General features: G+C 56.9%; 49 protein-coding genes and 1 riboswitch (2 of these 50 running past the window's edge). Of the genes, 44 read left to right on the forward strand and 5 right to left on the reverse strand.

The annotated features are described in order from the left end of the window. From NNL35_RS09215 to fabG, 19 genes are all read left to right on the forward strand, one after another. Nucleotides 1-659, forward strand: partial view of a peptidoglycan D,D-transpeptidase FtsI family protein gene (locus NNL35_RS09215; RefSeq protein ID WP_006675704.1) — the final stretch only. Its footprint begins 1,450 nt before the window's first position; 659 of the gene's 2,109 nt are visible here — the last part of the coding sequence; its start codon lies beyond the left edge, outside the window; its stop codon occupies nucleotides 657-659. 183 nt (nucleotides 660-842) lie between these two features. After that, nucleotides 843-2,942, forward strand: a complete 2,100-nt coding sequence (locus NNL35_RS09220; RefSeq protein WP_006675703.1) for a peptidoglycan D,D-transpeptidase FtsI family protein — start codon at nucleotides 843-845, stop codon at nucleotides 2,940-2,942. A gap of 88 nt (nucleotides 2,943-3,030) precedes the next feature. Continuing rightward, a complete protein-coding gene (locus NNL35_RS09225; RefSeq protein WP_083835504.1) occupies nucleotides 3,031-3,693 on the forward strand; it encodes an SGNH/GDSL hydrolase family protein in 663 nt (220 codons plus the stop codon). Nucleotides 3,694-4,281: 588 nt separating this feature from the next. Beyond that, complete coding sequence (locus NNL35_RS09230; protein WP_006675701.1) at nucleotides 4,282-5,019, forward strand: Cof-type HAD-IIB family hydrolase; 738 nt, start codon at nucleotides 4,282-4,284, stop codon at nucleotides 5,017-5,019. A 24-nt stretch (nucleotides 5,020-5,043) separates the two neighbouring features. Then, nucleotides 5,044-5,529 (forward strand): DUF456 domain-containing protein, encoded by a 486-nt coding sequence (locus tag NNL35_RS09235; RefSeq protein WP_006675700.1) that lies wholly within the window; start codon nucleotides 5,044-5,046, stop codon nucleotides 5,527-5,529. A gap of 58 nt (nucleotides 5,530-5,587) precedes the next feature. Continuing rightward, entirely contained in the window at nucleotides 5,588-7,222 is a 1,635-nt protein-coding gene (locus NNL35_RS09240; protein ID WP_006675699.1) for a putative polysaccharide biosynthesis protein, read from the forward strand. Nucleotides 7,223-8,255: 1,033 nt separating this feature from the next. Then, on the forward strand, nucleotides 8,256-10,232 hold the full coding sequence (locus tag NNL35_RS09245; RefSeq protein ID WP_006675698.1) for a methyl-accepting chemotaxis protein: 1,977 nt from the start codon (nucleotides 8,256-8,258) through the stop codon (nucleotides 10,230-10,232). A 176-nt stretch (nucleotides 10,233-10,408) separates the two neighbouring features. Next, nucleotides 10,409-11,590: an acetyl-CoA C-acetyltransferase gene (locus tag NNL35_RS09250; RefSeq protein ID WP_006675697.1), complete on the forward strand. Its 1,182-nt coding sequence runs from the start codon at nucleotides 10,409-10,411 to the stop codon at nucleotides 11,588-11,590. After that, nucleotides 11,559-13,115 carry a class I adenylate-forming enzyme family protein gene (locus NNL35_RS09255; protein WP_006675696.1) on the forward strand — a complete coding sequence of 519 codons (1,557 nt, stop codon included), beginning with the start codon at nucleotides 11,559-11,561 and terminating at the stop codon, nucleotides 13,113-13,115. The genes NNL35_RS09250 and NNL35_RS09255 overlap by 32 nt, the downstream gene beginning before the upstream one ends. Before the next feature lie 93 nt (nucleotides 13,116-13,208). Continuing rightward, on the forward strand, nucleotides 13,209-16,598 hold the full coding sequence (locus NNL35_RS09260; RefSeq protein ID WP_006675695.1) for an AfsR/SARP family transcriptional regulator: 3,390 nt from the start codon (nucleotides 13,209-13,211) through the stop codon (nucleotides 16,596-16,598). A 79-nt stretch (nucleotides 16,599-16,677) separates the two neighbouring features. Further along, entirely contained in the window at nucleotides 16,678-17,997 is a 1,320-nt protein-coding gene (locus NNL35_RS09265; RefSeq protein WP_006675694.1) for a substrate-binding domain-containing protein, read from the forward strand. Between the two features lie 16 nt (nucleotides 17,998-18,013). After that, nucleotides 18,014-18,820, forward strand: a complete 807-nt coding sequence (locus NNL35_RS09270; RefSeq protein ID WP_006675693.1) for an ABC transporter ATP-binding protein — start codon at nucleotides 18,014-18,016, stop codon at nucleotides 18,818-18,820. Continuing rightward, nucleotides 18,792-19,496 carry an ABC transporter ATP-binding protein gene (locus tag NNL35_RS09275; protein ID WP_006675692.1) on the forward strand — a complete coding sequence of 235 codons (705 nt, stop codon included), beginning with the start codon at nucleotides 18,792-18,794 and terminating at the stop codon, nucleotides 19,494-19,496. The genes NNL35_RS09270 and NNL35_RS09275 overlap by 29 nt, the downstream gene beginning before the upstream one ends. A 29-nt stretch (nucleotides 19,497-19,525) precedes the next feature. Further along, nucleotides 19,526-20,395, forward strand: a complete 870-nt coding sequence (locus NNL35_RS09280) for a branched-chain amino acid ABC transporter permease (RefSeq protein WP_006675691.1) — start codon at nucleotides 19,526-19,528, stop codon at nucleotides 20,393-20,395. Further along, nucleotides 20,392-21,408: a branched-chain amino acid ABC transporter permease gene (locus NNL35_RS09285; RefSeq protein WP_006675690.1), complete on the forward strand. Its 1,017-nt coding sequence runs from the start codon at nucleotides 20,392-20,394 to the stop codon at nucleotides 21,406-21,408. The genes NNL35_RS09280 and NNL35_RS09285 overlap by 4 nt, the downstream gene beginning before the upstream one ends. Then, nucleotides 21,405-21,644, forward strand: coding sequence for a hypothetical protein (locus NNL35_RS09290; RefSeq protein WP_100226274.1), 240 nt, complete (start codon nucleotides 21,405-21,407; stop codon nucleotides 21,642-21,644). The genes NNL35_RS09285 and NNL35_RS09290 overlap by 4 nt, the downstream gene beginning before the upstream one ends. Further along, complete coding sequence (locus NNL35_RS09295) at nucleotides 21,634-22,680, forward strand: 3-oxoacyl-ACP synthase (protein ID WP_006675688.1); 1,047 nt, start codon at nucleotides 21,634-21,636, stop codon at nucleotides 22,678-22,680. The genes NNL35_RS09290 and NNL35_RS09295 overlap by 11 nt, the downstream gene beginning before the upstream one ends. Then, nucleotides 22,677-23,597, forward strand: coding sequence for an intracellular short-chain-length polyhydroxyalkanoate depolymerase (gene phaZ / locus NNL35_RS09300; RefSeq protein ID WP_006675687.1), 921 nt, complete (start codon nucleotides 22,677-22,679; stop codon nucleotides 23,595-23,597). The genes NNL35_RS09295 and phaZ overlap by 4 nt, the downstream gene beginning before the upstream one ends. A gap of 124 nt (nucleotides 23,598-23,721) precedes the next feature. Further along, nucleotides 23,722-24,465, forward strand: coding sequence for a 3-oxoacyl-ACP reductase FabG (gene fabG, locus NNL35_RS09305; RefSeq protein ID WP_006675686.1), 744 nt, complete (start codon nucleotides 23,722-23,724; stop codon nucleotides 24,463-24,465). Nucleotides 24,466-24,578: 113 nt separating this feature from the next. Here fabG and NNL35_RS09310 read toward each other — a convergent pair whose 3' ends face one another. Then, the gene (locus NNL35_RS09310; RefSeq protein WP_006675685.1) at nucleotides 24,579-25,850 is read right to left on the reverse strand and encodes a DUF2515 family protein; all 1,272 of its coding nucleotides are present in this window, start codon (nucleotides 25,848-25,850) and stop codon (nucleotides 24,579-24,581) included. Nucleotides 25,851-26,004: 154 nt separating this feature from the next. Between NNL35_RS09310 and NNL35_RS09315 the strand changes: the two genes are divergently transcribed. After that, the gene (locus NNL35_RS09315) at nucleotides 26,005-26,343 is read left to right on the forward strand and encodes a thioredoxin family protein (RefSeq protein ID WP_006675684.1); all 339 of its coding nucleotides are present in this window, start codon (nucleotides 26,005-26,007) and stop codon (nucleotides 26,341-26,343) included. A 224-nt stretch (nucleotides 26,344-26,567) separates the two neighbouring features. Then, on the forward strand, nucleotides 26,568-27,518 hold the full coding sequence (locus NNL35_RS09320; protein WP_006675683.1) for a COX15/CtaA family protein: 951 nt from the start codon (nucleotides 26,568-26,570) through the stop codon (nucleotides 27,516-27,518). Between the two features lie 111 nt (nucleotides 27,519-27,629). Here the strand turns inward: NNL35_RS09320 and NNL35_RS30345 are convergent, their stop codons facing one another. Then, entirely contained in the window at nucleotides 27,630-27,764 is a 135-nt protein-coding gene (locus NNL35_RS30345; RefSeq protein ID WP_269155981.1) for a hypothetical protein, read from the reverse strand. A gap of 256 nt (nucleotides 27,765-28,020) precedes the next feature. Here NNL35_RS30345 and NNL35_RS09325 point away from each other — a divergent pair, with 256 nt between their 5' ends. The 22 genes from NNL35_RS09325 to NNL35_RS09430 all read left to right on the forward strand — a co-directional run bounded on the left by NNL35_RS09325 (nucleotide 28,021) and on the right by NNL35_RS09430 (nucleotide 55,499). Then, nucleotides 28,021-29,805 (forward strand): UbiD family decarboxylase, encoded by a 1,785-nt coding sequence (locus NNL35_RS09325; protein WP_006675682.1) that lies wholly within the window; start codon nucleotides 28,021-28,023, stop codon nucleotides 29,803-29,805. A 15-nt stretch (nucleotides 29,806-29,820) separates the two neighbouring features. After that, a complete protein-coding gene (locus tag NNL35_RS09330) occupies nucleotides 29,821-30,522 on the forward strand; it encodes a Cthe_2314 family HEPN domain-containing protein (RefSeq protein ID WP_006675681.1) in 702 nt (233 codons plus the stop codon). A 71-nt stretch (nucleotides 30,523-30,593) separates the two neighbouring features. Beyond that, nucleotides 30,594-30,744: riboswitch (SAM riboswitch) on the forward strand. Between the two features lie 127 nt (nucleotides 30,745-30,871). Further along, nucleotides 30,872-31,897, forward strand: a complete 1,026-nt coding sequence (locus tag NNL35_RS09335; RefSeq protein WP_006675680.1) for a methionine ABC transporter ATP-binding protein — start codon at nucleotides 30,872-30,874, stop codon at nucleotides 31,895-31,897. Further along, a complete protein-coding gene (locus NNL35_RS09340; RefSeq protein ID WP_006675679.1) occupies nucleotides 31,897-32,565 on the forward strand; it encodes a methionine ABC transporter permease in 669 nt (222 codons plus the stop codon). Before NNL35_RS09335 ends, NNL35_RS09340 begins: the two co-directional genes overlap by 1 nt. 131 nt (nucleotides 32,566-32,696) lie before the next feature. Continuing rightward, complete coding sequence (locus tag NNL35_RS09345) at nucleotides 32,697-33,536, forward strand: MetQ/NlpA family ABC transporter substrate-binding protein (RefSeq protein ID WP_006675678.1); 840 nt, start codon at nucleotides 32,697-32,699, stop codon at nucleotides 33,534-33,536. 196 nt (nucleotides 33,537-33,732) lie between these two features. Beyond that, a complete protein-coding gene (locus tag NNL35_RS09350) occupies nucleotides 33,733-34,074 on the forward strand; it encodes a VOC family protein (protein WP_040730372.1) in 342 nt (113 codons plus the stop codon). Nucleotides 34,075-34,163: 89 nt separating this feature from the next. Continuing rightward, nucleotides 34,164-34,949, forward strand: coding sequence for an SDR family oxidoreductase (locus NNL35_RS09355; protein WP_006675676.1), 786 nt, complete (start codon nucleotides 34,164-34,166; stop codon nucleotides 34,947-34,949). A 189-nt stretch (nucleotides 34,950-35,138) separates the two neighbouring features. Continuing rightward, the gene (locus NNL35_RS09360; RefSeq protein ID WP_006675675.1) at nucleotides 35,139-36,305 is read left to right on the forward strand and encodes a sugar diacid recognition domain-containing protein; all 1,167 of its coding nucleotides are present in this window, start codon (nucleotides 35,139-35,141) and stop codon (nucleotides 36,303-36,305) included. A gap of 145 nt (nucleotides 36,306-36,450) precedes the next feature. Beyond that, nucleotides 36,451-37,719, forward strand: a complete 1,269-nt coding sequence (locus NNL35_RS09365) for a GntP family permease (RefSeq protein ID WP_006675674.1) — start codon at nucleotides 36,451-36,453, stop codon at nucleotides 37,717-37,719. A 64-nt stretch (nucleotides 37,720-37,783) separates the two neighbouring features. Next, entirely contained in the window at nucleotides 37,784-38,929 is a 1,146-nt protein-coding gene (locus NNL35_RS09370; RefSeq protein WP_006675673.1) for a glycerate kinase, read from the forward strand. Nucleotides 38,930-39,137: 208 nt separating this feature from the next. Further along, nucleotides 39,138-40,829 carry a PucR family transcriptional regulator gene (locus NNL35_RS09375; protein WP_040730369.1) on the forward strand — a complete coding sequence of 564 codons (1,692 nt, stop codon included), beginning with the start codon at nucleotides 39,138-39,140 and terminating at the stop codon, nucleotides 40,827-40,829. A gap of 1,653 nt (nucleotides 40,830-42,482) precedes the next feature. Further along, complete coding sequence (gene allC, locus NNL35_RS09380) at nucleotides 42,483-43,715, forward strand: allantoate deiminase (RefSeq protein WP_040730657.1); 1,233 nt, start codon at nucleotides 42,483-42,485, stop codon at nucleotides 43,713-43,715. 64 nt (nucleotides 43,716-43,779) lie between these two features. Beyond that, nucleotides 43,780-45,018, forward strand: coding sequence for an MFS transporter (locus tag NNL35_RS09385; RefSeq protein ID WP_006676083.1), 1,239 nt, complete (start codon nucleotides 43,780-43,782; stop codon nucleotides 45,016-45,018). 23 nt (nucleotides 45,019-45,041) lie between these two features. Further along, on the forward strand, nucleotides 45,042-45,806 hold the full coding sequence (gene allE / locus NNL35_RS09390; RefSeq protein ID WP_006676082.1) for a (S)-ureidoglycine aminohydrolase: 765 nt from the start codon (nucleotides 45,042-45,044) through the stop codon (nucleotides 45,804-45,806). 131 nt (nucleotides 45,807-45,937) lie between these two features. Continuing rightward, nucleotides 45,938-46,987, forward strand: coding sequence for an ureidoglycolate dehydrogenase (gene allD / locus NNL35_RS09395; protein ID WP_006676081.1), 1,050 nt, complete (start codon nucleotides 45,938-45,940; stop codon nucleotides 46,985-46,987). Between the two features lie 79 nt (nucleotides 46,988-47,066). Then, nucleotides 47,067-48,827, forward strand: coding sequence for an acyl-CoA synthetase FdrA (gene fdrA, locus NNL35_RS09400; protein ID WP_006676080.1), 1,761 nt, complete (start codon nucleotides 47,067-47,069; stop codon nucleotides 48,825-48,827). 102 nt (nucleotides 48,828-48,929) lie between these two features. After that, nucleotides 48,930-50,189, forward strand: a complete 1,260-nt coding sequence (locus NNL35_RS09405; protein ID WP_006676079.1) for a YlbE family protein — start codon at nucleotides 48,930-48,932, stop codon at nucleotides 50,187-50,189. Continuing rightward, nucleotides 50,164-51,111 carry an oxamate carbamoyltransferase subunit AllH family protein gene (locus tag NNL35_RS09410; protein ID WP_006676078.1) on the forward strand — a complete coding sequence of 316 codons (948 nt, stop codon included), beginning with the start codon at nucleotides 50,164-50,166 and terminating at the stop codon, nucleotides 51,109-51,111. Before NNL35_RS09405 ends, NNL35_RS09410 begins: the two co-directional genes overlap by 26 nt. A gap of 8 nt (nucleotides 51,112-51,119) precedes the next feature. Continuing rightward, complete coding sequence (gene arcC, locus NNL35_RS09415) at nucleotides 51,120-52,055, forward strand: carbamate kinase (protein ID WP_006676077.1); 936 nt, start codon at nucleotides 51,120-51,122, stop codon at nucleotides 52,053-52,055. 303 nt (nucleotides 52,056-52,358) lie between these two features. Beyond that, complete coding sequence (locus NNL35_RS09420; RefSeq protein ID WP_040730654.1) at nucleotides 52,359-53,684, forward strand: ABC transporter substrate-binding protein; 1,326 nt, start codon at nucleotides 52,359-52,361, stop codon at nucleotides 53,682-53,684. Then, nucleotides 53,684-54,652 carry a carbohydrate ABC transporter permease gene (locus NNL35_RS09425; RefSeq protein WP_006676075.1) on the forward strand — a complete coding sequence of 323 codons (969 nt, stop codon included), beginning with the start codon at nucleotides 53,684-53,686 and terminating at the stop codon, nucleotides 54,650-54,652. Before NNL35_RS09420 ends, NNL35_RS09425 begins: the two co-directional genes overlap by 1 nt. Next, on the forward strand, nucleotides 54,642-55,499 hold the full coding sequence (locus NNL35_RS09430) for a carbohydrate ABC transporter permease (protein WP_040730622.1): 858 nt from the start codon (nucleotides 54,642-54,644) through the stop codon (nucleotides 55,497-55,499). Before NNL35_RS09425 ends, NNL35_RS09430 begins: the two co-directional genes overlap by 11 nt. Before the next feature lie 87 nt (nucleotides 55,500-55,586). On the opposite strand, the gene NNL35_RS09435 is transcribed toward NNL35_RS09430, so the two are convergent. Further along, on the reverse strand, nucleotides 55,587-55,832 hold the full coding sequence (locus tag NNL35_RS09435; protein WP_006676073.1) for a NifU family protein: 246 nt from the start codon (nucleotides 55,830-55,832) through the stop codon (nucleotides 55,587-55,589). Nucleotides 55,833-55,922: 90 nt separating this feature from the next. Between NNL35_RS09435 and NNL35_RS09440 the strand changes: the two genes are divergently transcribed. Continuing rightward, nucleotides 55,923-56,177 (forward strand): YuzB family protein, encoded by a 255-nt coding sequence (locus NNL35_RS09440; protein ID WP_006676072.1) that lies wholly within the window; start codon nucleotides 55,923-55,925, stop codon nucleotides 56,175-56,177. Between the two features lie 29 nt (nucleotides 56,178-56,206). Here the strand turns inward: NNL35_RS09440 and NNL35_RS09445 are convergent, their stop codons facing one another. After that, a complete protein-coding gene (locus tag NNL35_RS09445) occupies nucleotides 56,207-57,280 on the reverse strand; it encodes an NAD(P)/FAD-dependent oxidoreductase (RefSeq protein WP_040730619.1) in 1,074 nt (357 codons plus the stop codon). A gap of 175 nt (nucleotides 57,281-57,455) precedes the next feature. Beyond that, nucleotides 57,456-57,671, reverse strand: the end of a protein-coding gene (gene mqnE, locus NNL35_RS09450) for an aminofutalosine synthase MqnE (RefSeq protein ID WP_006676070.1). It continues 891 nt past the right edge of the window; 216 of the gene's 1,107 nt are visible here — the last part of the coding sequence; the start codon falls outside the window, past its right edge — the gene reads right to left on this strand; it ends in the stop codon at nucleotides 57,456-57,458.

Here is a 57,671-nt window from a genome sequence, read left to right on the forward strand (position 1 = left end):
AGGTATGGGATGAGTATATGGAAGCCTTCGGGCTTGGCGTGCCAACCGGAAGCGGCCTGCCGCGCGAGCAGGCGGGAGCCAAGGATTATCTGCACGAGGCCGAGCGCAATAACGCACAATCCGCGCTCGTCTATGCCTCCTTCGGCCAGCAGGGGAAATATACGACCTTGCAGCTCGCCCAATTTGCCGCCACGTTAGCGAACCGGGGCACGCGCATCAAGCCGCAGCTGGTAAGCAAGATTACCGACGGCAACGGCCAAGTCGTGAAGACCTTCGGCCGCGAAGAGCTCAACAAGACGGAGATCGACGATGCCTACTGGAATGTCGTCGAGGACGGCATGCTGAAGGTTAATGTTCACGGCTTTGAGGGCTTCCCGTACTCGTTCTACCGCAAGACGGGTACGTCGCAGATGGACGTATCCGGGGGACGGGTGGACAACGCGGTGTTCATCGCTTATGCGCCGGCGGATAAGCCGAAGCTGGCCGTCGCCGTCGTCGTGCCGGAGGGCGGCTTCGGGTCGTACGGTGCCGCGCCGATTGCGCGGGCGATGTTCGACGCGTATGATGAGGTGTACGGCTTGACCGGCACGCCGAAGAAGAAGCCGGATGAGCTGAAGGATGAGCAGGCGGATACGTCTGCCGGGCAAGGTACGGAATAATTGCATAGTCACGATACGAGACGCTGATGCGTTCGCATAAGCGGTTTGCCCGATGGGGGGAACGCTGCGAACGGTCAGCGTCTTTTGATGTTCCTTCAGTTCGGGTCTTTGACATCAAGTAATACATATGTGGTAAAATAATGTATCGAGACAAATTCATGGGCAGAAAGGATGATCGGACCAGTGATTCATCCCCATGATGATCCGGAGAAGCGGGAGCTGGTGAACCGCCGCAAATTTTCATTCCGCTTGAATATTTTCTTTTTTCTGACGTTTGCCATTTTCAGCGTGCTTATTGTCCGGCTGGCGATCCTGCAGTTCGTGGAAGGCCCGAGCCTCAAGAAGCAGGAATACGAGCTCAGCTATAAGGCGGCTCCGATCGCGCCGCTTCGCGGAACGATTTTTGACGCGTCAGGCCAACCGATCGCGTATTCCACATCGACGCAGTCGTTGTACTTCAATATTGAGAAAAATTATGGCGATCCGTCCAGCGGGAAGCTGACGAAGGCGCAGCAGGAGAACCGGGCCGAGGCTTATGGATTGGCGAAGCGCCTGGCCGAGACGTTCCAACGGTATGGCGAACCGGAGGAGAAGACATTGACGGCCAACCGCATCTACCATGTGCTGATGGACTTGTCCTCCCGGGTCAATTATTCGTATACGCCCCGCATTATCAAGACCGGCTTGACCCGGCAGGAGGTGGCTTATTTTCTCGAACATAAGCCGGAGTTCCCGGGCATCGATATTGTGGAGGACAGCGTGCGCAATTACAACCCGATGGCCGTGCAGACGGTCGGTTATCTGAAGAAGTTCAAGGGCGTGCGCGCGGAGCCGGGCTTCTATCAAGACCTGTTCGACAACCGGAACAAGCTGCCGCAGGAGAAGCTGTATCTGGATTATGAGGATGTCGGCTTCGACGGCATCGAACGGATGTATCAGGAAGAGCTTCGGGGGCTGAACGGAGTGAAGAAGTTCCCCGTCAATGTGGCCAACCGGGTCATCGGGCCGATGGAAGTGACGAAGCCGCAGCGCGGCAATGACATTCATCTGACGATCCACCGGGATATTCAAAAAGCGACCGAAGAGGCGATTATGCGGACGTTGGAGAAAATCCGCAATTCGACCAACCGCTCGGAGCGTGCGCCGAACGCCCGCACCGGCTTCGCGGTCGCGATGGAAGTCGAGACGGGCCATGTCGTATCCATCGCCAGCATGCCGGATTATAATCCGGATGTATGGAAGAACGGCTCGATCAGTCCCGAGAACTATAAAAAATATCAATATTATTTGTTGAATGGGGCGATCCGGGACGTGCCGGCTCCCTACGAGGACAATGACGAGCGCATGAAGCATCCTGGCTCGGTCGTCTATCTCGGCTCGACGATGAAGCCGTTGACCGTCTTGATTGGTCTCCAGGAGAAGCTGTTCTCGCCTGGCGAGACCTATCCCGACTACGGGTATGCCGAGATCGGGCGCGCCGGGTCAGTCCGGCGGATCTGGAATTCGGGCAATGCGTCCTTCGGACCCATCAGGGCATCGAGGGCCCTGCAAGTGTCGTCGAACTCCTTCATGATCGACATGATCGGCAAGCGGCTCTACAGCCTGCCGACCGTCAATGGCAGGAACGGCCTCACGATCTGGGATGAGTACATGGAGGCGTTCGGTCTCGGCGTGCTGACGGGCAGCGGCCTGCCGCTTGAGCAGCCGGGGAGGAAGGATTACCTCATTGACGCCGAACAGAACAGCGCCCAATCCGCGCTTGCCGGAGCATCCTTCGGACAGATGGGCAAATATACGACGCTGCAGTTGGCCCAGTACGCCGCGACGCTGGCGAACCGCGGCGAGCGGATTAAGCCCCAGCTCGTCAGCAAGATTACCGATGGGAACGGACAGGTAATCCGGACCTTCGGCCGTGAAGTGCTGAATCAGACGAAGATTGAGGATGAATACTGGCGCATTGTCGAGGATGGCATGTCCAAAGTGACTGCGCATGGTTTTGACGGCTTCCCGTATCCTTATTACCGGAAGACGGGCACCTCGCAGCAGCAAGGGGTGAACGGAGAAATGCTCGACAACGCGGTGTTCATCGCTTATGCGCCGCAGGATAAGCCGAAGCTCGCCGTAGCGGTCGTCGTTCCGGAGGGAGGATTCGGCGCCTACGGAGCCGCTCCGATCGGGCGGGCTATCTTCGATGCCTATGACGAGGTCTATGGCCTGACAGGCAAGCCGAAGAAGAAGGCGAAGGAGCCGGCGGACAGCTCCGGCGGGCAGGACGCGGAATAATGGCAGAGCGGAAGCGAAGACGCGGATCGTTCGCTCAAGGACAAAGCCCGCGAGGGCGAGCCCAAGTCAACGCTCCGCTGGGAAAAGGATGGTCATCATGCGGCTTATCGGATTGGGAGACAGTGTTACGGCAGGTGTTTTTCTGCGGCCGGAGGATACGTTTCTATACTTATTGGGGCAGGGCTATCGAATGGATATCGTGAACGCAGGCGTTCCCGGCAATACGAGCGCGCAAGGGCTGGGGCGCATGAAGGAGGACGTGCTGGCACGGAGTCCTGATGTATGCACCGTATTATTCGGGATGAATGATCATGTCGCGGTTGGGCCGAACCGCCCGACGGTTCCTGTTAACGAATTCCGAAGCAATCTAGAGCGGATCGTGCAAGCGCTGAGCTCGAACCGCTGTGTTCCGATTCTGTGCACGGTTCATTCCATCATCGAGGGAACGGATGCATCCTATTACTACCACAGGCATCCGCAGGCGTGGTACGAATCGCCCTCGGGAGCGCAGGCCTGGATCGACCAATATAATGAGGCGGTGCGGCAGGTAGCGATCAAGACGAATACGCGACTTGCGGATGCAGCCGCACGGTGGGAGTGCGAGCTGCACTCTGGCACGCGGCTGGCTGATCTGTTGCGTACGAAGGAGAATAGCGGGGAAGACGACGGCACCCATCCGACGGCATGGGGACACCGGATCTATGCCGATTGCATCGCGGATCACCTCGCAGAACTATTGAAGCTTAAATGATCCAGTACGGAGACGATAAATTGTGAAACGAGCAAGACCGGGCGTGCGGGATAACCGTCATGTGAGTCACCTGCCAGGGGTGGTCCGCATACGATATCTCAACGCCCTTGCTTTTTTGCAACCTAAAAGTTGCCTCTATCCAATAGAGTTGGCCCCGTTAAAAAATGGGCGAGTCAGGAAGGAACCTCAGCTTGCATATGTGCGAATAAAGGAGTGTTGGCAGCGATGAAGCCAAAGCAGTCGAAATGGAACTCGGCGTTTAAGCGGTTCATTATGACCCTCCTGTTCCTGAGCGCCGTCATCGGATTGTCCGCCTGAAGCGGATTCGAAGCTCACCTATACAGGCCGGATGCAGCCGCGGCAGCGATTATCCCTGTGGCGAAGGCTCATGGCAGCGAAATCGGAGGACGATAGGCGGTTCTTGACCGGGCAGCTTAGGAAGCAGGGCAGGCATATGCGCTGCTTCCGCGATAGCGTTAGACTGATGAGCGCTGAAGATCTAGGCAGTAAGTCTTTGTTGCTGATGCTGTGTTATGGTACAATGGCGTTATGTGTTTTGGCGTGTTTTTTTGAGGAGTGGATACGAACATGACTAAATATCGATTGTTAGCTCTTGATATGGACGGCACGCTGCTGACTGACGATCACCGCATCAGCAAAAAGACCGGAGAGGCGATACGGGACGCGCGCGAAGCGGGCATCACGGTCATCCTGTCTACGGGACGCGCGTTCGAAAATGCGGTGCCCTACGCGGAGGAATTGGGTCTCGATTCCCCAATGGTCACTGTGAACGGCAGCGAAGTATGGAAGAAGCCGCATCAGATTTATATCCGCCATTTGCTGGATCGCGAGGCGGTGAAGCGTCTGGTGGCCTTGTCGGAATCGCATGACACCTGGTTCTGGGCTTATTCCACGAAGCGGCAATATAATCGGGAAAATTGGAATGCCGATATCGACAGCGAGGATTGGCTGAAGTTCGGTTATTTCAATGAGGACAAGGATGTGCTCGGCTCGCTTTGGAAGGAGCTGCGCGTCTTAGGCGGTCTCGAGCTGTCGAATTCCTCGCCTGATAATATCGAAATCAATCCATTCGGAATTCATAAAGCATCCGGTCTGCGGACGGTATGCGATCTGATCGGATGCACGATGTCCCAGACCGTCTCCATCGGCGACAGCCTGAATGATCTGGCCGCCATTCAGGCGTCGGGCCTTGGGATTGCGATGGGGAATGCCCAGGATGATGTGAAGCGGGCGGCGGATGCCGTCGTGCGATCCAATAATGAGGACGGCATTGCCCAAGCCATTTGGGAGTATGTGCTGAAGTAAGTCTGAACGAGGAGGGCCCTATTGATGACCTTCTTAGGCTGGTTATGTGTACTCGTATTATTCGCGGTCGGGATGGCCGGCGCGATTTATCCCATTTTGCCGGGCGCGCTCGCCATTTACGCCGCATTCTTCGTGTACGGGCTGTTTTTTGGATTCGGGTCCTTCGGATTCTGGTTCTGGTCGATACAGACACTGATTGTGGTCATCCTGTTCGTCGCTGATTATGTCGTCAATGCATGGGGCGTCAAGCGCTATGGCGGTTCGAGAGCCTCGGTAGTCGGCAGCACGATCGGCATTATTATCGGCCCTTTTCTCATTCCGGCGTTCGGTCTTGTCCTTGGACCGTTCCTCGGCGCTTTTCTTGGCGAGATTTTTACGGGAGCCGATGTGGAAAAGGCGATGAAATCGTCCTGGGGCGCGGTCGTTGGGCTGTTCTCCAGCATAGCCGTAAAAATTGTTCTTCAGATCGTGATGATCGTCCTGTTCTTCACGTGGGTGTTCATGTTCTAATTGAAAACGGTGCATAGCAGCACCCGGTGAAGACGGCATACAGAAAGAAGGGAAACGTTTGGCAAAGGAATCATTTATAAAAGGAACGATCATCATTGCTGCCGCAACGCTGGTGGCACGCGTCCTCGGCCTGGTTCAGCGCGTGCCGCTCGAGCATATGCTCGGATCGGTGGGCAATGCCTCCTTCGCCGCCTCGCAGACGGTCTATTTGCTGATTCTGGCGGTCGCGACGGCAGGCATCCCCAGCACGTTGAGCAAAATGGTATCGGAGCGCTATGCGCTGAACCGGGTCCGGGAAGCGGAGCGCGTCTATTATGCGGCGCTGCTGTTCGGTCTCGGCTCCGGCCTGATCGTGACGATACTGCTGATACTGTTTGCTCCTGTATATGCCAATATGATTCAACTGCCGGAAGCCGCGCTGGCGATCCGGGCGCTCGCGCCTGCCTTGCTCCTGTTCCCGGTCATCGCCATGATGCGGGGATATACGCAGGGCCGCAATATGATGCAGGCGAGCGGGATGTCCCAGATTGTGGAGCAGATTTTACGGGTCATCACGGCGATTGGATTGGCCTTCATACTCATGCAATCGGGAGCGTCGCAAGAATGGACGGCCGCTGCCGCTTCGTTCGGCGGCGTGCTGGGGAGCATCGGGGCGTTCGCCGTGATGATCCATTATTTGCGCAAGCTGCGGCAGGCGGATCGGGAGGCCGGCGTCCGTGCCCGTAGATCCGGGGCCAAGAAGGTCCCTTTAAGCGATATTTTCAAGTCGATTTTTGCCATGTCGGTGCCGATTGTCCTATCATCACTGGCTGTGCCGGCCGTGAACTTCATTGATACGTCGATTACGATTCCACTCTTGTCCCCGGATGTGGGACAAGCCCAGGCGGCTCATCTGTACGCGATTCTTGGACAGCGGGCACAGTCGATTGCCGGGATTCCTCCGATTTTGGCGATTGCCCTCAGCACCTCGCTTATCCCGGTTATCTCTGCGGCCTATGCGAAGAAGGACATGAAACATCTGAAGCGGCAGACCTCGCTCGCGATGCGGATTTCCGTCCTGAGCGGCATGCCGATTGTGCTTGCCCTCTCCGTCGGCGCATTCTCGGTCAACGGCTTCCTGTTCAGCTCGCTGGACGGCTCGGAAATTATTGCGATGCTGACGATCGGAACGATATTCCAGATAACGATGATGACATCCAGCTCGATTCTTATCGGGTTGGGCAAGCCATACATCGCCATGATTAGCGTAACGCTTGGCATTCTGATCAAGCTGCTGTCGAGCTTCCTGCTCGCAAATTACTTCGGTATCTACGGCATTATCGCAGGTACGATGATCAGCTTCCTCATCATTACATGGCTTAACCTGCGGGTCATGAAGAAGGTCGTTCCGTTCGAGGTGCTCGGCAACCGCTGGACAGGCTTCCTGTTGACGATCGTGCTGGCGGGCGGCATCGGCTTCGGCGTCGAGAAATTGGGCGAGCAGCTGGTCGCTATCATGCCGGCCAAGCTTGTCTATATGCTCACCGCCGGATTCGTGGCGCTGGTCGTTGTAGCGTTGTTCGTCGTGGGTCTCGTCGCGTTCCGCGTCGTGCGCCAGGATGAACTCGGAAGCTACCCGCGGTTAGTACAGAAGGCGCTGCGCCCATTAATGCGCCTGCAGGGCGGAGCGGCACGCGGACGTGCGCGGAGATAACCCCGCATTCGTTCTTGCGAGAGCGTAATCTGCGAAGCCTTGAATGGCCCAGTCCCTTTGGAAAGAGAGGGGCTGGGCCTTTTTTATTTGTAAAAGACGGCCTCACCCCTGCCATCTCCCCTATGGTCAGAAGCGCCGTGAACTAGTGTGTTCGGTCTCTTAGGCGTGTTATCCCCAAGGGTCAGGAACACCGTGAACTAGTGTGTGTGGCCTCTTATGAGTATTATCCCCATCGGTCAGGAATGCGGTGAACTAGTGTGGGTGACCTCTTATGCGTATTATCCCTATGGGTCAGGAACACCGTGAACTAGTGTGTGCGGTCTCTTATGCGTATTATCCCCATTGGTCAGGAATGCGGTGAACTAGTGTGGGTGACCTCTTATGCGTATTATCCCCATGGGTCAGGAACACCGTGAACTAGTGTATGTGGTCTCTTATATGCATTATCCCATTAGTTCAGCTAGGCGAAAATGCTCCTAACCTCTTATGTTCAATCTCCCCGTTAGTCAGGATTAACTTCCTTCACTTTGTTACTCATGATTGTAAGGCTTTTGATAGTCCCCAAGTCGAGCTGGAGTTTTAAGTAATGGTTTGATTTTTCTATGAGGATTGTTATCCGACTCTGGATTGAAATCGAATGAACTGATTGAATGGGATAATGATGACAAGGACTGGTAAAGGGCTGAACCTGAGCGGAGGGGAGAGTGCCTGTAAGGATTCCGGGGCGATAGCCTGAGGAGAGGGGAGAGTGCCTGTAAGGATTCCGAGGCGATAGCCTGAGCAGAGGGGAGAGTGCCTGTAAGGATGCCGGGGCGATGGCCTGAGCAGAGGGGAGAGTGCCTGTAAGGATGCCCGGAGCATGAACCTGACCGAATGGGAGAGTGCCACAAAAGGTGCCAAGGGGAGGATAAATCCGCTTGATTACCTTTAATTACCTTTTGACTTTTTTTCTGAAAAGTATAAAAAATTATAGCGAAAATGTCCGATATACGTACAGAGTTGAATTTAAAACGGACAAAGAGGAGATTTTACAGTGAAATACGGTAAAAACTGGGCGCAGTCGATTCGGCAGTCCATGCAAAGAAAGATGATTCTGCTGCTCACCTGCTTTATCATCGTTCCAACGATTATTCTTATCGTCGTGTTGACGATTACGGCATCGAACAACACGAAGAATATGATGTATGAAGAGGTCAATGAAGCGACGAAATCGATCTCGCGGCTGCTGAATCAATCGTACGAGACGAATGCGCATATGATTGGCAGCTTGGCCAACGGGATTAGTGAGTACCCGCAGGACATCGAGCGAATCAAGCATCGGGTAACGGATCTGGCTGGAGACGTCAACACGATTTTAAATGCCTACGTGGTGCTGGGAGACAAGTATCTCGACAGCAACGGCAGCAAGCTCAGCATTGATGATGCCACCCAACGCGAATGGTATCAGTTGGCCTTGCAGCGCCCGAGCGAGGTCATCGTCTCGAAGCCTTATCAGGATATCATTACAGGAAAACTGATTATGACGTTCTCGCATTCGCTGCCTAACGGAGCCGGTGTCGCCGGAATCGATGTCTCGATCGATAACATCAAGCAATCGGTAAGCCAATTCAAAGTCGGAGACAGCGGATATATCAGTCTCATCGACAAAGACAATCGTATCTTATTCCACCCGGAATATGAGCCAGGGACTCAAGTGGACAAGGAGCAGTATAGTGAGCTGCTGACGGACGAATATGGCGAGTTCCTGTCCAGCGCGGACGGCCGGAACGAGTTCATCAGCTTCGACAAGCGGAACAAGTTCGGCATCAATATCGTCTCGGTACTTAGCGTTGGCGAGATCAATCAGCAAGCGAATCAGATCGTCATTATCGCTTCCGTGTTCCTCGTCGTGCTTATCGTGCTTATCGGATTATTTCTGTGGAGATTTGTCCGCAACATCATCCGCCCTGTCGTTCGGATTCAGCAAGTGACGGAGCGGATCGCCACCGGCGATTTCTCGGTTCGCATTCCAACAAGCGAACGGACAGATGAAATCGGCCGTCTGGAGAAAAACTTCAATGCGATGTCGCAGGCATTATCCGAGATTATGATGCAAATCCGCGAAGTATCCGAATCGGTCGCGGCTTCCGCCGAGGAGCTGTCCGCGAATTCCGAGGAGAATCTCAGCTCCTTGCAGGAAGTATCGGCATCTTACCAGCAAGTGTCGTCGCAGTCGGCCCAGCTGAATGAGCGCTTGAATACCGCAACTTCCCAAGCGCATCAATCTGCGGCGCATCTCAAGCGCGTCGTCGAACTGGTCGGAAATTCTTCCCATGCGGCGCATGAGATGAGCGAGTGGGCCGTGAATGGGGAAAAGGCGCTCGAGAATGTGCGGAAGCAAATGGAGGCCATCACGCGGAACACGGAACAGGCCAAGGCGGAGACCCAACAATTGAATCAGCAGTCGCATGATATTCACCGCATCGTTACCTTTATTCAAGAGGTGGCTGCCCAGACGGAGCTGCTTGCGCTTAATGCGTCGATTGAAGCGGCCCGGGCTGGCGAACACGGGCGCGGCTTCGCCGTCGTCGCGGGCGAGGTCCGCAAGCTGGCGGAGGAGACGAAGGAAGCGGCCGGCAAGATTACGGGCGTCGTGCAGCAAATGAGAGAGCGCTCCGACTCGGTATGGGCCACCATGCAGGACGGAGTCGAGACGGTAGCCGAGGGACAAGCGTTGACGCAGACGGTGACGGACAGATTCTCGGATATGTTCCAAGCGATCGATGAAATGAACATTCAATTGAGCCATGTGGCTGATTTGGGCGCCCAGCTTGCGTCTTCCAATGGCGAGATGATCGAGTCGTTCGATGCCGCAAGCGAAATGACTAATGTGACATTAGTGGAAATGGAGACCGTAGCGGCAGCGAGTGAGCAGCAAAATGCGGCGATGCAGGAGATGGCGTCGTATGCGAATCACTTGGCGAGCATTGCCGATGATTTGCAGCAGCTGTCCGCGCGCTTCAAGTCCTGAATATAGACAGAGCGTTATCACGAGAGCGTTCGAGCCGAAAGCGGCCGGCGCTCTTTTTGTTGCGGTCATAATTGAAGTTCGCCTCGAAAGGAGGCATCTGACGACCGATGCAACCGATTTGCAACCCTGTTCCTGTTAACTGGAGGCGACTCTAGACTGAACAAGAGGTGGACGACTTGAACGAGGTGTTCATTGCGAGTGCTGTGCGTACTCCGATTGGAGCGTTTCAGGGCAGCTTCCAGGATACGGCGGGCACAGAGCTGGGGGCCGCTGTCATGAAGGAAGCTTGCCAACGTGCGGGAATGGCAGGCGAGCAGGTAGACCAGGTGTATATGGGGCAGGTGCTGCAGGGCGGAATAGGAATGAACGGAGCGAGGCAGGCCTCGCTGCAGGCAGGAATTCCGGAGCGGGTTCCGGCGACGAGCGTGAATCTCGTATGCGGATCGGGCCTGCAGGCGGTGATGCTGGGAGCCCAGTGCATCCGTTCGGGGGATGCGGACGTGATTGTGGCGGGCGGCATGGAAAATATGTCACAGTCTCCTTACCTGCTGAAGAACGCCCGCCAGGGCTACCGCTACGGGCATGGAGAGCTTGTTGATTCGGTGCTGCATGACGGGCTGACGTGCGCGATTACGGGTCAGCCGATGGGATGGACCGCGGAGCGTCTTGCCGAGCGCTATGGACTGGCGCGCGAGCAGCAGGATGCCTTCGCGCTGCAGAGCCAGCAGCGGGCGCAAGCGGCGATGCAGGACGGACGGTTCCAAGAGGAGACTGTCGCGGTATCCGTTGCGGATCGCAAGGGCGGTGCCCGCCTGATCGCGGCGGATGAGCACCCTCGTCCGGGGCTGACGATGGAGGCGCTGGCCAGGCTGAGGCCGGCCTTCAGAACGCAAGGCACGGTGACGGCGGGCAATTCGTCCGGCATCAATGACGGTGCGGCGGCTGTCGTATTATGCGGCCGGGAGGCGGCCGACCAGCACGGCATCGCCCCGATCGCAGCCATTCGCGGGTACGCCGCAGTCGGGCTTGAGCCGGAGTGGATGGGGCTTGGTCCGGTCCCTGCCCTGACGCAGGCTATCCGCAGGGCAGGCTTGCGGCTGCAGGACATCGGCCTGTTCGAAATCAATGAGGCGTTCGCGGCGCAGGCGCTGGCCGTTATGCGCGAGCTGGAGCTTGATTCCGAACGGGTGAATGTGAACGGCGGGGCCATTGCGCTCGGCCATCCGATCGGCGCGAGCGGCTCGCGTGTGCTGGTCACCTTGATTCATGAGATGCGCCGCAGGCACATTCGATATGGTGCGGCAGCTCTATGCGTAGGAGGCGGTCATGGTGTCGCTGTTGTTATCGAACGGAGCTGAACCGGAACGGAGGGATCGGGCGATGCATGACAGTGCGCTTCATTGGTTCGACAATCGCTGCCGGCATACTCCGGATCGGATTGCCGCGGTAGATTGGCATAGAGGGCTCCGGCTTACTTACCGCACTCTGCACCGCCGCGCAGAGCGGCTGGCTGCGGCCTTGCAGTCGTCGGACATCGGGCTTGGCGATCGGGTGGCCGTCCTGCTGCACAATCAGACGGAGATGATGGAAGCAGTGCTCGGCTGCGGCATGCTCGGGGCGATTGCGGTGCCATTGAATTGGCGGCTGTCCGCAGCGGAGCTTCACGGCATTATGCTGGACTGCGAACCGAAGCTGATGGTGTATGACGGCGATGAGCCGGAGATGGCGCGGCTCGCGTCGGGGCTTCCGCTAGCGGACTGCGCCCTGCTGTCTGTCGCGGCATTGGACTCAAGCCTGGACTGCGCGGTGGTGCGGCGGCATCATCCGGCGCATGGCGATGCGTGGATGATAATCTATACCGGCGGCACGACCGGGAAGCCGAAGGGGGTGGTGCTGACGCATGGATCCGTATATTGGAATGCGGTCAACACCGTCGTCAGCTGGCAATTGACGGCCGCCGATGTGACGCCGACGGTATTGCCGATGTTCCATACGGGCGGGCTGAATGCGCTCACGATGCCGGTGCTGATGGCCGGGGGCACGGTCGTCCTGGTTCGTTCATTTCAGTGCGAGGATATGGTCCGCCTGTTGAATGAAGAGCGCTGCACCATCGCGCTCATGGTGCCGACGATGTACCATATGCTGGTCCACTCCGGCGCGTTCGCGCAGGCGGAGTTCCCGACGATGCGGGCGTTCCTGTCGGGAGGAGCGCCTTGCCCGCTATCGGTATATCAAGCCTTCCAAGCGAAAGGGCTTCCGTTCAAGGAAGGATACGGAGCGACCGAATCCGGGCCGAACAACTTCGTGATTGATCCGGCGATTGCGGCGCAGAAGCCGGGCTCTGTCGGTCTTCCGATGATATTCAGCGAGGCGAAGCTTATTCCGCTCCCAGGAGGCTCCGCAGGATCGGGATCGAATCAGGTCGGTGAACTCGCGCTTCGGGGCGGGCATCTGTTCTCGCACTATTGGAATAACCCGGAGGCGACTTCCGAGGCCTTGCGTGAAGGCTGGTTCATGACGGGGGATCTGGCTTCGCGGGATAAGGACGGTTATTACTATATTGTCGGGCGCAAAAAGGACATGATCATTACCGGCGGAGAGAACGTATATCCGCTGGAAGTGGAGCAAACGCTGGAGAGCTGCCCGGGCGTCAAAGAGGCGGCGGTCGTCGGGCTGGCGGACGAGAAATGGGGAGAAGTCGTTGCGGCGGTTGTCGCGGTTGACGGGGGGGCTGCGGTAACGGAGGCGGACCTTTCCGCTTTTTGCTCGGCGCGCATCGGCAAATACAAGGTGCCGAAGCGGTTCCTGTTCGTGCGGGAGCTGCCGACAACGGCCGTAGGCAAATTGGATAAGAAGCAGATGAAGGAATGGTTCGGCGGTTGACGCAAGTCGGCCGCTTTTTTTGCGCAAATCAGATTAGCAAAGGAATCAATTATGCTACAATATACAGGAGAATATGGGAAAGAGAGGTTCGTTATGAAGGAAGGACGCGTGCTTAAAATGAAGCTGATGCCGCCTCCCTTGAAAAAGCAGCTGCTTCACCGTCCCCGAATCGCGAAGCGGCTGTCCCGCATCCCGGACTATCCGCTCACTGTGCTGACATCGGGTCCGGGCTTCGGCAAGACGACAGCGCTCTCCGCATTTCTTCGATCCTCTGATTTGACGTATGCATGGTACGGCGTTGCTCCCCAAGACAATGACTTTATTCCTTTTGTATCTCATATCGTCTATACGCTCAGGCAAGCAGTACCCGGATTCGGAGAGACAATGCTTGGCGACATGAAAGGCGGAAGCCGGAGCGGCAGCGAGGATATTTATGCGTTGGCGGATTTGTTTTTGAATGAATTGACCACGCTTCCGGAGCAGACGCTGCTCATCATCGACGACTATCATCTGGTGGAAGCGACGGACAGCATTGAACAGTGGATGCAGTACGTGCTTGCCTATCTGCCCGATTGCGACAAGCTGCGAATTGTCATCTCTTCCCGTTCGCGGCCGCAGTGGGACAGACTGGCTTCAATGCGTATCCGCGGCCATTTGCTTGAGCTCGCCAGAGAAGACCTTGCTTTTAATGAAGAAGAAATTGACGTTCTGTTCAGCGATTACTATGACTATCCGTTGACGTCAAGCGAAGTCCGGCGGGTGCACGAGCAGACGGAAGGGTGGATCATTGCGGTTCAGCTTATTTGGCAGCGCTTACTTGCATCTGGCGGTACGATTGCAGAAGCGCTTGAGGCGCCCCGGGAAACGATGGAGGATCTGTTTCAATATTTGGCATTGGAGCTGTTCCAGAAGCAGCCGCCATCTATGCGTACCTTCATGATCGAGACGAGCATCTTCGACGAGCTGACCGGGGAGTGGTGCGATGCGGTATGCGGAAGGCACGGATCTCATGCCTTGCTCCTTCAACTCTGCGGCAGCGGCATGCTGTCGGCGGTCGATGAACGGCAATTCCGCTATCATACGTTGTTCCGCGAATTCTTGACGGAACAGCTTGGACGGCAGCCGGAACGGCGCGAGTCCTTGTTGAGGCAGGCGGTGCATGTGTTTGCCGCCCGCAAGCGGTATGATCTGGCCATAATGCAAGCGGCCGACCTGCAGGACCCGGAGGAGATGGCGCTATTGCTGCAGGACGGAGGCAGCAAGCTCATTCGGAACGGCCGCCTGGAGCTCGTCTGCGCCGCGCTGGCGGGACTGCCGGAGCGAATGAAGCACCGGCATCCTTACCTGCTTGTGCTGCAGGGCGATATTTTCCGCTACCAATGTCAATATGAAGCTTCTGGCGAGCAGTATCGGCTGGCCGAGTACGGGGCCGGAAGCGTAGGCAACCGGATGGTGCAAATGCTGGCGCTCGAAGGACAGTCGCTCTTATATTTGGACACGATTCGCCCAGGCCTGGCGGAGCCCTTGCTTGAGCGGGCGATTGCACTGGCCGAAGCGCTATACGGATATTACCCGCCGTTAGCGGAAGAAGCGGAAGCAGGCCTGGCGGCGGAACAGGGGCCGTCCGGGCCAGCCGGGAATCGGACGGACCCGCAGGCTCAAGACGCGCTCGCCGCTTATCGCTCGGCATGGCACGGACCTGCGGGAGGGCGGCAGCAATTGGCGCGGCTGTATGCGATGATGGCCGAAAATATGCTGAACGCGGGCAGAGGGATGGAGGCGCAGATCTGGTATGATCGCGCGATACATGTCGACCGGGACAGCCGGGATTGGATTTTGGAGGCGCGGCTGTGTCTGCGGACGGGACGGCTGCGCGAAGCGAGGGCGAAGCTGCTGCGGGCCGAGCAGCTGGAGCGGGGGGAAGGAATGCGTTATAACGGCCTCAGCTATCATCCGAAGACATTGTCGCGCTCGCATCGGGAGATTGACCTGCTGCTGTCGATGATCGACAGCATGCGCGGCGAGCCGGCTCCGGCCAAGCGGGGGGCGGAGGACGGCATGATGCACGGCATCCGCTTGAAGGCCCCGTTCGTGGAAGCATGCGGCTGGATGCGAATGGGGCATGCCGCACAGCTGATGGGCACCTACGATGCCGGCGTGGCCGCGGAATGCTATCACGAGGCATTGGCCATCATGGAGCGGCTGGAGGTCAAGCGGGGAAGCGCGGAGCCGTATATGGGGCTGTGCCTGCTGTACGGCCGGGCGCGCTCGGCGGAGACGGCGCTTCGGTACGGTCAGACCGCCTGGGATGGAACGCAGAGCGCCAATGATGGCTGGCTGACCGCGCTAATCCGCTTGAGCATGGGCATGGCGCTGTTCTATGCCGACCGCTGTGAAGAAGCGGAGCAGGTGTTTCGCGAATGCGGCGAGCGCTTCGTCGCATGCGGAGATCAGTTCGGCTGCGCTTCGGCGGAAATGTGGCAGGCGCTCATCGCTTATCGGCTGGAGCGGGACAGTTGGTTCGCGGTCTCGATGGAACGCTTTTTGACGTTGGCCGAACAGGAAGGATACGCCTTTCTGTTCACGCGGCGCACGCTGTTCGGCCCAAGCGATACGCAGCAGCTCATCCCGCTGCTCATCGAAGCGGTCCGGCTCGATCTGTGCCGCGCGTATGCCGCTTCGCTGCTCTCGGAGCTTGGCATGGACCGCTTGACGTACCATCCCGGCTATACGCTCTATATCGATACGCTGGGCGAATTCCGCGTCCGCCTCGGCGATGTGGAGCTGGAGGAGAAAGATTGGCAGCGCGGCAAAGCGAAGGAGCTGTTCCAGCTGCTTGTGACCCGCCGCCATCGCCCGGTATCGAAGGAAGAACTGCTTGGCCAACTGTTCCCCGAAGCGGAAGAGAAGGCGGCGAACCGCGATTTCAAAGTCGCGCTCAACGCCCTGAATACGGCACTGGAGCCTCATCGCCGCGCCCGGTCCTCGCCTTATTTCATCCTGCGGCGGGGGCAGGCCTACCAGCTCAATCCGGCTGCGGGGTGGGTGCTGGACGCGGATCGCTTCGAGCAGTTGATCGCGCCCGGGCTTGAAGCGGATGAGGCGGCCGAGGCCGTGTCCCGGCTGGAGGAGGGGCTGCGTTTGTACCAGGGAGACTATATGCCGGATCGGCGCTATGAGGACTGGTGCATCGAGGAACGAGAACGGCTGCAGGTGTTGTTCATGCGCGGAGCGGAACGGCTGTCCCGCCATTATATCGCGGCGGGGGCTTACGATAAGGCGGTACACTGGGCGGAGGCGATGACGGCCAAGGATCGCTGCTGGGAAGAGGCCTACCGCATCTTGATCGCCTGCCATCTCCGGATGAACAACCGGAACCAGGCGCTCAAATGGTACCGCAAGTGCGCGGCGGCGCTGCAGGATGAGCTTGGCATCGAGCCGATGGCGAGCATTCGGGAATTGATGGCGGCCGTAACCGAATGATGACCGGATTGGAGTGCAACTGATTTGCAACCTGACCCTCTTATGATGAACGGGAATTGAATCGTAAGGGGGTTTTGTCGTGTTCAATCATCATGCTTTATTCCGGCGCATGCCGCGTATATGCATGCTCGGTCTGCTTGCATTTGTCCTTCTCGCCGTCTCTGCTTGCGGAAGCGGCGGCGCGGGGGCGGGCAATGGCGGCGCTTCCGGCCAGACGGCGAACGGCGGCGGTTCCGGCGAAGGCAAGGGGAAGGAGGGGCAGGCCGATAGTGCGGAAGGAGCCGGCCAACCGCCGATTCGAATCGGCGTGCTCGCTTCGATGACGGGCGCGCTCGAATCGTACGGCAAGCAGAGCACGCGCGGATTCGAGCTCGGCATTGATTATGCGACCGGGGGAACGAGAACCGTGGCCGGCCGCAGCATCGAGTTCATCATCGAAGATACGGAGACGAAGCCCGATGTGGCCGTCAAGAAAGCGACCAAGCTGCTCGAGACCGATAAAGTCGATTTTCTCGTCGGCTCCTCCAGCTCGGGCGATACGCTTGCCGTGGTTCCGCTGGCGGAAGAGTATGAGAAGGTGATGGTCGTCGAGCCGGCGGTTGCCGACAGCATCACCGGTGAGCTGTGGAACCGGTATGTGTTCCGTACGGCGCGCAACTCCTCGCAGGATGCGGTTGCCGGCGCGGCGGCGATAGCGAAGCCGGGCGTCAAGATCGCCACGTTCGCACCCGATGGCGCGTTCGGGCGGGACGGCATCGCCGCATTCATACAGGCGGCCGAGAAGCTGGGGGCGGTGATTGTGGAGGAGCAGTATGCCGATGCCGCGGCGACCGACTTCACGGCGAACATTCAGAAGATCGTGAGCGCCAAGCCGGATTATTTGTTCATTGTATGGGCCGGAGCGAACACGCCCTGGAAGCAGCTGCAGGATATGAAGGTACGGGAGCAGGGCATTCAAATATCGACCGGCGCGCCGGATATCGCCGCCCTCAAGACGATGCACGAGCTGGAGGGAATGGAAGGATTCTCGGTGTACTATTACACGTTGCCGGACAATGAGGTCAATCAATGGCTGGTGGAAGAGCATCAGAAGCGGTTCAATGGCGATCTGCCGGATCTGTTCACGCCGGGAGGAATGTCGGCCGCGATCGCGATTGTCGAAGCGCTGAAGAAAACCGGGGGCGAGGCGGACACGGATAAATTAATTGCGGCGATGGAAGGGATGAGCTTCGAGTCGCCCAAGGGCAAGATGACGTTCCGGGCCGAGGATCACCAGGCCTTGCAGACCTTATATGCGGTTACATTGAAAAAGCGGGACGGGCTCGATTATCCGGAGCCGGTGCTGATTCGCGAGCTGTCGCCGGAGGAGACGGCTCCGCCGATACGCAACAAACGGTAGCCGGGGAGGTGAGGGCATGAACGGGACCGAATCCGCTCGTGCCGATGATATTGTATTGGCAACGGACGGGCTGACGATTGCCTTCGGAGGCCATGCGGCCGTCCGGGATGTGAGCCTGAAGATAGAGCGCCATCACTTCAAGTCCATTATCGGGCCGAATGGCGCGGGCAAGACGACGCTGTTCAATCTGCTCAGCGGACAGCTGCGGCCGACGGCCGGGACAATCCGCTTCAACGGCCAAGACATCACGGCGCTGCCTCCGTTCCGCCGCACGCGCCTGGGAATGGGGCGCTCCTTCCAGATGACGAACGTGTTCCCGAATCTGACCGTGCTTGAAAATGTGCGGCTCGCCGTTCAGTCGCGGCAGGGCGTCCGCCTGAACTGGCATGCATCGCCGAGAGCGTTCCGCCGCTTCGAGGAGGAGGCGCAGCATTGGCTTGACATGGTGCTGCTCGGCAACCGGTCCGGGGCGCTGGCCGCTTATCTCGCGCATGGGGAGAAGCGCAAGCTGGAGCTGGCGATGCTGCTCGCGCTGCAGCCGGAATTGCTGCTGCTAGATGAGCCGACGGCCGGAATCTCGATTGAAGAAGTCCCTGCCATCCTGGAGGTCATCCGCAAGATGAAGGAAGAAGGCAAGCGCACGATCGTGCTGATCGAGCACAAGATGGATATGGTGCTCGATTTGTCCGACACGATCGCCGTGCTGTTCGGCGGCAGGCTCCTGGCGGACGGACGCCCGGAGGAGATTATGAGCAACGAGACGGTGCAGGCGGCTTATTTGGGAGGGCTGTATGATGACGCTGCTGCAAGTGCAGGGAATTGAGACGCATATCGGGCAATTTCATATTTTACAGGGCGTGACCTTCGAGGTGAAGGCAGGGGAGATTACGGTGCTGCTGGGAAGGAACGGCGCGGGCAAGACGACCGCCCTCCGCTCGATTATGGGCCTGAATCCGGTATCCAGGGGCGAGATCCGCTTTCAAGGCGAGCGAATTGAAGCGCTGCCTACGCATCGGATAGCGCGCCAGGGCCTCGGGTATGTTCCGGAGGATCAGGGGATTTTTCCCGAGCTGACGGTAGGGGAGACGATGCGCATCGCGATGAGGCGCCATGACGACGAGACGAAGGCGCGGCTCGAATGGGCGCTGGAGCTGTTCCCGGATTTGCGCGCCTTCTGGGGCCGCAAATCGGGGCTCCTCAGCGGAGGGCAGAAGCAGATGCTGGCCATCTCGCGGGCATATGTGAATGATAATCGGCTTTTGCTTATCGATGAACCGAGCAAGGGACTGGCTCCGATTATGGTGGAGAAGCTGATGCAGGCCATTGAGCAGATGAAGGCGAAGACGACCGTGCTTTTGGTGGAACAGAACTTCATGATGGCAAGCCGTATCGGGGACCGGTATTTCCTGATGGATGAAGGGCGCATCGTGGCCGCAGGAACGATGGCGGAATTGCAGGAGGACGAAGCGACGAGGCGCAAATATTTGGGCATCGCATAGCCGGCCCGCGGAACGGGGGGATAGAAACATTGAATGGCATTATCAATTTGCTTGTCAACGGACTGGCGACGGGAATGCTGATCTTCCTGTTGGCGTCGGGGCTTACGCTTATTTTCGGACTGATGGGCGTGCTGAACTTCGCGCATGGCGGACTGTTCGCCTGGGGAGCGTACGGCGGAGTATGGGTATATGCCGCGACGGGCTCGTTCGCCGCGGCCGTCATCGGCGCCGTCCTCATGGGCATGCTGATCGGCTTGGTCATGGAGCGGCTCGTCATCCGGCCCGTGTACGGTAATCCGATTCAGCAGATTCTCGTCACGCTGGGCGCGATGCTCGTCTTGAGCGAACTGCTGAAGGTGGCGTTCGGCCCCAATCCGCTCAAGGCCGACGTTCCGCCGCTGCTGAACGGCAGCTGGGAGATTGGCGGCATCATTTTCATTAAATATCGCTTGTTCATTATTGGCGTCGGGGCGATCGTCTTTGCCGGACTGCTGTTCGTGCTGAAGCGGACGAAAATCGGGATTATCGTGCGCGCCGGGGTGATGAATCCCGAGATGGTACAGGCGCTGGGAATCCCGATCCGCCGCGTGTTTACGCTCGTATTCATGGCGGGAGCCGGCCTTGCGGCGCTTGGGGGAGCACTCCTCGCGCCGTATTCGGGCGTGATCTTCGCCGAGATGGGGATGCAATTCGCCATCCTGGCCTTCATCGTCGTCGTCATCGGCGGCATGGGAAGCATTCAGGGCTCCGCGTTGGCGGCGGTGCTTGTCGGCCTCTCGGGCGCCTTCATGGCTTATTACGTGCCGGAGCTGTCGCTTGCCGCCAATATGCTGTTGATGGTCATCGTGCTGCTCATCAAGCCTTCCGGCTTGTTCGGGGCGAAGGGGGGAGCGGGATGAGAACGAACCGAATCGGAACGGCCGGGTTCCTGACGCTGGTCGCGGCTCTGGCGCTGCTGCCCGTTGTCAATGATTCACGCAGCTTTCTCATCGTCATGACGCAGATTTGCATTTTCGCTATTTTTGCCATGAGCTACGATATTCTGCTCGGGTATACGGGAATCGTCTCGTTCGGCCACTGTATGTTTTTCGGCATCGGAGCCTATACGAGCGGGATCATGCTGGAACGGCTCGGCCCTTCCGTCGGAACGCTTATCTTGTCCGTCCTGGCTGGCATGGTGCTGTCCGCGCTGCTCAGTTATATCGTAGGGATGCTCTCGCTGCGGCTGAAAAGCCATTTTTACGCGATGCTGACGCTCGCTTTCTCGGGCCTGCTGCTGGTGCTGGCGGAGAAATGGCGCTCGCTGACGAACGGCAATGACGGCTTCACCTTCCCGATCCCGTCCGCGATGAAGGACCGGACCGTTCTGTACTTGACCGCGCTGGCGGTGATGGCGGCCATATTCCTGCTGCTGCGCCGATTTACGCAATCCCCGGTCGGCCGGGTGCTGCAGGCCATTCGTGAAAATGAGCAGCGGGCCGAGTCGCTCGGCTACGAGATCGTTCATTACAAGGTGATGGCCACCGTGGTCGCAGGCATGGCGGCCAGTCTGAGCGGGTCGCTGTATGTGCTGACATTGCGCTTCGTCAATACGACGGTCTTCGGAATGGACATGACGCTGAACGCTTTGTTAATGACGATTATCGGCGGGGTAGGGACGCTGTATGGGGCGATCATCGGCGCTTCCCTTATTGAATGGGCGCATCACGGACTATCGGAGCTGGCCAAATTCCATCCGATATTCGAGCGATGGATCATTTTTTTCGGCTTATTGTATATCTTGGTCGTGCTGCTGTTCCCGGCCGGTATCGTTGGCACGCTGCGCAGCTGGATAGGGACGCGCGGAGGAGGCCGGCCCGGGCGTGACCGGAAGGCGGCTTGCCGGCCTGTGCGGAAGGAGGAAGCCGGATGATGGGGCACGGCGGCAGGGAGGGCTATAGCCAGCCCGAGAGGGCGGATGGCGGAACCGCGGTCGGCTCCTTCGTCATCCGCTGCCAGACGCGGTACGATGATGCTTCCTGCGGCGCTTGGCGCATACGTGTCACTTATGTTCAGGGGCAGGAAGAACTGACGGTCGCTTCCTGGGAGGAAGCGGTGCTGTTCATGCAGCAGCGAATGAAACGGGGGAACATGCCATATGATCGGTAACGGACATGACGCAGCGGACGCGATCCGCTTGCTGGCCACGGGGATCTATATCCCGGAAGGCCGGATGACGAGTGCGGATATCGCGCGGGCATCCGGCATCCCGCAGGAGATCGTCGAGACGAAGCTCGGCATTAAGCAAAAACCGGTTCCCGGGCCGGAGGATCATCCTTGCGAGATGGGGGTGCGGGCGGCACGGCAAGCGCTGGCCCGGGCGGCGATCGATCCGGGTGAGATTGATCTCGTCATCTATATTGGCGAGGAGCATAAAGAATATCCGGTATGGACGGCCGCCCTGAAGCTGCAGGACGATCTGGGCGCCGTCAACGCCTGGGGCTTCGATCTGTCGTCCCGCTGCTGCACGGCGTTGATGGCCGTGAAGACGGCGAAGGCGATGATGCAGGGAGATGCGCGCATCTCGACCGTCCTGCTGGCGGGCGGGTACCGCAACGGGGATCTCATTGATTTGTCCGACCCCGATACCCGCTTCATGGCCAATCTCGGCGCCGGCGGCGGAGCGATGATATTGCGCCGGGGTGCAAGCGCCGCCTATCCGGAAGTGCTGGAGACGGCCGTGATAACGGACGGCTCCTTCGCCGAGGATGTCATTATCGCGGCGGGCGGGACCAAGCGGCCGTTGACGGCGGAGCTGATCGCGCAGGGAGAGCCGCGGTTCCGGGTGCCTGATCCCGGCCGGATGAAGAGCCGGCTCGACGCGGTGTCGATGGCCCGGTTCACCGAGGTGGTGGAACGCTCCGTTCGCGGCAGCGGCTGGCGTCCGGACGAGATCGATTTTATCGGTCTGCTCCATATGAAGCGATCCGCCCATGAGGCGGTGCTCCAGTCGCTGGGCATTCCGGCCCGGCGATCAGTGTATCTGGATGAATTCGGGCATATCGGTCAATTCGATCCGATGATATGCATCGAGCTGGGCGTGAAGCAAGGCCTGATTCGCCCGGGAAGCCTAGTTGTGCTGGCCGCAGCGGGCATCGGCTATGCTTGGGGGGCGCTCACATTGAAATGGGGGGATTCCGTATGAAGGCGAAGACCACATTGAAATCGGTCCTGCTGCCCAATGGGGAGACGCTTGGTTACCGTGAACGGGAGGGCGGGGAGGAGGTACTGCTGCTGATTCACGGCAATATGAATTCTTCTTACCACTGGGATGTGGCGCTGGAGCGGCTGGATCCCCGCTATAAACTGTATGCGATCGATTTGCGGGGCTTCGGCATCTCGACGTATCATGAGCCGATCAGCGCTTTGCGCGACTTCGCCGATGACGTGAAGCTGTTCTGCCGGGAGCTTGAACTGGACCGGTTCGCAGTCATGGGCTGGTCGACAGGCGGCGGCGTCGCGATGGAGCTGGCTGCGGATTGTCCTGAGGCGGTGACGAAGCTGATTTTATTGGCTTCGGTATCGACCCGCGGATATCCGTTCCATGAAGATGGCGGCAGCGGCCTGCCGGATAGGAGCAGACGAATCGCGAGCTATGCGGGTATCGAGGCGCTGGCGCGCAACCGCTTGATCGCGGAAGCGATCGCCCGGAGCGACCGCGCATTTTTGCAGCGGCTGTACGAAGCGGTCATCTATGACAAGAACCGGCCGGAGGAAGCCCGTTATGAAGCGTATCTCGATGATATGCTGACGCAGCGCAATCTGATGGACGTATATCATGCGTTAAATACGTTCAATGTCAGCTTGTTCGACAATGAGGCGGCCGCCGGCAGCGGCGCGGTGCGGCGCATTGCCGCCCCGACGCTTGTGCTGCGTGGAGATCGGGACATGGTTATCAGCGAAGCGATGGCGGCAGAGACGTTCGCCGATCTGGGAGAGATCGCCCGGTTCGTCCCGCTGAAGGACTGCGGACATTCGCCGCTTGTCGATGATCCGGGGCAGCTGCTGCGAGCGGTGGAGGAGTTCCTGGCGGCGGACATCGCCGTGCAGCCGGAAGCATGACCGGGGGAAGCGGGGAAGGCAGGGGAGGCGGGACATGCGGGCAGGGCGACCTGCCGGACCGCCTGACGGAACCGCCTGAGGGACCGCCGCAGGCAAAGGAAAGGAATCAGACAGGAGGGGGAATATGAAGCTTGAGGGCAAGACGGTAATCATTACAGGCGGGGCCAATGGGATTGGCGAAGCGGCCGTGCGGCTGTTCATGGATGCGGGGGCGAATGTCGTTATCGCCGATTTCGATGAAGAAGCGGGGATACGGCTCTTCAATGATCTTGGACCGTCCGCAGCGGAGCGCGCGCTCTTCGTCACATGCAATGTCGCGGATCCGGACAGCGTGCAGCAGCTTATGGAGAAGACGCTGGAGCGCTTCGGTGCAATCGAGGTGCTGATCAATAACGCCGGGATCACCCGTGACGCGATGCTGCTGAAAATGTCGCCGCAGCAGTGGCGCGATGTCATCGATGTGAATCTGAACGGCGTGTTCTATTGCACTCGTCATGCCGCGCCCCATATGGCCGCTCAAGGACGGGGCAAGATTATTAACACGACCTCCATCGTCGGCGTGCAGGGCAATATCGGGCAGACCAACTATGCCGCCGCCAAAGCGGGCGTCATCGGCATGACGAAGACATGGGCGCGCGAGCTTGGCTACAAAGGCATCTGCGTGAACGCGGTCGCGCCCGGATTTATCGCAACGGAGATGGTGGCGAAGATGCCGGAGAACATTGTCGACAGCATGCGGAACAAGGTTCCTTTGCGCCGGCTCGGACAACCGGAGGATGTCGCGCAGGTCTATCTGTTCCTTGCGTCTGGCGCAGCGGACTATATTAACGGAGCCGTCATTGAAGTGAACGGAGGGCTGTCGATTTGACAAGGGAACGAAGCCGCGGTATAGCGGCTCGAACAAGAAAAGGATCTTGGCCGGCCTCGTGAAGCGGCGGCGCAAGATCCTTTTTTATATGTTGAAGCGGGCAGCGGCGGAGTTCAGGAATGCTGCGTCCGGCCGGGATGAATGAAGCCGGCGAGCGAAGCCGTTTGCTTCCATAGCCGATCATGCGGCAACGTCATGTCCGCCTGGAGAGGAGGGCGCGTCGGCTGCAGATGCTTCAGCATCCGGTCGTCGACGAACCAATCGCTGGCCCCGACGGGCGGCAACGGCTCGTCCGGCCAGGCATCGGCCAGCCGCGGACTGTAGGCCCGATGCGCCACCGGCAGCTTCGCATGATCCTGTGCCGATGGTTGGGTGGTGAAGGCGTGCGGCCAATAGTCGGCGCGCGATCCGGTGTGCGGGACGCCGCGCATGAAGCTTAACGCCCTTCCGTAGATATCAGGGACATGGAATAACAGGGCGTATAGTTTGCGTCCGAACGCGATCCGCTCGTCCAGATCGGAGAAATTCTCCAGCGTCAGTCCGACGAGTGGAACGGCAGGCTCCTGCACCGCTGGCACTCCGAGCGGGATAACGACCTGATTCATCTGCATCCAGCCGTGCAGGCGGAAATCCCACTTCGCGATGACCTGCTCGCGGAACTGTTCATTCTGAACGACGCTTCCTTCGATGACGTTCTGTTCATTGATGATGAGTGCGGTCGTCAGCAGGGGGCTGTCCGGCTGAACCCAGAAGCTGTCCCAGAATGGAACCATGAATCCCGATACGCCCAGGTGCGGAAGCAGATGGAACAGGCTGCGCCCTTCGCGACGGCTGGCATCATATAACAGCAGCTGCGGGAAGGCGTCGTGAAAAATAAGGGCATTGCTTCGCTCCAGCATGCGGAACGACCAGAGGCGCTGCGCCGGGCTCATGATGCGCGGCAGCCATTCCCCCTGAAGGTCCGTCATACTCCAGCCTCCGTTACGGGAGACGGTATGGGCAAGCAAGGCCCAATGCAGCTCCGGGTGCTGATTATAGACCCGAAGGTAGGCTGCGGCCCGGGTGACATTGTTCCGGTTCGCGGCCGCTGCCGCATAGCGAATATGAGCGAGCAGCTTCAACTCTTCGGATGTCAGGCTTTGCCGCTCATGGGCTCGGGCCTCTTCGGCATGCGGGCGGCTCCGCTCCGCGATAATCCGGTGGAGACGCTCTTCCGTCCGTCTGGATGCGGCCCGGTTCCACTCCATCGCGCGCAGGTAGCGTATGCTTCTCGCCTGCCTGCGCACGCTAGTCCATAGATTGCGCATGGCGGCGCAGGCGCTGTCTACGGCATGCCGAAGCAAGCGCCAGGCGTACCGCCAGCGGGTAGGGGACGAGGATTCCATCGTATTTGCGCTCTCCTTTCCCGGAAATCCCTTGTTTTCCGTTCATTTTTTTACTAGTATGTCCAAATTGACGCGCCTGTGAACCTATTTGCGATTTGACTTTTCATTTCAAATTGGTTTATCTTGAAAACAACTTAGTTGGGAGTGAAGCGTGATGGAAAAAGTACAAACAGTGGAACGTTTTAAAGAGTTGATTGCCCAGCCGTTAGCGACAATCGCCGTATTCAAGACGTCCTGGTGCCCGGATTGCCACTTTATTGATCCGTTCATGCCGGAAGTGGAGGCGCAGTATGAGGGCAAAGCCGTATTTTTCGAGGTGGATGCGGAAGCGTTGGTCGATGTGGCCCAGCAGTACCACATTCTCGGCATTCCTAGCTTCGTCGCCTTCAAGAACGGCAAGGAGACGATTCGCTTCGTCAACAAGCTGCGCAAGACGCGGCCGGAGATTGAACAGTTCGCAGATCGGGCCATCGCGGTGTCTGAAGCGGTGTAAGCCAGAAGAGAACGCATGATCCGCCCTTGGATGGGGCGGATTTTTTTATATGTGCGCACTGGAAGCGCGTTGATTCGGTTTTCAGGGGATGTGTAATATTTGTCACAATTTTGCCGTACATTCGATTAGGAAATCTTGTATAATGGGGACGATTGGCATACTTTGTAGGTAAGAATTATTTTAATAATGCGTGTTCAAAAAGGTCGAAGCGTGATTGATTTCAAATGAAAATAACGGGTCAGGTGAAACTGGTGAATTCGAACATCTACCGTAAATTGAAGTTGTTGGCTTACGCCACCTGCATCGGCATGTTCATCGTCGTGCTGAACGGCGCCCTTGTCACCAAGACGGGCTCCGGCCAAGGCTGCGGCACCGATTGGCCGCTGTGCAATGGCAAATTCGTGCCTGCCTACACCATCGAATCAATGATTGAATACTCGCACCGCATGGTAACCGGGATTGTGGGCATTCTTGTACTGGCATCATTTATTTTTGTGTTTCGCTTTGCGCGAGACAAGCGCGACGCAGTCATGTATTCGTTGCTGACGCTCATTTTTACCATCATTCAGGCGATTATGGGGGCGCTCGCCGTCGTCTTTACCCAGTCACCGCCGGTTATGGCGCTGCATTTCGGAATCTCCCTGCTGGCGTTCGCCTCCTCCTTCCTGCTGTGTCTGGCGCTGCGAAGGTATGAACGGGGCATCGTTCAACATGCGGGCACAATCAGCGATACGTTCCGCTACGCCGTCTGGTTCACATGGTTATATACATATATCGTTATCTACGTCGGCGCCTTCGTACGGCATACGGAGTCATCCGGGGGCTGCCTGGGATGGCCGCTCTGCAATGGCGAGTGGATCCCCGATATGGCGGGAGGAACCGCAATCGCTTTCATGCACCGGGTGGCTGCAGCGCTGCTGCTGGTTGTCGTCGCGGTGATGGCGCATTTCGCCTACCACCATCATAAGGATAACCGTGAGATTCAGCTGTGCGGGATATGGTCCATCGCGCTGTGTGCGGGGCAGATTATAAGCGGGGCGATCGTTGTTTTTGCGATAACGGATGAGAATTGGTATTTATTTGCGGGAATGCTGCATGCGGTGTTGATTTGCGGACTGTTCAGCGTGCTATGCCATATGAGCATTCGCGTATGGCAGCTGCGGGAACGGACATAAAGCGAAAAGAAGCAGTCACTTGACGGTGCGCGGCGCCATGGCGGGCTAACGTGCTACAAGCGAGCTGCTTCTTCTTGTATTGCGTGGGGGTTACCGTGAACATAAGCCGATTTACGCTCCTTCTCTCAATTGACGGGCATCTTCGGCGTGAGCGCCGAACAGCAGTACGGACGCGGCCGCTTTCGCTGCAGCCAGCCAACGGACATTCCAACGTCTGCGCTCTGTTTCCCGATTCATGCTTCTCATGAACATCTACCTCCCGTAATGTGGTTTGGCTTAACATACTTTTATTTTACCGGTACGGATGGGGCGGTGCCATGCAACCTGCTTACGATTCACTTACATTGTCGTAAGCTGTCCGGTTGTAGCGCTTTAGGTTCTCATGAAAAACAGATATACTACATAATAGTACGTTACTGTGGCGCGTATTACAGAATTATCCTTATAACGAGCCGATTTTCGGCAATTATTCACCCAGCTAACGATCTAAGGAGGGCTAGCGTTGTCATTTTCCAATATTCGCAGTTTCATTCATACGCTCAAGCGGGAGAACGAGTTGGCGGTCATCGAAGCCGAAGTCGATCCGTATCTCGAGATCGCCGAAATTCATCGGCGGGTGATCGAGGAAGGCGGACCCGCCCTGCTGTTCACCAATGTGAAGGGAAGCCCGTTCTCCGTAGCTACGAACCTGTTCGGGACGACCCGGCGGGTGGACATGGCCTTCGGGCCGAGACCGGAGCAGTTCGCCAACAAATGCATCGAAGCGGTGAATCGCTTCATGCCTCCATCGCCGAAGAAGCTGTGGGAAGAACGAAGCCTGGTCAAAGAACTGCTGGGCCTGCTCAAGGTAGGCATGAAGGACGTATCATCCGCTCAGGCGCCGATTATGGACGTGAAGCGGACCGATATGCCGATGAAAGGCCTGCCGGCGTTAACGAGCTGGCAATTGGACGGGGGGCCGTTCATTACCCTCCCGCTCGTCTACACCGAGCATCCCGCACGCAAGGGCAGCGATCATAACCTGGGAATGTACCGGGTTCAAATATACGATGATGAAACGACTGGAATCCATTGGCAGATTCAAAAAGGCGGCGGCTTCCATTACCATGAAGCCGAGCTCCGGAACGAGGCGCTGCCGGTATCGATCTACGTCGGCGGCCCGCCCGCATTGATTGCGGCAGCCATTGCGCCGCTCCCGGAGAAGCTGCCGGAGCTGCTCATGGCCTCCTTCGTCATGGGCGAACGTCTGCCTGTCGTGGACAGCGGCTTCGAAGGGCATCGCATTCCGGCGGAAGCCGAATTCGTCATCCAGGGCTACGTGCCTCCGCATGAGCGGCGGCTGGAAGGGCCGTTCGGCGACCATTACGGCTATTATTCGTGGGCGCATGAGTTCCCGATTGTCAATGTGAAGCACATGTATCACCGCAAGGACGCCATCTACCCGGCGACGATCGTCGGCAAGCCGCGCCAGGAGGACTACTATTTGGGCGAGTATTTGGTCAAATTGCTGTCACCTGCCTTCCCGATGGTCATGCCGAGCGTGCGCAAGGTGCATCCTTATCCGGAGACAGGCGTCCATTCGCTGGCCGCAGCCGTCGTCCGCGAGAGCTATTCGCGCGAGGCGATGCTGAGCGGCTTCCGGATTCTCGGGGAAGGCCAGCTCAGCCTGACCAAATTCCTGATGCTTACCGATCAGGATGTCGATCTGGACAATTTCGCGCAGCTGATGGAGAACGTATTGGAGCGCTTCCAACCGGAGTCGGATCTGTATGTGCTGAACAATACGTCCCATGATACGCTCGATTATACCGGGCACAAGCTGAATCACGGCAGCAAGGGCATCATGCTGGGGGTCGGCGAGCCGGTTCGCGAACTTCCGCATACGTACGAGGGAGGCCCGATTGATGAAATATCGGATGTGGCCGTATTCTGCCGCGGGTGCCTGACGATGTCCGGAGCGTCCTATGAGGCCGAGCCGCAGTTGGCGGAACGGCTGATGGAGCGGTTGGCCGATCAGGAGACGCCATGGCCGCTCGTATTCCTGGTGGACGATGCCCAAGTGGCCCGCACGCAGTTGTCCTTCCTGTGGACGGTGTTCACCCGCTTCAACCCTGCTTCTGATATATACGCGCGGATGGAAGTCCGAAATCACCACATTGCGTATCAACTGCCGATTGTTATTGATGCACGCATGAAGCCGGGCTACCCGGACGAATTGTTCCCGCGGGAAGATATCGTGCAACGGGTGGACGATCGTTGGAAAGACTATTTCCCGAACGGATTCTAATCGGGGGTGGTCACGATGCTGCGAAGCCTGTTCGGGGAAGAGCCCCGCAGGGATGAAGGCGCGTTAAAGGAAGCGATGGAGGCGATAGATCGCTATCTGTCGCATGTAAGGAAGCAGATGGACAACGGCGGGGATCCGGGGCATTACTGGCGCAAAATCGAAATCTGGACGGTCGGGCTTCGCACATCGCTGGATGAGCTGGAGCAGAGCATCTATGCTTCCGGCAAGTATGCGGAGCGGGTGACGAAGCAGTACCAGGAAGATATGAATGATCATGAATTGGATGATTATTTCCGCCACGTCTACTTTTACAAAAATGCATTCATCCGCGTCTTCTCCATCCTGGACAAGCTGGGGACGCTGCTGAATGAGGTGCTGCGGTTGGAGACGGAGCAAATGAAGCATTTTTTCTCCTACTTCACGGTGCTCCGCCGGCTGCACCTGACAGGCAGGCATCCGCGCCTGACCGACAAGCTGTCCGGCCTCAAGCAGCTGCATGGAGAAGCGATGCAGCGCTTGCGCAAGCGCCGCAATACCGAGATTCACTATATGAATGCGGAGATGCAGGACGATCTGTGGCAGCGGCACCGCAGCTTGAACAGCAAGCTGCGGCTGGAGGATATCCAGGCGAATATGGACGACGTGGAAGAAGGCATGCAGATGGTGTGCGGCGCGCTTACCGCATCGTTCCGCGCCCTCCTTGCCCTGGAAAAATGAAACGTAAGGTAAAAAAAGTTAATTGACAATATCCGAGTAATATCATATACTTTGAATAATTTCATAACGATTTCTTATCAAGAGTGGCGGAGGGACAGGCCCTGTGAAGCCCGGCAACCGATCCTGCAACCCGTATTTGCTCGCAGCTTACCGCTGCCGCAAGATTGCAGGGTGTCAATGGTGCTAATTCCTTCAGAACGGATAAGTTCTGGCAGATAAGAAAGGGCGCTAACCCACCTGGAAACAAGAAGCACATGATACAGCCCCCTTTTGGCATCTGCCAAGAGGGGGCTTTTGGCGTGAATACAGAGATACAGGTCACCGCTAATTAGGAAGGGGAAAACTATCATTGATTCGTCTGGAGCATATCAGCAAACAATATGAAGTCAAAGGCAAGCTATCCGGACCTCTCGCATTGAATGATGTCAGTTTGACGATAGAGCAGGGAGAAATTTTCGGCATTATCGGCCACTCCGGCGCCGGCAAGAGCACACTGCTGCGCAGCATCAACCTTCTGGAGCGCCCGACCTCCGGGAAGGTGTTCGTGGATCAGGTAGACATGATGAAGCTGTCGAAGCGGGAGCTGCAGGAGCAGCGCAGCAAGATCGGCATGATTTTTCAGCATTTCAATCTGCTGTCCTCGGCGACCGTGTTCGACAATATTGCTTTCCCGCTGCGGCTGCAGAACACGCCGGCCGCCCAAGTGAAGGCGAAGGCGAATGAATTAATCCGTCTCGTCGGACTGGAGGAGCACAGCAATAAATATCCGGCGCAGCTGTCCGGGGGACAAAAGCAGAGGGTCGGCATTGCGCGCGCGCTTGCCAACGATCCGAAGGTGCTGCTCTGCGACGAAGCGACCTCGGCGCTCGATCCGCAGACGACGCAGTCGATTCTGGAGCTGCTGCTCGATATTAACCGCCGCTTCGGCATCACGATCGTGCTCATCACCCATGAGATGCATGTCATTCAAGCGATATGCGATCGGGTCGCGGTCATCCATGCCGGCCACATCGCGGAGGAAGGCAAAGTGGTCGACGTCTTCCTGAAGCCGCAGCATCCGGTGACGAGGGAGTTCATTATGGAGGAGCGCCATGACGCCGACCTGCAGCCGTGGATGGCCTTTCAGGGGCAGGCAGGGGAGCACTCGCGCGTCGTCAAGATCAATTACTTGGGCGATGTCACCTATGAGCCCGTCCTGCAAACCGTCCTCACCGAAGCGGGTGTCCGCTTCACGATACTGCAGGGGACGATATCGCGCATGAAGGATATTCCATACGGACAATTGGTCGTTCGTCTGGACGGCGGCCAGCCGGATGTCGAGCGTTCGCTCTCCGCGCTGAAGGATAGAGGACTCGAAGTGGAGGTGATCGCGTAATGAAGGATCTGGATTTCTCCAAAATCAACTGGGACGAGCTCGGAACGGCGACAAACGATACACTGGCGATGATGCTGTTTTCCGTGTTGTTCACGGTCGTGATCGGGCTTCCGCTCGGCGTACTGCTTTATTTGACAGGGAAATCAAGAGGAACCGCCGGAAGGACTGTATATTTCGTATTATCTTTCATCGTCAACATTTTGCGTTCCGCGCCGTTCGTTATTCTGATGATTGCGCTCATTCCGGTTACCCGGATGATTGTCGGCACCTCGATCGGGGTCGAAGGCACGATTCCGCCGCTCGTTATTGCGGCTGCGCCTTTCTTCGCCCGCCTGGTGGAGACCTCGCTGCGCGAGGTGGACCGCGGCGTCATCGAAGCCGCGCAGGCGATGGGCGCTTCCACTTGGCAGATCGTGCGCAAGGTGCTGCTGCCGGAAGCGATGCCGGGCTTGATCGCCGGCACGACGATAACGGCCGTGACGCTCGTCACCTATACGGCGATGTCAGGCATGGTCGGCGGCGGCGGTCTCGGGGACTTGGCGATTCGATACGGGTATCACCGCTACGAATTTGAAGTCATGATTATTTCGATTTTTATTATGGTGCTGCTCGTGCAGATCCTGCAATGGATTGGCGACGCGTTCGTCCGCCGGTTCACCCGCAAGTAGCTAGCAGGCCATGGCCCGCAAGGGTCCGGCTGCGGATAACGAAGGAATTCGCTCGGTATCGAGCTTCCATATACGAAGTGTATAAGCAACACAACATCAAAATGGGGAATTAATGGGAGGAGAAGAGAGACATGAAAAAATGGACGTATGTATTGACGTTGATTGCGCTGATCGGCGTGCTCGCGGCTTGCGGCAGCAAGCAAGATGCCGGAACGGATACGAACGCGGCGGGCGGAGAAGGCGGCAAGGAGACGGTGAAGCTGGTTGTCGGCGCATCGCCGGTGCCGCATGCCGAGATTCTGAAGCATATCGCGCCGAAGCTGAAGGAGCAAGGCATTGAACTCGAGGTCAAAGAGTTCACGGACTATGTGCAGCCGAACGTGCAGGTACACGAGAAGCAGCTGGATGCGAACTTCTTCCAGCACAAGCCATACATGGACAACGAAGTTACGGAAAAGGGCTATGATCTCGTAAGTGTGGGGAACGTGCATGTGGAGCCATTCGGTGGGTATTCCAAATCGATCAAATCGATCGATGAACTGAAGGACGGCGATACGGTGGCGATTCCTAACGACCCAACCAACGGCGGCCGCTCGCTCCTTCTGTTGGAGAAGCAAGGCCTGATCAAGCTGAAGGAAGGTGCTGGCCTGAACGCCGGCGTGAAGGATATTGCCGAAAATCCGAAAAATCTGAAATTCAAAGAGCTTGAGGCGGCAATGCTTCCGCGTACGCTGGATGAAGTCAACCTGGCGCTGATCAACACGAACTATGCGCTTGAAGCCGGACTCAATCCGACGAAGGATGCCCTCTTCATCGAGGACAAGGATTCCCCGTATGCGAACATCTTGACGGCGCGGAGCGACAATAAAGACAGCGATGCAATCCAGAAGCTGCTGGCTGCGCTGCAATCGGATGACGTGAAGCAGTTCATCAGTGAGAAATACGAAGGCTCCATCGTCCCAGCGTTCTAAGAAGCTTGATCTTCGTTACTCGAATAGCCCCTTTGTACGGCACAATGTCTGTCATGCAAGGGGGTTTTGTCATGCGTCCGGGAGCAGGAGGAGGACGATGATTTTAAGAAACATTTTAGAAAAGTCCGGAAGGAGATCAAAGCCGGCTGCAGAAACCGTTCAAGGGACTTATATCTCTTTGGAAGGGGAAGATGTCATGTTCGAACGAATCGATACGGTATTTGTCCGTGTGCCTGATCTGGACGCGGCCAAGACATGGTACATGGAGGTGCTCGGGCTTGCCCTGAAATGGGACAATGATCATATTGCCGTCCTGGCGCTGGGCGAGACGCCCCTCACGTTGCTGAAGACGGAAGCTTCATCGTTCCGCCCGGCGGCGGAGGCGGCATTCAATTTCTATGTGAAGGATGCGGAAGCCGCACATCGGCACTTGCGGGCTGCCGGAGTCGAGGTATCTGCGGTGGAGGAAGGGGAAGGCGTGCAGTGGTTTTTATTTCAAGATCATTGCGGCAACGCCTTGGAGGTATGCTCCTTCTAAGGTCGTATGACGTCCGGCCTCAAGTTGTCCTGCCCTGGCAAATCGCATATACTGAAGAGGAATGATGCGGAGGCCGGGAGGAGGAGATGATGTTGGAACAGGAGCGCAGGATTGCGCTGATTACAGGCAGTGCCAAAGGGCTGGGGAAAATGGCCGCGCTCGCCTTGGCCGAAGCCGGACATGACATTGTTCTGAATTATATGCATAGCGAACGCGAGGCAACCGAGCTCCAACGCCGGATTGCTTCCATGGGAGTCCGCTGCTTGCTCGTCCAAGCCGACATTTCGAAGACGGAAGATGTCAAGCGGCTCGTCCATACGATGAATGAACGAATAGGCATGGCGGATATCGTCGTCAACAATGCCGGACCCTTCGTCCGGGAACGCCGCCTGTTCGCTGATTATACCGAAGAGGAAATTCTGTTTCTGCTGAACGGCAACCTGACCGGCGTCATGCTGCTCGATCATATGCTGCTCCCCTCGATGCGCCGGCGCGGGTGGGGGCGAATCATCCATTACGGGTTCGGCCATGCGGGAGAAGCTCGTTCGTGGCCGCATCGCGCCGTGTACGCCGCAGCCAAGGTCGGACTCGTCTCTTTTACGAAGACGCTGGCCGTGGAGGAGGCTCCGTATGGCATTACGGTCAACATGATCTGCCCCGGAGATATTCGCGGCGATAACAAGGAGCGGCGCATCGACGAGGTGCAGGGCGTGAAGGATGAAGAGACGCCGCGCGGCCGTCCAGGCACGGGCGAGGATGTGACTCGGGTCATTCGCTTTTTGTGCGAGGAGCAATCGGATTTTTTCACGGGCAATATCATGAATGTATCGGGCGGACTCGACCCGATACGGGCCAATATCGGCAACCTTACATGAGCCGGGGAACGACAAACTCGGGCATGCGGTTATAAAAGTTTATTTTTTGAACAACCTCTAGTAAGGGTGTATATTGCGTTATGCTGGAGCTTAATGCCCCTGTCCTGACAAGAGCGCGGTGCGCCGCGCTTTTCAGCCGGATGGAGGGCGTTTTTTCATATCGCGTGAGACGAACAGGTGGTAGACAAGATGAGCAGACTGACCAAAGAATTGGCGCAGGAAATTGTGACGCGGACGATGCAAGTCATTCACTATAATGTGAACGTCATGGACGAACGAGGGCGGATTATCGGGTCCGGAGACCGTTCGCGCTTATATCAGAAGCATGAAGGGGCGGTCATCGCCATTGAGCGGAAGGGGCGCTTCGAGATAGATGAGGAGAGCGCGCGCAAGCTGCAAGGGGTGCTGCCCGGCACGAATCTGGCGATTCAGTTCCAGGGCGAAGTCGTGGGCGTCATCGGCATTACCGGCGATCCGAACGAGGTGACCAAGTACGGCGAGCTGGTGAAAATGACCGCGGAAATGTATCTGGAGCAAGCCGATCTGCTGGAAAAAGCCCAGTGGGACAAGCGGATGAAGGAGGATTTCCTGCTATCCGTCATTCACGCGGACGGCAAGGATAACGACATGCTGCGCCTTCAGGCGGAACGGATCGGCTTCAATCCGGATCGGGCGCGCGTCGCGTGCATTATGGAGTTGACAGGGACGGAGAACGCGGATGCCCTGCCTACGCTCAAGCGGGTGGTCGAGCTGCTGGAGGGGCGGCCCGCTATTGACCTGATCGCCATCCGCAATACGCGCCAGATCGTGCTGTTCAAGCCGCATCTTCATCCGCGCGAGCCGGGGGCCGATATATGCGAAGGCATCGGCCGCATCCGTAGACTGCTGGAGGAGAAGCAGATTGCGCCCCTCCGCATCGCCGTCGGCAAAGCGTATTCCGGTATCGGCGGCTTAATCGCGTCATACCGTTCCGCGCAGGATACGATGCGGGCGGGCCAGGCGATTTTCCCGGAGCAGACGGTATATTACAGCGAAGACATGCCGAACGAGACCGCGGCGGCCAACGTCAAGCCGTCATGGATAGGGGAAGAGCTGCGCCGGCTATGGCGGCGGTTCGCGCAGGAGGACAAGAGCGGGGAGCTGCAGCAGACGCTCCAGGCTTATTATGAGGAGAACGGCGAGCAGCAGCGCATCGCGGAGCGGTTGGCGATTCACCGGAATACGCTTCGTTACCGCCTGCAGCGTATTCATGAAGCGACCGGGAAGGACCCGAAGCATTTTCGCGACTTATATACGCTGATGACGGCCCGCTGGTTAAGCGCCTTGGGGGACAAGGAGAACGAGAGCAGCGTCTGAGCGGGTCCGCATCTATTGTGCATTTGAACAAAAAACAGGCTCAGTAAAGCGCTGTATTTCATTTTTATGCATGATGAAGCGCTTTCACATTACAGGTACAGTAATAGTACAAGGATTTGATATAACACCTTAGGGGGAGTACACTATGGACGTATCTGTAACTGTGCTCGGTGCTTTGACGGCATTGGTCGTAGCCATTGTGTTGATATTGCGTAAAGTTCCTCCGGCGTACGGCATGATGATTGGTGCGCTCGCCGGCGGGATCGTCGGTGGAATCGGGTTGGTCGATTCCGTAAACCTGATGATGGATGGCGCTAAGGGCATGATACCGGCCGTGCTGCGCATCCTGGCGGCCGGCGTGCTGGCCGGCGTCCTGATTGAATCGGGCGGGGCCAAGACAATCGCCGAGACGTTGGTTCGCAAGGTCGGCGAGACGCGCGCCTTGTTGGCGCTGGCGTTCGCGACGATGGTGCTGACGGCGGTCGGCGTTTTCATCGACGTCGCGGTCATTACGGTGGCGCCGATTGCGCTCGCGATTGCGCAGCGTGCCGGCTTGTCCCGTATGGCGATCCTGCTTGCCATGATCGGCGGCGGCAAGGCCGGCAACATTATGTCGCCGAATCCGAACGCCATCTCGGCGGCGGAGGCATTCAACATTCCGCTGACATCGATGATGATGGCGGGAATTATACCGGCTCTGTTTGGGCTTTTGGTCACCTATATGATCGCGAAGCGATTGACGAAGAAGGGCACAATGATTGCTGTTCAAGAAAGCGTTGACAATGGCGAGCAGCAGCTTCCAAGCTTCCTGGCGGCGATGATGGCTCCGCTCACGGCGATTGTGCTGCTGGCGCTGCGCCCGCTGGCCGGCATCGTCATCGATCCAATTATCGCTTTGCCGGCCGGGGGCTTCGTTGGCGCTTTGTGCATGGGGCGCATCAAGCAGATCAATCAATATGCGATATCGGGCCTGGGCAAAATGACGGGCGTAGCGGTTATGCTGCTCGGCACGGGGACGTTGGCAGGCATTATATCGAACTCGCAATTGAAGAATGTCATCATCGACAGTCTGGCCTCTTCCGGCCTGCCGGCTTACTTGCTGGCCCCGATAAGCGGCGCGTTCATGTCCTTGGCCACCGCCTCGACGACGGCAGGCACGGCGGTCGCAAGCTCGGTGTTCGGCTCGACGATTATGGAGCTTGGCGTCGCTTCTCTGGGCGCTGCGGCCATGATTCATGCCGGTGCGACCGTCTTCGACCATATGCCGCACGGCAGCTTCTTCCACGCGACAGGCGGAAGCGTTAACATGGCGATGAAGGAGCGGCTGCGTCTCATTCCGTATGAGACGGCGATCGGTCTCGTCCTGGCCATTGTCTCGACACTGGTGTTCGGCGTATTCGGCTGGTTCTTGTAACCCGGGATTGCACTGGGGAGTAGATTCCGTTGGTTAAGGTTTGATGGAGAGGGAGTGGAGAGAAATGAAGGTTGTAATTGCTCCAGACTCATTTAAAGAGAGCTTGTCCGCAATGGAGGCATGTCATGCGATAGAGAAAGGATGGCGCCATGTCTACCCTGAAGCGGAAATCGTACATGTGCCGATGGCTGACGGTGGTGAGGGCACGGTTCAGTCCTTGGTCGATGCGACAGGCGGACGCTTGATTCACCGCGAAGTGACGGGACCGCTCGGCACGCCCGTGACCGCGTTCTACGGCTTGCTGGGCGACGGGAAGACGGCGGTCATCGAGATGGCGGCCGCCTCAGGGATTGCGCTCGTGCCGCCGGCGCAGCGCAATCCGCTTGCGACAACGACGCGCGGTACAGGCGAGCTGATTCAGTCGGCGCTGGACGAAGGCGTCAGCACGATTATTCTCGGCTTGGGCGGCAGCGCCACGAACGACGGCGGCGCGGGCATGGCGCAGGCGCTCGGCGTGCGGCTGCTTGACGCCGGCGGCGCGGACATCGGCCATGGCGGCGGGGAATTGCATCGCATCGCCCGCATCGATATGAGCGGAGCCGATCCGCGGCTGAAGGGAGTGGCCTTCGTGGCCGCGTGCGATGTGGACAACCCGCTGACCGGAGAGCGGGGGGCCTCGGCCGTATTCGGCCCGCAGAAAGGCGCCGGGCCGGACATGGTGCGGCAGCTCGACGCCAATCTCGCCCATTATGCGGCGATGATTAAGACCGGCTTGGGCCGCGACGTGGCCGGCATTCCCGGCGCGGGCGCAGCCGGAGGGCTTGGCGCGGGCGTGCTTGCCTTTTTGGACGCCGAGCTGAAGCGGGGCGTCGATATCGTCATCGAAGCGACCGGGCTTGCTTCGCATGTGAAGGATGCGGATCTCGTCATTACGGGGGAAGGCCGCATCGACAGTCAGACGATTTATGGCAAGACGCCGATGGGCGTGGCCAACACGGCCAAGCGGTATGGCGTGCCGGTCATCGGCATCGCGGGCTCGCTGGCGGACGGGCATGAAGTGGTGCATGAGCACGGCATCGATATGGTGTTCACGATCGTGCCCGGCGTATGCAGCCTGGACGAGGCGATGAGACAAGCCGCTTCCAATATGGAGCGCACGGCGCGCAACATTGCGAAGACGTTGCAATGCGGCGGCAGTCTGACAAAATAAGGCGAGTGATATGGGGCGGACGCTTTCTTATTGGAAGGCGCCGCCTCTTTTCATGTCAGGACGGTCACAAAAAATTCATCTTGCTCATGTCGATATATGAAGAATTGCATGCTGACATGATATACTGTTAAGTAAGAAGCAATGAAATACGATATTGGCTTTTCTTTGCTCGACGAATCTACCTCTATACCGAGAGGAGGCGGACATCATAGAATTCAGGGTCAAGGATTTGTTACAGATCGACACATTGAAGCAAGCGTTCGTCGTCAGCGGCAAGCAGGGTCTGAACAACCTTGTTCGCGGAGTGACAATAATTGAAGCGCCGGATATCGCCGAGTGGATCAACGGGGGAGAATTGCTGTTGACGAGTCTTTACCCGCTGCAATCTTTCGATTATAGCGAGCAGCAGACCTTCATGGCGCAGTTGTCTGATAAAAAAGTAAGCGCTCTCGTTATCAAGACGGGGCGATTCGTTCATGATATTCCATCCGGCATCATTGAAGCATCAGAGAGGCTTCATCTGCCTATCATTCAAATCCCGAAGCAAGTTCCTTATCGTGAAATTATGTATCCGGTGATGGAATTACTTTTTAACAACCAAGTGGTAAAGCTCAAGTATTTTAAAGAAGTCCATGACCGATTTATCGCGCTTACGCTTGCCAATAAAGGTGCGGAAAATATTATCATGTCCTTGAAAAAACTGATTGGCAACCCGGTTACTTTATTTGACCGGAACTTTTATCCCATATCGGCGACCGACCCGGATCTGGTGCAGTTTGAGGTGCTGGATCACGAGGAAGTGGATGGTGCCCGCATCGATACGGAATTTGCTTGTTACCGGCAGCGCGTGCTCTACCCGGAATGGGGGGGACGAACGTGCGAGCATCTTGTTGTTCCGGTAGAAACAGTAAATCATATCAAGATACATCTCGTTATCCATGAGACGCGCAAAACCGTGGAAGCGCTTGATTTCATTGCTATTGAAAACGCAGCTACCTCCTTGTCGCTCGATCTCGTCAAGCAATATGCCGTAGCCGAAGTGGAGATGAAATTCAAAGACGACTTAATCGATGATCTGCTCAACGCCAAGATCGAATCGCTGCAGAGCGTATACCAGAGGGCCAATTTGATTGGCTGGGATTTGAACAAGACCTATGTCGTCGTGCTGTTCCGGCTGCAGATTGTGGATGGTTACGATGAGAAGGAACTGGATCTGTACAGTCTTCATCATCCATATCAGCGCTTGCTGTATGATATGATTCAGCGGCAGCTACCGGAAGGCACCATCCGGATCCGTAACGATCAGCTCGTTGTACTGTGGGGGATCGAGACTCCTCCAGCTGATAAAACAGCCTCCTTGCGCATGATAAAGGCGGCAGCCAGGAACATCCAGCACACATTTTGCAAACGAATTCAAAGCATCGATCTGCAGGTTGGGATCGGGAATGCGGCCCATGCGATATCGGAGCTGCCCCGCAGCTATAAGGAAGCCCAAGATGCATTGCAGCTTGGGACATTGATTAATGGCAATTCCGCGATTTCGGCCTTTGCGGATTTGGGCATATACCGCTTGCTCTGTCAAATCGAAGATGCCGACGAACTCGCAAAGTTCATTCCGCTATCATTAAAGAAATTGCTGGCCTACAAACAGCCGAACCGGGAAGATTTAATCAAAACGCTGCAGACGTTTTTAGAGCATCACCAAAACGCCGCCAAAACAGCCGAGGAGCTGTACGTCCACTATAAGACCGTGACCTACCGGATTGAACGGATCAAGGAGATCACCGGCATGGATATGGATGACCCGGATGAGATGCTGTCGGTCCAAGTCGGATTGAAAATTCTCGTCTTGCTCAACGATCATCCTGTCGCATCGCATCCAGAGCTTGTGGGCGTGTAGTCAAGACAACATACGGCCTTCACCATCCAGGCTCCGCTTAAGGAGAGCCATCGAGCTCTTTGTTAGCGGAGTTTTTGGCATATCAAAAGCTAGAGAACACAAATATGTGACGCCTCTTATAAACAATCTCCCATCGGGTCAGGAAAGCGACTATGCCCGGAGTTTCTTATGATCAATCTCCCATCGGGTCAGGAAAGCGACTATGCCCGGAGCTTCTTATGACCACTCTCCCATCGAGTCAGGAAAGCGTATATGCATGGAGTTCCTTATGACCACTCTCCCATCGACTCAGGAAAGAGTATATGCCCGGAGCTTCTTATGATCAATCTCCCATCGGGTCAGGAAAGCGTATATGCATGGAGTTTCTTATGACCACTCTCCCATCGAGTCAGGAAAGCGACTATGCCCGGAGTTCCTTATGACCAAACTCCCATTGAGTCAGGAAAGCGACTATGGCCGGAGCTTCTTATGACCACTCTCCCACCGAGTCAGGAAAGCGTATATGCATGGAGTTCCTTATGACCAAACTCCCATTGGGTCAGGAAAGCGTATATGCATGGAGTTCCTTATGACCACTCTCCCATTGGGTCAGGAAAGCGTATATGCATGGAGTTCCTTATGACCACTCTCCCATTGGGTCAGGAAAGCGTATATGCATGGAGTTCCTTATGACCACTCTCCCATCGAGTCAGGAAAGAGTATATGCCCGGAGCTTCTTATGATCAATCTCCCATCGGGTCAGGAAAGCGACTATGCCCGGAGTTCCTTATGACCAAACTCCCATTGGGTCAGGAAGGAGTATATGTGTGGGAGTTCCTTATGACCAATCTTCCATCGGGTCAGGAAACTGAATACGTCCGGGGTTCCTTATTAGCAATCTCCCCAGGGCTCAGGAAGTATCTGTATGAACCATTAAAAGCAGTATCCGAAGCGATCAGAACCAGCTCTTGCACGTATGACTTTGGTATATGGGTCATTTTCCCTTGCTTGCAGCATAGATAGTCAGGCTGTTGCCCAGTGGCCTAGGGTCATATCACAAACCTAACCAAAGCAGGTCGAACCTTACCCAATGGGAGAGTGATGCAAAGAGCAGAAACGGAAGGTAACCTGACTCAATGGGAGTGTGGTGCAAAGAGTAGAAACGGAGAGCGGACCTGCTTCAATAGGAGAGTAATTGCAAAGAGCAGAAATGGAGAGCGAACCTGACCCAATGGGAGAGTGATGCAAAGAGAAGAAACGGAGAGCGGACCTGACCCAATGGGAGAGTGGGGCAAAAGAGCTTTGATCCAATAGGTGACTGTTAAGCAATAAACTAAAACTGGGTGGAGGGCACTCCATCTGTGAATTCTGTAAACGATTGGCGGCTTTTCATCCACAGGAAAGCCGCTTTTTTGTAGCCTTTATCCGAAGTGGATAAAAAGGCGGGGTGTTTTTTATCGAGATGCCTCGATGTTATTCGTTTTTGAAGCGTTTACAATCAAGGTGCAAGCAAAAAACGACCTTATTTTATGCGAGTTCAAAAGGTCACACCTGCAGGGATTTCAAGTTGATCAGTGGGCGGTTTGAACAGCTAAGGTTGCGCCACGGATAAGCGGCACGCCGTTTATCCCGCTTGGATAATGCGCACATCTTACAGAAAGGACAGATATGGTCATGGATAATATCCAAACGGAAACGGTTCGTCTTGTCGAATGGCTGAGCGAGTTCGGTAAAGACCCGGCTGGAGGCGTATCGCGCCTGCTCTATTCCGAAGCGTGGACAGCTGCGCAAAAAGCTTTGGAGCAGTACATGCAAGCAGAAGGCTTCACCACGTATTACGATGAGGTCGGCAATTTGTTCGGGCGGTTGGAAGGAAGCCAGTTCCCGGATGAAACGATTATGAGCGGCTCTCATGTGGACACCGTTCTGAACGGTGGTAAGTATGACGGGCAATATGGCATTCTCGCCGCTTTGATGGCGATTAAGACTTTGAAGGAAACGTATGGCCAGCCGCTGCGCACGCTGGAGGTGGTCTCGTTCGCGGAAGAAGAGGGCAGCCGCTTCCCGTATACGTTCTGGGGCAGCAAAAATGTGGTGGGTATCGCTAAAAAGGAGGACGTGCAGGACATCGCCGACTTCAAAGGCGTGCGCTTCACGGAAGCGATGGAGCAAGCGGGCTTCGGCTTCCGCAAGGAGCCGGTGAAGCCGCGCACCGATATTCAAGCGTTTGTCGAGCTGCACATTGAGCAGGGCAACGTATTGGAACGCGAAGGCCTGTCCGTTGGCGTCGTTCACAGCATCGTCGGCCAGCGGCGCTTCACCGTCGAGATTGCGGGAGAGGCCAATCATGCCGGCACGACGCCGATGGGTTACCGCAAAGATGCGGTTCACGCAGCAGGCCGGATGATTCAGCAAATTCTGGATCTGGCGCAAGCGAATGGCGATCCGCTCGTAACAACGGTCGGCAAGATCGAGGTGACGCCGAATGTGGTCAATGTCGTGCCGGGCAAGGCGCTGTTCACGCTCGATATCCGCCATACGGACAAAGCGGAGCTGATCCGGTTCACGGATGAAGTGACGGAGCTGATGGAGCGCACTGCTGAAGCAATCGGCGTGGAATTGAAGGTAGATATGTGGATGGATGAGGATCCTGTCCCTATGGACCAACGGATTCTCGACGTACTAGAACGGCAGTGCCGGACGAATAACATTCCGTTCAAGCTGATGCACAGCGGAGCGGGTCACGATTCTCAGATTATGGCGAAATTTGTGCCTACGGCCATGCTGTTCGTTCCAAGCCGCAATGGAATTAGCCACAATCCGGCAGAGTATACGAGTCCGGAGCATCTGGCAGACGGGGTTCGCGCTTTGACCTACGCGCTGCACGAGTTGGCGTACCAAGCATGATAGGCATTAAACAAAGGACAAGCAGGCAGGCACAAATTGATTTGCGCTGAGGAGAGTGAGAATTATGAGGGACGTCAGCCAACAGGGTAAGTGGGAATATTGGAAAAAAGTCATCGTCATGCTTTGTCTCGGATGGACGGTCATTTGGATCTACCGCACCATCTTGAATCCGATTCTTCCCGAAATTCAACAAGATTTAAATGTAACGTCAGATGCAAGCATGGGCCTCATCTTCAGTGTATTTTTCTTCGCCTATACGATGATGCAAATTCCGTCAGGATTGTTGGCAGATAAGTTTGGACGGAAGACGATTATCATTCCGGGATTTATTTTGTTCACCTTGGGGGCAATTCTTGTCGGGTTCTCGACCTCACTCATGTTCATCCTGGTCGCGAGCTTCATTACCGGGTTGGGGCAAGGTACTTATTATGGTCCGGCCTATTCCATCTCATCGGAGACGATTCCGAAGGAGAAGCGGGGCATTTCCACGGCGATCATTAACAGCGGCTCCGCTATCGGTATGGCCATCGGCCTTATTGGATCGAGCTTCCTGGTGAAGGATGCCGGCTGGGATTGGCGGGTGCTGCTCTTTATTACGGCAGGTTTGGCCTTCAGCTTAATGCTGGTTTTTGCCAAAAATATCAAGAAGAACACGCCGCAGTCCAAAATGGCTGGGGGGACTTCGGACGCGGAGAACCAAGACAAGGCGACATTTAAACGGCTGTTAGCCAATCCGAAGATGGTTGCCTCCTATGTGCTGTATTTTGCGACTTGTTATGGATATTACATGATCGTGACCTGGCTCCCGTCGTATTTGCAGGATGAGCGGGGCTTCGAAGGGACAGCGATCGGCTTCGCGGCCGCTCTGGTTGCGTTCAGCGCAGTGCCTGGCGCCTTGCTGTTCAGCCGGATGTCGGACAAGTTCATGCACAAGAAGGTTACATTTATCATCATTTTGGAGCTGTTGGCCGCGGTGATGCTGTACTTGACCGTCTCGGTCCAGACGACCACTTTGCTTATAGTCTGCCTTATCTTGTACGGCTTCCTCGGCAAGCTGGCCGTCGAGCCGATCTTAATCTCGTATGTGGCGGATATCGCGCCGAAGCAAGGAGTCGGGTCTACGTTCGGAATTTTCAACTTTTTCGGCATGATGTCATCGGTCGTAGCTCCGTTCGTTACCGGTCTGATTTCCGACGCGACGGGCAGTAAAGTATTGGGCTTCTATCTGGCGACGATCATTATCTTGGTCGGGTCGGCCGTGATGCTGGCGGCTAATATGAAGAAGACGCCACGGACATCTTAATTAGTAGAAGGAGAGTGTGCAATATGGGTTATCCAAAAGATTTGTTGTCGAGCCGTTCCATCATCAAGCGCGGCAATTTTGCCTTGATCCCGCCGGAGGGCCTGGTCAAAAATACGGTGCCTGGCTTTGAGCAATGCGATATCACGATTCTGGCATCTCCGCGGCTTGGCGCCAAATTCGTCGATTACGTCGTGACGATGCACGAGGGCGGGAAGAACGCCCGGGGCTTCGGCGAAGCCGGCGTGGAAACGTTCGTGTACTGCATGGAAGGACGGGTGAAGGCTTCTGCGGATGAGCAGTCGTTCTCGCTGCAGGAAGGCGGTTACCTGTATTGCCCTCCGGGCGTGAAGCTGTACTTGGAGAACGAGCAGGCAGAAGATACTCGCTTGTTCCTGTACAAGCAGAAATATACGCCGCTCGAGGGAGGCGCCCTTCCATGGGTCGTGTCGGGGAATGTGCATGAGCTGGAAGCGGTGGATTACGACGACATGGCGAACGTCAAGCTGAAGGATTTGCTGCCGACCGACCTTGCCTTCGATATGAATTTTCATATTTTGTCGTTCGAGCCGGGCGGCTGCCATCCGTTTGTAGAGACGCATTATCAGGAGCATGGGGCGATTATGCTGTCCGGCGAAGGCGTCTACAATCTGGACAATGAATGGATTCCGATCAAAAAAGGAGACTACCTCTATATGGGGCCATACGTGCCGCAAGCGACCTATGCAGTGGGTAGAGAACCGTTCGCCTACTTGTATTCCAAGGATTGCAACCGGGACGCCACCCTGTAGGAGACGCAGGGCTACCGCAACCTCCCAATGGGAGAAGCGGGCCGTCAGACACCGCCTTCCCTGCTGCGGGCCGGGGCTTGCTCCGCCCGGCAGCGGGGGAAGGCGGAATACTTGCCAGAGAGGGAATGGACATGAGAGTAAGCAAACAGAAATTGCATGAGCTAATCCGGACAAAATTATCCCGGGCCGGACTATCGGCCGCGCATGCGGATGTAGTGGCGGAAGTGCTCGTTCATGCCGATGTCCGCGGGGTTCACTCGCATGGCGCCATGCGGGTCGAATATTATGCGGAGCGGATTGCCAAAGGCGGCACGAACGTGAATCCCCAATTCGAATTCAAGAAGACGGGGACATGCTCCGCCGTGTTCGACGGGGATAACGGAGCGGGACATGTGGCGGCCAAGCAGGCAATGGCAGAGGCCGTCAATATCGCGAAGGAGCATGGCGTCGCGGTCGTCGGGGTACGGCGAATCGGACATAGCGGCTCCCTGTCCTATTATGTGCAGCAAGCGGCGCGGGAAGGGCTGATCGGCATTTCGGTCTGCCAATCCGATCCGATGGTGGTGCCTTTCGGCGGGGCCGAGCCTTATTATGGCACGAACCCGATTGCTTTTGCCGCACCAGGCGAAGGGAACGAACTCATGACCTTCGATATGGCAACGACTGTCCAGGCTTGGGGAAAAATTTTGCATGCCCGTTCGAAGCATGAGTCGATTCCGGAAACATGGGCTGTCGATGAACGGGGTGTGCCGACGACCGACCCGTTCCAGGTGAATGCGCTGCTTCCGATTGCCGGACCGAAAGGGTACGGCTTGATGATGATGGTCGATGTGCTGTCCGGCATTTTGCTCGGACTGCCGTTCGGGAATCAGGTCAGCTCCATGTATCATGACTTGACCGAAGGCCGGAACCTGGGCCAGCTTCATATCGTGCTGGATCCGTCCTTCTTTACTGATTTGGAGACGTTCCGGCGCAATATTTCGAAGACGATGAGCGATCTGAACGGCATCAAGCCGGCGCCTGGCTTCGAGCGCGTGCTGTATCCGGGCCAGAATTATGACCTGATTGAACAGGAGAATGAAGCGAACGGCATCGAGATTGTGGATGAGGTGTATGACTATCTCGTCTCTGATGTGATTCATAACAATGCGTACGACCATAAAGATCCGTTTGCCAAGTGACTTTTTTCGCTGAGTAGGGGATCCAACCACTCCAGAGGGAAATCGTCCATACCGAACGGACAACCAGAGGTGAACTAGAATGCTGCATACGATCATTAAAAAAAATTCGTATCAAGATTCCGTCAATTTAATGCTTCTCACGAATCATATTTCTGCGCTGGAAGGCGTCAAGCAAGCATCGATCATGATGGGAACGCCGGCCAACAAGGACATTATGAACAATTCCGGCTTATACACGGATGAACTCGAGCAAGCCGGGGCCAATGACATGTGCATCGTCATCGATGCCGAGGAGCAGAGCAATCTGGATGACATTCTCGCTGCGGTCGACAGCTTTCTGAGCGACCAATCGGTCAGCTCCGCTTCGTCCTCGCTCGAGAGCGTACGCTCGTGGGAGCGGGCTCTGAAGGAGAACCCGGGCGCCAACCTGGCCATTATCTCGGTACCGGGCCAATACGCGGCGGGGGAAGCGGAAAAAGCGCTCGATTATGGCCTGCATGCGTTCATTTTCAGTGACAATGTGTCTGTGGAGGAAGAACTGAAGCTGAAGCAGAAGGCGCATGAAAAAGGACTGCTCGTCATGGGTCCGGATTGCGGCACGGGGATCTTGTCGGGGGTTCCGCTCGCCTTCGCGAACCGCGTCAAGGCAGGCAATATCGGCGTCGTCGGCGCCTCGGGCACAGGCATCCAAGAGGTGACGACGCTCATCGACCGCATGGGCGGCGGGATCAGCCATGCGATCGGTACTGGCGGGCGCGACCTCTCGGAGTCGGTCGGAGCGATTACGATGCTGGACGGCATCCGCGGACTGGAGCATAACGACCAGACCGAGGTGATCGTCATCGTGTCCAAGCCACCGGCGAAGGCGGTGCGCGATCAGGTGGTCCGCCAGCTGCAAGGGATGTCGAAGCCGGCGGTTACCCTGTTCCTCGGAGAGAAGCCGTCCGCACATGAAGGCAATGTCTATCAAGCCTATACCTTGGAAGAAGCAGCCAGAATTGCCGTCGACCTGGCCAAAGGCGCCGATGTGCAGCCGCTGTACAGCGTGCCGCTCGACGTGCCGAAGATGGATTTGCAGCCGGGGCAGACCTCGATTCAAGGCCTGTATGCCGGCGGTACCCTGGCCGCTGAAGCAGCGATGCTCATCGCGGATGCGCTTCAATTGAAAGACGGCCTGATTCATGAAGACGGTTACGTCCTCAAATCGAACGGTCATGCGATTGTCGATTTGGGCGATGACATGTATACGCAGGGCAAGCCGCATCCGATGATCGATCCGGCTACCCGGGTTCAGTATATCGAGAAGGCGGCCCAAGATCCGGCGACAGCGGTCATTCTGTTCGACGTCGTGCTTGGATACGGCAGCCATGATGATATGGCGAGCGTGCTGGCGCCGGTGATCGAAAGAGCGATTGCGAAGGCGAAGGCGGAAGGGCGCAACCTCTACTTTGTGGGTGTCCTGTGCGGCACGCAGCAGGATCCGCAGTCTTATGCGGAGCAGAAGCGCAAGTTCGAAGAAGCGGGCGTGCTGGTGAAGGAGAGCAATAATCAAGCGGTGCGCACGGTTCTGGCGATGATGAACCTCAGCCTGGAGGACGCGCCGAAGACGCACCGTCCGGCGGCAGCGGTCATGCCGGAAGAGACCTCCGCGTCCGCGCCTGTCGCGGCGCTGCTTGGCGGGAAGCCTTCCGTCATCAATGTGGGGCTGCAGAAGTTCACGCAAGCCATTCTTGCAAGCGGCGCCACGGCAATTCAATACGATTGGCGGCCGGTTGCGGGCGGCAGCGTGAAGATGCAGCGCGTATTGAAGCTACTGAACGAGTACCGGTTTACGAATTAGTATCCGGTGTCGCTTTTCCCGTGGACGATGAATCCACTCCTGTGAACCGCGTCCATGACGAACCATCGACGCCGCAGACGAACAGCTGGGAGGGAATTACAAATGAAATTTAATACTATTGATGAAGCCAACCAGGCGGTAATTGACAAGATTTCCGGCGGCACGCCGTTCCTCGTCGATGCCGTGCCGGCTCACACCGTTATTCCGGAACTGGAAGGCAAGACGCTGCTGCATGCAGGTCCGCCGATCGCCTACCAAGACATGACGGGACCGATGCAAGGCTCATGCGTAGGCGCCGCGTTATTCGAGGGCTGGGCGAAGGACGAGGCTGAGGCCCGCGCCATGCTGGAACGGGGCGACATCCGCTTCATGCCGTGCCACCATGTGAAGGCCGTCGGACCGATGGGAGGCATCACGTCCGGCAATATGCCGGTATTCGTCGTCAAGAACCGCTCCGAAGGCAATGAAGCGTACTGCATTATGAATGAAGGCATCGGCAAGGTGCTTCGCTTCGGCGCTTATTCGGAAGAGGTCATCACGCGCCTGAGATGGATGAGGGACGTGCTCGGCCCGACGCTGTCCCGCGCGTTGAAGGCGACGGAGGAAGGTCTGAATCTGAATGTCATGATCGCGAAGGCGATTACGATGGGGGACGAATTCCATCAGCGCAACATCGCCGCTTCGCTTGTCTTTTTGAAGGAAATCAGCCCTTATATCGTTAGTTTGGATATGGATAAGCAAGAGATGCAGAGCGTCATTAAATTTTTGGCGGATACGGATCAGTTCTTCTTGAACATCATGATGGCGGCGTCCAAGGCTGTCATGGACGGTGCGCGCACGATCGAAGCCGGCACGGTGGTCACTGCGATGTGCCGTAATGGACGCGACTTCGGCATCCGCATCAGCGGCATGGGCGACGAATGGTTCACCGCGCCGGTGAACACGCCGCAGGGACTGTTCTTCACGGGCTACTCGCAAGAGGATGCCAACCCGGACATCGGCGACAGCGCGATTACGGAGACGTTCGGCGTCGGGGGGATGGCGATGATTGCCGCTCCGGGCGTAACTCGCTTCGTCGGGGCCGGCGGATTCCACGATGCGCTGGCGACGAGCAACGAGATGGTCGAGATCTCGATCGACCAAAATCCGAACTTCACGGTTCCAACCTGGAACTTCCGCGGCATTTGCCTCGGCATCGATGCGAGAAAGGTCGTAGAAACGGGAATTACGCCTGTAATTAATACCGGGATCGCCCATAAGGAGCCAGGTGTGGGACAGATCGGCGCAGGCACGGTCCGTCCGCCTGTCGAATGCTTCGAGAAGGCGCTGGAAGCGTATGCAGCCAAGCTCGGACTTCTGTAACACGCCGCAGCATACGCATTGTCTCAAGGGAGAGGAGATGGACGCCCAGCTTGGGGCGCTCCTCGCCCAGAGGCCGAAGGGCCGCGTCCACAGCATCTTCGAGAACGGCATCAACCTGGCGATGGGAGACTCGTTGATTTTTGTCGGCACGACGAAGAACGGCAGGCTTCCGTTCGGCATCCATATGGGGCAGGACAGCGTCAGCAGGCTGCGCCGCCATGTCCGGCTCGATGACACCGTCGTGGCTGAAGGGGCGGACACGATTCGCTTTCTCCATCCAGACGGTCCGCTGACGCTTGATCTGGCGCAGGCCGTCCCATTCCAGTATGAGATCCGATCGGATCGGTATCACTGTTTTCGTGATTTATTTCACGTAAACGAATTTATGAAAACCTGCCTCGCCTGGGGCGTGCCGACCGGACTCGATGTGGAATGGGACCGCTTTCTCGCGAATGAATACCGGCCGGATGAACCGCAGTACGCTGTGGTGCGGCAGGCGGAGCAGCTGCTTGACGGCCTGTTGTCCGGCGAGGTTCAAGCGGTCGAGGCGCCTTTGCGCTATTTTCTTGGGCGAGGGCCGGGACTGACGCCGTCGGGAGATGACTTTCTCGTCGGCGTGCTGGCCGTTCATAAGCTAACCGGCGCCTTTCATCCCGCGTGTGTGGCCAGCTTGCGTCATATGGTGGAGAGAGAAGCCATCACGACGGACGTCAGCAGAGCCTATTTGCTTCATGCGCTGCAAGGCCGCTTCAGCGACAAGGTCACCCGGGTGATGAACGCGATGGTAAGGGAAGATATGAAAGATATAGAAAACGCAGCTCCGCTCAATGCCAATCTTGAGCAGATGCTTCAGACCGGACACAGCTCCGGGATCGATACGGCATTCGGGATCGCCAGTGCCATCATGGCCCTTAGGAGGTAGGAAAGAACATGTCAAAACGAGTTGTGATCGCATTTGGGGGCAACGCCATCTTGCAGCCTCATCAAGCTGCAACCTATGAGAACCAGCTTGCCAATGTGCGCAGCAGCAGCAAGAAGATTGCCGATATCGTGGAAGCGGGCTACGAAGTCATCATTACGCACGGCAACGGCCCGCAGGTGGGATTGATTTTGCAGCAAAATGAAGAAGCGAAAGAGGTTGTTCCACCATTTCCATTGGACGTGTGCAGTGCGGAGTCTCAGGGCTTCATCGGATACATGATTGATCAATGCTTGAAAAACGAGCTGCGCAAGCGGGGGTTGCCGCAGCAGGTCGTCAGTGTGCTTACCCAGACGAGAGTATCACCGGAGGATGAAGCGTTCCTTCATCCAACGAAGCCGATCGGCGTCTTCTACACCGAGGAAGAAGCGAAGCGGCTGATGCAGGACAAAGGCTGGAACATGCAGGAAGATGCAGGCCGGGGGTGGAGACGCGTCGTGCCTTCGCCGCAGCCGCAATCGATTGTGGAGGCGGATACGATTATGAAGCTCGTCGCAAGCGGTGCCATTGTCATTGGCGCCGGCGGCGGAGGCATTCCGGTCGTGCAAGCCGAGGACGGCACGATTGCCGGGGTCGAAGCGGTGATTGACAAGGATCGCAGCGGTCTCAAATTGGCCCAGGAAGCGAACGCCGATATTTTTATGATGGTCACCGATGTGAAAAATGTCTATATTCATTACGGCAAGCCGGAGCAGAAGGCGCTGGGGCATATCACTACGGAAGAAGCCAAGCAATATGTCCGGGAAGGGCATTTCTCCAGCGGCAGCATGGGGCCGAAGATGGAGGCCGCCCTGGCATTTGCGGAACTTGGCAAGCACGCTATCATTTGCTCGCTTGACGATGCCGCTCTGGCTCTTCAAGGAACAACCGGAACGCATATTTCCTAATATAGTACAGGCAACCGACAGGCTGCGCAAAGCGGAAGAAGACCGCTTGCGCAGCCTTTTTCTTCGATACAAGCCTTGCATCACCGCTCATCCCGCTGAATATAGTGGAAGTGGCAGCATAAATTTTTCCTTACAAGTTTTTTACAATCCGATCATCGTCTGTTAACAATACGCCCGTACATTGAATAGGTGCGGCAAAAAAGGGGGGAAACGTCCCGCGCATGCATGCAGAATCCGGCCCGCCGGCCGGGAAGAATCAACGAACAGTCCGGGGGACTGCACGAAAAGGAGCTTGATTACGAAATGGATATGAAATCATGGCTGCGGCCGCTGCTGGCCGGCGCGCTCGCTATCAGCCTGACAGCGTGCTCCGGCGGAGAAGGAGCAGGGACCACGGCGGATGTAAAGGAGCCGCCTGCCGGCTTGAAGGAAGACACGACGCCGGTGACCATTCAATACTGGCATGCTCATGCCGAAGCCCAGATCGAAGGCTTGAATGCGCAGATAACGGCGTTTCAGAAGAAATATCCGCATATTACGGTCGAACCCGTCTATCAGGGAGGATATGGGGATCTACATAAAAAATTGCAGGCGGCGGTCGCGGCCAATGACGTGCCGGACGTGACCAACGTGGAGGTCGCTTCGCTTCCGAACTTCGCCGAGGGCGGCGTGTTCGCCGATCTGACGCCATGGATCGAGCGTGACAAGGTGGAGCTGGACGACTTCGCTTCCGGGATGCTGAAGGCGTATGCCTACCAAGGGAAGCAGTACGGCTTCCCGCTTATCGTCAGCACGAGCGTATTCATCTATAACAAGACGCTGCTAGATGAGCTGGGCGTGGAGCCGCCGCAGACATGGGGCGAGATCGACGCCTTCAACGCGAAGGTCGCCAAGCGGGACAACGGCAAGACCACTCGTTATGCCTTCTCGGTGCCGGGCTGGGATACCTGGTATTATGATCCGTGGCTGATCAACGGCGGCGGCCGCATCCTGTCCGAAGACGGAAGCGAAGCCGCGGTGCAGACGCCGGAATCGCTCCGGTATGTGGAGAATTTCCACCGTTGGCTGAAGGAAGGCGTCATCCATATGGGCTACGGCAAAGGCGCCTCCGACAATATGCGCCAGATGTTCCTCGGCGGTGAGATCGCCATGGTGCAGCATACGTCGGCCATGCTGAAGATGTACCGCGAGAATGCCGGCTTCGAGGTCGGGGTGTCCTTCCTGACGGGAGATCAGGTGCGCACCTCGAATATCGGGGGCGCCGGCATCGTCATGATGGACGGCATCAAGGATGACAAGAAGAGGGAAGCCGCCTGGAAATTCATTCAGTTCATGACATCGGCCGAACAAAATATTGCTTGGGCGGAATCGGTCGGATATTTGCCGACGCGGAAGTCGGCCATCGCCTCGGAGGAAGGACAAGCTTACTTTTCCAGATGGCCGCAGTACAAAGCGGTGTTCGATCATTTCGATAATGTGACCCCGCGCCTGCAGCATCCCGCTTATCCGGAATTCAGCGAGGTGTACAAAGAAGTGATCGGCGAAATGATTTTGAACGGGGCGGATCCGGTGCCAATGATGAAGGATGCCGCAGCCAAAATCAATGACATCCTGGCGGAGCATGAGTGATGGGCATGCGGGATGAGACGTTCACCCATTCGGTACCAACAGGGCAGGAGGCGGCGAAGGCCGCCCCGGCTCGCTTGCGGCGGAGCCGAAGACAACGGCGGGAGAGCTGGAAGGACCTGTCCTTTGCGCTGCCGGCGCTCGGATTTCTGGCTGTGTTCCTGTATTACCCTCTGCTGAATTCTATCTATATCAGCATGACGAATTGGAACATGACGCGTCCAACGCAGAAATTCGTTGGCGCCAACAATTATGTATGGCTGTTGAACAATGAAGACTTCTATCATTCGCTCAAAGTGACCTTGCTCTACACGGTGATGGACGTCGCCGGCACGCTCGGCATCGGGCTGCTGCTTGCCCTGCTTTTCAATGTTGCGTCTTCACGTCTGTTCGGCTTCATGCGGGGCATTGTCTTCATGCCGCATTATATTTCGATGGTCGTCGCGGCGATGGTCTTCACATGGATTTACAACGGGCAGTACGGCTTGCTGAACAGTCTGTTGAATGCGTTCGGCTTCGACTCGGTCGGGTGGCTGGTCGATCCGTCCACGGCGCTGCCGGCGCTGGTCGCCGTCTCTGTCTGGAAGGGAGTCGGCTTCGCGATGATTCTGTTCATCGCGGGGATACGGGGCATCCCGATGGAGTACTATGAAGCGGCCGCCATCGATGGCGCGGACCGGGTGCGGCAGTTCTGGCATATTACGCTGCCGCTGCTGTCTCCGATGACGCTGTTCCTGCTGATTACAACGTTCATCTCGTCGATGCAGGTGTTCCAATCCATCGACATTATGACGAACGGGGGGCCGCTCAAGGCGACCAATGCGATCGTCTATTGGATTTACACGATGGCGTTCGTCGAGTTCAAGACGGGACGGGCGATGGCGCTCGTGATGGTGATGTTCGTCATTATTTTGGTGCTCGCCTTGCTGCAATGGTGGGCGAGCCGGAAGAAGGTGCATTATGAGGGATAACCGCATGGCGGGCCAACGGAACAGGAAGCTGATGCATGCCGGCCGCCTTGCGCTTGCCGTCATCGTCACCGCTCTGCTGTTCTTCCCGGTCTATTGGCTCATTGTCAGCTCGCTGAAGACGCAGCAGGAGATGCGGCTTGCGGTGCCCACCTTCTGGCCGCATACCTTCTCCTGGAGCAACTATGCCGAGGCGTTCCGGATTATTCCTTATGCGCGCTTCTTCGGCAATACGCTTCTCATGTCCGCAGGCATCGTCTTGCTCCAATTGAATGTGGCGCTGCTGGCCGCGTTCGCGTTCGCCAAAGGCAGTTTTCGCGGCAAGGAAGTCTTGTTCTTCCTCGTGCTGGCGGCCATGATCGTGCCGGATCAGGTGACGTTCGTGCCCGTCTATGTCATGATGTCGAAGCTCAACTGGCTGGACACGTTCTGGGCGTTAATCATTCCGCACGGGGCGTCCGCGTATGGAATCTTCCTGCTCCGGCAAGCATTCAAATCGGTCAACAACGATGTGCTGGAAGCGGCGCGTGTGGACGGAGGAGGGCGGCTGACGCTGCTGTACCGGATATTGCTGCCGATGACGATGCCTACCGTCGTGACCTTGGCGGTGCTGCAATTCATCAGCGCCTGGAATTCTTATTTCTGGCCGCTCATCATGACCAATTCGAATGACATGCGCGTGCTTACCGTCGGCATCAGCATGCTGCGCGATTCGATTGCCGGCGATGAAGCGATGTACTTCCATATTATTATGGCCGCCAGCGTCATGGCGATTGTGCCCATCGTCATTCTGTTCACGTTCATGCAGAAGCATATCGTCTCCGCGATGGCCAACTCCACCTTCAAATAAAGGATGGCCCCAGCCATCGGCACAAAAAAAGGGATGCCGCCAGCCTCTTCAGGCCGGTGGCATCCCTTGTCCGTGCAGGGAGGGCAATTAGAACACTTGAACGACTTCCGTAATGCCTTCCACTTCTTCTACCAATGCGCGTTCAATACCCGCTTTGAGGGTAATGGTGGAGCTTGGGCAGCTGCCGCATGCGCCCATCAGGCGCAATTTGACAATACCGTCCTCGACGTCGACCAATTCGACATCCCCGCCGTCACGCTGCAGGAACGGACGCAGTTTATCCAGCACTTCCAGCACTTCATCATACGTGCTGTTCTGTGTTTGTTCACTCATCTTTCGCCAACTCCTTTCATCCATGCTCCTTTTATTATATTATAAAGCTATTCGAAATCAAAGGCACTACATGAAAGCGGGGAAATATCTATGCGTCCGATCATTGAGTTATGCGTGAATAACGTGCATCAGGGAACGGACCAGTTGATGAAGCGGCTCGCCGCTCTTCCGGAGGTCGATGTGATCGAATACGGCTGCCTCGGCAACTGCGGAGAGTGCTTCCTGTTCCCATATGCGTATGTGAACGGGGAGATTGTGGCGGCGGAGACCGCGGAGCAATTATATGATGTGATTATGGAGCAAGTTAGGGAAATACAAGCATGGGAGCAGCCGGACGCCGATTGACGCCGCTGCTCCCATGCTTTGTATAAGGGTTATCCGAAATGCTGCTTGGACATCCACAGCACGCCGCTCTTGATGACGCGCGGAACGTAGCCGACCATCGTGCGCTTGCCGAGCAAGCCGAAGCCGGCCTTTTTGCCGAGGGAGCCGAGCACGCCTTTGAGCTTGATTTTGCCCAGATGCGGCGTCTCGTTCTTCCAGATCGCCTTGATGACATCGGCAATCTGTTCTCCCTGGGCTCCGGCCGCTTGCGCGCTCGGGGAGAACGGCAAGCTGGCGCAGTCGCCCACGACGAATACGTTCGGATAATCCGGAATCTGATGGTACGCATTCAGCAGCACGCGCCCTTGCGGATCTTTGGGCACCTGAAGCGCCTGGACGACCTCTACCGGCTGTATGCCGGCGGTCCATACCGTAGCGTGAGACAGAATCTCCTCTTCCTTGTCCTCCGTTCGGTTATAGATGACGCCCTTGTCCAGGCGGCTGACATGAACATGCGAGCGGAGCTCCACATCATGCTCCTGGAACCATTCGGACACATAGCGGGACAGCTTCTCCGGGAAGGCGGACAGCACCCGTCCGCCCCGATCCAGTATCCGGATGTTCAGATCGGGACGGCTCTCTCTCAATTCCGCCGCTGTCTCGACCCCGCTTAGTCCGCCACCGACGATGCTGACCTGCCCGTATGGCTTTACGTCGTTCAAGCGCTGATAGGTCTGTCTCGTGCTGGAGAGCGATTGAATGCTGCAGCCGAACTGCTCCGCGCCGGGGATGCCATGGAACTTGTCCGTGCAGCCCAGGCCAATCGCCAAATAATCGTATGCCATCGCATCATCATGCTCGAAATGAATGAGCCGATTGTCCAAATCGATGGCTTGGACATTGCCGTAATGAAGCTGGACGCGCGGATCGGTCGGAAAGGACACGCGAATATCGATATCCGGAACCGTCCCGGCCGCCAGCGCGTAGTACTCGGTCTTCAATCCTTGGTATGGCATGCGGTCAATCAATACAAGCTGTACGTCAGAAGGCAGATCGCCTTCTAACAACCGTTGAATAATGGCCAATCCTCCGTAACCGCCACCTAATATGACGTATCGTTTCATCCGTTCGACTTCCCCCTATGATGCCGGAATAATAGATAAAGTGCCGTCATCGACAGCGCCTACGTCGTATGGCTCCTCTCCACAAAACGGGTTGCTCGTGCACTGATGTCTGTCTATTCTATCTATTTATCTCTGTTCTTATCTCCAAAATCGAAGCTTGACCTGAAACCCCAGGCTATTCGTATACCTTCACTTCATTGTAGAAGGTGTCGCGCTCTACCGGAATCCGGCCTGCGCCCTTCACGAGCCAGATCAGTTCGTCGCGCGTCAATCCTTCCGGCGTCAGCGCGCCTGCGGCATGGCTGATCCGTTCCTTGACGAGCGTGCCGTGCACGTCGGAGGCGCCGAAGGTGAGGGCGACCTGGGTCAACTGCGTGCCGATGTTGATGAA

This window comes from Paenibacillus dendritiformis (assembly GCF_945605565.1).
Lineage (GTDB): Bacteria > Bacillota > Bacilli > Paenibacillales > Paenibacillaceae > Paenibacillus_B > Paenibacillus_B dendritiformis_A.

What these genes read in the sequence shown, in the direction of transcription:
- NNL35_RS09440 (WP_006676072.1), top strand. Translation starts at nt 55,923, where the DNA reads ATGCGTCCGATCATTGAGTTATGCGTGAATAACGTGCATCAGGGAACG.
- allD (WP_006676081.1), top strand. Translation starts at nt 45,938, where the DNA reads ATGAGAGTAAGCAAACAGAAATTGCATGAGCTAATCCGGACAAAATTA.
- NNL35_RS09315 (WP_006675684.1), top strand. Translation starts at nt 26,005, where the DNA reads ATGGAAAAAGTACAAACAGTGGAACGTTTTAAAGAGTTGATTGCCCAG.
- NNL35_RS09355 (WP_006675676.1), top strand. Translation starts at nt 34,164, where the DNA reads ATGTTGGAACAGGAGCGCAGGATTGCGCTGATTACAGGCAGTGCCAAA.
- NNL35_RS09425 (WP_006676075.1), top strand. Translation starts at nt 53,684, where the DNA reads ATGGGCATGCGGGATGAGACGTTCACCCATTCGGTACCAACAGGGCAG.
- NNL35_RS09385 (WP_006676083.1), top strand. Translation starts at nt 43,780, where the DNA reads ATGAGGGACGTCAGCCAACAGGGTAAGTGGGAATATTGGAAAAAAGTC.
- NNL35_RS09405 (WP_006676079.1), top strand. Translation starts at nt 48,930, where the DNA reads ATGAAATTTAATACTATTGATGAAGCCAACCAGGCGGTAATTGACAAG.
- NNL35_RS09430 (WP_040730622.1), top strand. Translation starts at nt 54,642, where the DNA reads ATGAGGGATAACCGCATGGCGGGCCAACGGAACAGGAAGCTGATGCAT.
- NNL35_RS09310 (WP_006675685.1), bottom strand. Translation starts at nt 25,850, where the DNA reads ATGGAATCCTCGTCCCCTACCCGCTGGCGGTACGCCTGGCGCTTGCTT.
- NNL35_RS09435 (WP_006676073.1), bottom strand. Translation starts at nt 55,832, where the DNA reads ATGAGTGAACAAACACAGAACAGCACGTATGATGAAGTGCTGGAAGTG.
- NNL35_RS09365 (WP_006675674.1), top strand. Translation starts at nt 36,451, where the DNA reads ATGGACGTATCTGTAACTGTGCTCGGTGCTTTGACGGCATTGGTCGTA.
- NNL35_RS09420 (WP_040730654.1), top strand. Translation starts at nt 52,359, where the DNA reads ATGGATATGAAATCATGGCTGCGGCCGCTGCTGGCCGGCGCGCTCGCT.
- NNL35_RS09260 (WP_006675695.1), top strand. Translation starts at nt 13,209, where the DNA reads ATGAAGGAAGGACGCGTGCTTAAAATGAAGCTGATGCCGCCTCCCTTG.
- NNL35_RS09340 (WP_006675679.1), top strand. Translation starts at nt 31,897, where the DNA reads ATGAAGGATCTGGATTTCTCCAAAATCAACTGGGACGAGCTCGGAACG.
- NNL35_RS09235 (WP_006675700.1), top strand. Translation starts at nt 5,044, where the DNA reads ATGACCTTCTTAGGCTGGTTATGTGTACTCGTATTATTCGCGGTCGGG.
- NNL35_RS09360 (WP_006675675.1), top strand. Translation starts at nt 35,139, where the DNA reads ATGAGCAGACTGACCAAAGAATTGGCGCAGGAAATTGTGACGCGGACG.
- NNL35_RS09320 (WP_006675683.1), top strand. Translation starts at nt 26,568, where the DNA reads ATGAAAATAACGGGTCAGGTGAAACTGGTGAATTCGAACATCTACCGT.
- NNL35_RS09370 (WP_006675673.1), top strand. Translation starts at nt 37,784, where the DNA reads ATGAAGGTTGTAATTGCTCCAGACTCATTTAAAGAGAGCTTGTCCGCA.
- allE (WP_006676082.1), top strand. Translation starts at nt 45,042, where the DNA reads ATGGGTTATCCAAAAGATTTGTTGTCGAGCCGTTCCATCATCAAGCGC.
- fdrA (WP_006676080.1), top strand. Translation starts at nt 47,067, where the DNA reads ATGCTGCATACGATCATTAAAAAAAATTCGTATCAAGATTCCGTCAAT.
- NNL35_RS09230 (WP_006675701.1), top strand. Translation starts at nt 4,282, where the DNA reads ATGACTAAATATCGATTGTTAGCTCTTGATATGGACGGCACGCTGCTG.
- NNL35_RS09290 (WP_100226274.1), top strand. Translation starts at nt 21,405, where the DNA reads ATGATGGGGCACGGCGGCAGGGAGGGCTATAGCCAGCCCGAGAGGGCG.
- NNL35_RS09225 (WP_083835504.1), top strand. Translation starts at nt 3,031, where the DNA reads ATGGTCATCATGCGGCTTATCGGATTGGGAGACAGTGTTACGGCAGGT.
- NNL35_RS30345 (WP_269155981.1), bottom strand. Translation starts at nt 27,764, where the DNA reads ATGAGAAGCATGAATCGGGAAACAGAGCGCAGACGTTGGAATGTCCGT.
- NNL35_RS09275 (WP_006675692.1), top strand. Translation starts at nt 18,792, where the DNA reads ATGACGCTGCTGCAAGTGCAGGGAATTGAGACGCATATCGGGCAATTT.
- fabG (WP_006675686.1), top strand. Translation starts at nt 23,722, where the DNA reads ATGAAGCTTGAGGGCAAGACGGTAATCATTACAGGCGGGGCCAATGGG.
- allC (WP_040730657.1), top strand. Translation starts at nt 42,483, where the DNA reads ATGGATAATATCCAAACGGAAACGGTTCGTCTTGTCGAATGGCTGAGC.
- NNL35_RS09350 (WP_040730372.1), top strand. Translation starts at nt 33,733, where the DNA reads ATGTTCGAACGAATCGATACGGTATTTGTCCGTGTGCCTGATCTGGAC.
- NNL35_RS09445 (WP_040730619.1), bottom strand. Translation starts at nt 57,280, where the DNA reads ATGAAACGATACGTCATATTAGGTGGCGGTTACGGAGGATTGGCCATT.
- NNL35_RS09330 (WP_006675681.1), top strand. Translation starts at nt 29,821, where the DNA reads ATGCTGCGAAGCCTGTTCGGGGAAGAGCCCCGCAGGGATGAAGGCGCG.
- phaZ (WP_006675687.1), top strand. Translation starts at nt 22,677, where the DNA reads ATGAAGGCGAAGACCACATTGAAATCGGTCCTGCTGCCCAATGGGGAG.
- NNL35_RS09285 (WP_006675690.1), top strand. Translation starts at nt 20,392, where the DNA reads ATGAGAACGAACCGAATCGGAACGGCCGGGTTCCTGACGCTGGTCGCG.
- NNL35_RS09410 (WP_006676078.1), top strand. Translation starts at nt 50,164, where the DNA reads ATGCAGCCAAGCTCGGACTTCTGTAACACGCCGCAGCATACGCATTGT.
- NNL35_RS09295 (WP_006675688.1), top strand. Translation starts at nt 21,634, where the DNA reads ATGATCGGTAACGGACATGACGCAGCGGACGCGATCCGCTTGCTGGCC.
- arcC (WP_006676077.1), top strand. Translation starts at nt 51,120, where the DNA reads ATGTCAAAACGAGTTGTGATCGCATTTGGGGGCAACGCCATCTTGCAG.
- NNL35_RS09270 (WP_006675693.1), top strand. Translation starts at nt 18,014, where the DNA reads ATGAACGGGACCGAATCCGCTCGTGCCGATGATATTGTATTGGCAACG.
- NNL35_RS09255 (WP_006675696.1), top strand. Translation starts at nt 11,559, where the DNA reads ATGGTGTCGCTGTTGTTATCGAACGGAGCTGAACCGGAACGGAGGGAT.
- NNL35_RS09345 (WP_006675678.1), top strand. Translation starts at nt 32,697, where the DNA reads ATGAAAAAATGGACGTATGTATTGACGTTGATTGCGCTGATCGGCGTG.